Here is a 57,671-nt window from a genome sequence, read left to right on the forward strand (position 1 = left end):
ACTGGATTAAACGGATCTGAATCCCATCCATCGCCTGCAGGTACAACATCCACATGGCATAAAATACCAAATACATCATCGCCTTTACCCGCTTCAATACGTCCCGCGATATGATCAACATCATGTGTGCCAAAGCCGTCACGTTCTGCGATTTTATACATGTAATCTAAAGCTTGTCTAGGTCCAGGTCCTACTGGATTTTCAGCAGAAGCTTTATCGTCTTCTCTTACACTTTCAATTGAAAGTAAACCTTTCAAATCTTCTAGTATGAAATCCTCATATTCTTTTACTTTGTCTCTCCACATATACAATCAACTTCCTTCTTATAACTTATATATTTAATATTTTACATGAAGTCGTAGAGAAACTACAGTGAGATGTAATCATAAAACAAAAAAATCAACTGTTATGCTTTATAATAAAACAGTTAAACCGCTTACTTTTACTATATATATAAACTGTATTAATATAAAAAACCTAGTTCCAATTGCGAACTAGGTTTGATATAAAATCATGACAACGTATTACTTACCGTCATGTTTATTGCTATTATTTTTTAACTCTTCTTCAGTTACAACTCGTAAATTGTTTGAAGGATTGGCTGCACCTTCATCTGTAAATCTTGCTTCTTCAACGTGCTCTTCTTCTTGTTCAGACACATTAGAGAAACGATCTTTTTGTTCATTAATGAAACCTTTAGGATCTTGTTTTACTTTTGAAGCATAACCTTTAGGATCCTGTTTTACTTCATTATATGTTTCGCCAGCTTTTGAACTGATTTGACTAGCGATATCTTTTGCATTTTGTTTGTATGATTCTGGATTAGATTTGTATTTACTGTACTCATCTTTTAATTTATCTCTATTTTCTTTTTTGGAAAGCACTACTGCTACAGCTGCTCCCCCTATGCCTACGATTGCTTTAAATAATTTTGACATAATATTTACACCTCTTCTTTATTTTAATCCTAATAGTTTAAAATCTTGCTGAGTTAAATGACGATATTCTCCTGATGCTAATGTTGAATCAAGTTGTAAGTCGCCAATACGAATACGTTTCAAAGCTAAGACTTCATTATCTATAGCATGAAACATTCGCTTCACTTGATGGTAACGTCCTTCATATATTGTGACAAACGATTTGTTTAATTCATCACCTTGGACTAATTTTGCAGGTTTCGCCAATCCCTCATTTAATTCAATACCCACTTTAAATGCATTTATATCATTTTTTGTAATGTTTTTTTGAGAAATCACTTCATAAGTTTTAGCGACATGTTTACCAGGACTCATTAATTCGTGATTAAATTGTCCATCATTGGTAATCAATAAAAGTCCTTCTGTATCTTTATCTAATCGGCCGACTGGAAACAAATCTAAGTATCTATAGCCCTCTATTAAATCGAGCACTGTCTTGTGCTGTTCATCTGTTGTTGCTGATATATAGTCCTTAGGTTTATTAAGCATGAGATAGACTTTGTTAACAAAGTCTATCTTTTGGTCATTGACTTTCACTATTTCTAGTTCTGGATTGATTTGCTTCTTAGGTGACGTTTCTACCTTATCATCAATTGTGACTTGCTTCTTTTTTAAGCGTTGTTTTACTTCTGTTCGAGTGCCAACACCCATATTTGATAAAAATTTATCTAATCTCATTTAATAATACCTAATTTGCGTCTGATTTTATTTGGAATTTCACCTAAGAATTGATCAGCAAGTCTTGTTTTCATTGTCATGCTACCATAAATCAGCATACCTACCACAACACTTATAACAAGAATAATTAGAGAACCTATTTTATGTTCTGGAGAAATAAACATTTGTAATATGAAGAATGTCAATTCAACCCCAATCATCATAATAAATCCATACATAAATATTTTTCCAAAGTGTAACCAAGTCTCAGAAAAGTTAAATTTCGCATACTTTTTAAGAATATAAAAATTACATAAAACTGCAAATAATAACGCGATTGCCGTACTTAAAATTGCGCCTGCCGTATGGAAAGTAACTATAAGCGGCGTGTTTAAAATAATTTTTATTACTACTGCTGCTAAAATGACAAATACTGTTAATTTTTGTTTATCTATACCTTGTAACATTGACGCTGTCACACTTAATAACGCGATTAATATTGCAACGGGTGCATAATAAAATAATAAATGGCTACCGTCAATATTATAACTATAGAAAACTGTATACAGAGGTAAGGCCAATGCCATAATACCTAAACTGGCTGGCACTGTTATGTACATTAATACACCTAAAGATGTGCGTATTTGTCTGTGCATTTCATGTAACTGGCCTGATGCATAAGTCTTTGTAATGAATGGAATCAAACTCACAGCAAAACCCGCTGATAAAGATGTCGGAATCATCACAATTTTGTTAGTTGTCATATTCAGAATTGAGAAAAAGTAATCATGCAAATTGCTTGGTACACCTGCTAAATTCAACGCAGTGTTATGTGTAAACTGATCGACTAAATTAAACAGCGGGAAGTTCAAACTTACAATAACGAAAGGAATACTATATGAAATAATCTCTTTATACATCTTGCCATATGAGACATCCATACCTGTATGATCCGTTGCAACCATGCGTTCTATGTTGCTCTTTCTTTTTCTCCAGTAATACCATAAGACGATGATTGCTGCGATTGCACCGATTGCCGCTGCAAACGTCGCAACACCATTCGCTACAAGTACACTACCATTAAACACATTAAGCACTAAATAGCTTCCTATTAAAATGAATAAAATACGTGCAATTTGTTCTATGACTTCTGATACCGCAGTTGGCCCCATAGATTTATAACCTTGGAATACACCACGCCACGTCGCTAATAATGGAATAAAAATGACCACGATACTAATAATTCTTATAATCCAAGTAATATCATCAACAGTCCAGCCACCATCTACATGACCTTTATTGGCTAATGTAATACCAGCTATGCTTGGAGCTAATAAATATAATACTAAAAATCCAATAAATCCTGTTATGGTCATAACAATAAAACTAGATTTATATAGTTTTTCACTAATTTTATATGCGCCTAACGCATTGTATTTCGAAACATATTTTGATGCTGCCAATGGCACACCTGCTGTTGCGATGGCAATGGCAATATTATATGGGGTATACGCGTAGTTGAAAGGCGCCAGATTTTCTTCTCCACCAATTATGGCGTAGAATGGAATAATGTAAATTACACCTAATACTTTAGTAATTAAAATACTTAGCGTAATTAAAAAGGTCCCTCTCACTAACTCTTTACTTTCACTCATTCTGATCTTCCTATCTCAAATTAAATTTTACACTCGTAATCTTAATAATAACGTGATAGCTACTTTTTTTCAAAACTATATTACTATAAAATAACACTATACGCTTATGGGAGGCAATAAAATGTATCAAACAATTATAATCGGTGGCGGTCCTAGCGGGCTAATGGCAGCTGCTGCGGCAAGTCTCAATAATCATAATATTTTATTAATTGAAAAGAAAAAAGGACTCGGTCGTAAATTGAAAATTTCTGGAGGCGGACGTTGCAACGTAACAAATCGCTTACCTTATGATGAAATCATCAAAAATATACCTGGTAATGGGAAATTTTTATATAGCCCTTTTTCTGTTTTTGATAATGAATCTATCATCCATTTTTTCGAATCTAGAGGCGTTCTTTTAAAGGAAGAAGACCACGGTCGTATGTTCCCCGTCTCTAATAAAGCACAAGATGTTGTTGACGCACTCATCAATACTTTGCAACAGAATAACGTAGAAATAAAAGAAGAATCCACTGTATCATCAATTGAATACACGGACCAACATACTTTCACCGTAACATTAAATGATCAGCAACAATTTTCAAGCAATAGTTTAATTATTGCCACCGGTGGCACAAGCGTCCCTCAAACTGGTTCAACAGGTGATGGTTATAAATTTGCCGAACACTTGGGACATTCCATTACTGAATTATTTCCAACTGAAGTACCCATCACTTCTTCTGAAACATTTATCAAAAACAAACGTCTCAAAGGTTTGAGTTTAAAAAATGTTGCGCTATCCGTTTTAAAAAAGAATGGTAAAACACGAATCACACATCAAATGGATATGTTATTCACTCACTTTGGAATTAGTGGACCCGCTGCACTAAGGTGTAGTCAATTTGTATATAAAGAACAAAAGAATCAAAAAAAACAAGATATTCAAATGCAACTGGATGCCTTTCCTGAACTTACCAAAAATGAACTCGAACAAAAGATTAGACGTTTGTTAGAAGAAACACCTGATAAATTTGTTAAAAATAGTTTGCATGGCTTAATTGAAGAGCGCTATTTGTTATTTTTAATTGAGCAAGCCCATATCTCAGATGATTTAACAGCGCACCATATTGCCAACGCACAAATTAATCAACTTGTAGAATTATTAAAAGGATTTACCTTTACGGTTAACGGCACACTTTCTATTGAAAAAGCCTTCGTTACAGGAGGTGGTGTTTCATTAAAAGAAATACAACCCAAAACAATGATGTCTAAGTTTGTACCTGGTTTGTTTTTATGTGGTGAAGTACTGGATATCCACGGTTATACAGGTGGATATAATATCACAAGCGCCCTTGTCACAGGTCATGTAGCTGGCACTAATGCAAGCCTTTTCTAAATTGATTATATATAGTAAAAGATAACATTGAAATCCAATAGTTTCATTAATATTTGATAAAGTAGCAGTGCATCATTCACTGTAAAGCCATTACTATATGGACAAATAAAGCATTATAAATAAACTGTTGATTACCTTAAGAAAGCCGAGACATATGCTTATGTCTCGGCTTTTAATTAACTACTTATTTTATAATTAAATACTTTTAATATCTAAACCTTCATCACCAAATTCATCCATACCACCTTCAACATTCACTGCATTCACGCCATTTTGTTCAAGGTATTGAACGACTTGCGCACTTCTGCCACCGGCTTTACAGATAATATAATACGTTTCATTATCATTAAAATAGTTTAGATTATCTGGAATACTATTCATTGGAATGGTTTCAGCACCTGGAATGATACCCATCGCTGTTTCTTGATCAGTTCTAACGTCCACAATGTTAACTGGGTTTGCATCCAAAATTTTCTCTTTTAGTTCAGTTACTGTGATAGATTCCATAATTAATTCCTCCTGTGTTTATTTAGCAACGATATTAACAAGTTTTTTAGGAACTGCAATAACTTTTTTAATATCTTTACCTTCTATTTCAGATTTAACATGTTCATTATCTAGTGCGATTTGCTCCATTTCTTCTTTCGCAATATCTTTAGATACATTAATTTTAGCACGCACTTTACCATTTACTTGTACGACAATCTCAATTTCGTCATCAACAAGTAACGCGTCATCGTAGGATGGCCATGGTTGATAAGTGATTGTTTCATCATGGCCTAAACGTGACCACAATTCTTCAGATATATGAGGTGCAATCGGCGCTAGCATTTTAATAAAGCCTTCGATATATGGTTTATAAATTTCTTCCGCTTTATAACAATCATTAATAAATACCATAAGTTGACTAATCGCTGTGTTAAAGTTAAGCGAATTGTAATCTTCTGTAACTTTTTTCACTGTTTGGTGATAACTCTTATCTAAAGCCTTACTATGATTGTTTACCACTTTATTAGAAATTGAACCATCTTCTGTAATTAATAAACGCCAAATCCTATCTAAGAAACGTCTCGAACCATCTAAACCATTTTCGCTCCAAGCGATAGCGGCATCAAGCGGTCCCATAAACATCTCATATAAACGTAACGTATCCGCACCATGAGATTTTACAATATCATCTGGATTAATTACATTACCTTTAGATTTACTCATTTTTTCGTTACCTTCACCCAAAATCATACCTTGGTTGAATAACCTTTGGAATGGTTCTTTTGTTGGTACCACACCTAAATCAAATAATACTTTGTGCCAAAATCGTGCATACAATAAATGTAATACAGCATGTTCTACGCCACCAATATACAAATCTACAGGCAACCAATGTTTTAATTTTTCAGGATCTGCTAACATTTGCTCATTGTCTGGATCAATATATCTTAGATAATACCAACAGCTACCTGCCCATTGTGGCATCGTATTTGTTTCACGACGGCCTTTCATACCTGTGGCTTCATCGACAACGTTTACAAATTCATCAATATTCGCTAACGGTGATTCACCTGTCCCTGACGGTTTTATTTCATCAGTTTCTGGTAAAAGTAATGGTAGTTCATCTTCAGGTACTGTCGTCATTGAGCCATCTTCCCAGTGAATAACTGGAATAGGTTCGCCCCAATATCTTTGTCTACTGAACAACCAATCTCTAAGTTTGTAGTTTACTTTACGCATACCGGCATTTTTATTTTCTAACAATTCAATCGCTTTTTCTATAGCTGCTTCATTGTATAATCCGTTTAGTTCACCAGAATTAGTATGCGGTCCGTCGCCAGTGTAGGCTTCCTTGCTCATATCTCCGCCTTCGATGACTTCTATAATTGGTAAGTCAAATGTTTTAGCGAATTCATAATCACGCTGATCACCACTAGGTACAGCCATGACCGCACCAGTACCGTAAGTGGATAGTACGTAATCTGCAATCCATATTGGTACTTGTTGCCCTGATAATGGATTAACAGCATATGCACCAGTGAATACACCAGACTTTTCTTTTGATAAGCCAGTACGTTCTAAATCAGATTTCTTAGCCGCTTCTTTTTGATAAGCTTCTACATCATCTTTATTATCTTCCGTAGTAATCAAATCTACAAGCTCGTGTTCTGGGCTAAGCACTAAAAATGACGCACCGTATATTGTATCAGGTCTAGTAGTAAATACTTCAATTTGCTCATTATAATCTTTCACATCAAATGCCACTGATGCACCTTCAGAACGGCCAATCCAGTTACGTTGCATATCTTTCAATGACTCTGGCCAGTCTAATTCATCTAAATCTTCTAACAATCTGTCTGCATATTCGGTAATTTTAAGAACCCATTGCTTCATTGGACGTCTATATACAGGATGGCCGCCACGTTCTGATACGCCATCAATAACTTCTTCATTCGATAATACCGTACCTAATGCTGGACACCAATTCACAGCCACTTCATCTACATAAGCTAAACCTTTATTATATAATTGTATGAAAATCCATTGTGTCCATTTGTAGTATTCAGGATCTGTCGTATTCACTTCTCTATCCCAGTCATAACTGAAACCAAGTTCTTTTATCTGACGCTTAAAGGTCTGAATATTTTCTTTAGTGAACTCTCGTGGATCATTACCTGTATCTAATGCATATTGTTCAGCTGGTAAGCCAAATGCATCCCAACCCATTGGGTGTAATACGTTATAACCTAACATACGTTTATAACGAGAGATGATATCTGTAGCAGTATACCCTTCTGGGTGACCAACATGCAGGCCTGCTCCTGATGGATAAGGGAACATATCTAAAGCATAAAATTTCTTTTGCCCTAAATTGTCGCTCGTTTTAAAAGTTTTATTTGCTTCCCAATAGTCCTGCCATTTCTTTTCAATTTCATTATGACTGTAATTCACTATTTTTCCTCCTATTCAATAAAAAAACACCCCAAACTATTATTTAATTACAAAGGGACGACTTTCGCCGCGGTACCACCCAAATTCACATTAAATGTGCACTCATTTTAACTAATAGTAAGAGATGTCATAAATTATCTTTAAGTCCTGGTAAGTTCACTTTAACTTAACACTAGGTTCCACCAACCCTAGTTCTCTGTAGATAAGTTTTAAAGTTACTACTCCTATACATTACTAATAATATTTGAAATAACTATTTATTTCAAGAGTAAAACCTGATTTAACAGGAAACATACTTATTTACTACATATGATAAGCATGTATAACTAAAAAATAAATTATTATATAAATTAGTGAGACAGAGACCAACGTTTTTCACAGTGATTTCATAGACCCACGCCCGCAAGGATAATTAAGGTTCATGCTTATACAAAAGGCACACTTCTGTACAAAGCGCTGACGATACATTGACTGCCAATTGAAAACGAGCCTAAGATATTTATTTATATCCCAGACTCATCAGATATCTTACGTATCTTTTGGTAATTTTTTATCGTATATTAACAGGAATACCAGTGCAATAAGTAATAATACAATCATACTTAAAAACATAGCTTGCATATTAAACGAATCTACAACAACACCGCCAATTAATGGTCCAAAAGCTTTTCCCACAGTTGCAGCAGAATTAACATAACCTTGGAATGAACCTTCTTTCCCTTTAGGCGCTAATTGATTCGCTATTGTTGGTACGGCTGGCCAAACAAACATTTCTCCTAAAGTAAGTATAATCATAGCTACCATGAAAATTGAAAATTGTTCAGCAAAACTTGTCACAAAGAAAGAGAGAATAAAGATGACAATCCCAACAAGCATTTGATATTTTAGGTTTCCTTTTAACAATCTAATGACAGGTAAGATTAAAGGTTGCGCAACTAAAATCATAATGCCGTTAACTGTCCATAACAGACTGTACTGACTCATTGAAATATTGATTTCTTGAGTAAACGAAGCTATCGTACTTTCCCATTGAATATAAGCAATCCAACAAATACTGAACATAACGCATAATAACGTTAGCGCTATAAACTGTGGTCTATATGCTTTAGATAAAAGACTCATTGCATCCGTTGATTTCACTTTAACATCTAAATTAATTTTGAATTGTGTCACGGCTACAATTGCAAATGCGACATACATTAATAAGTTCGCTATAAAAATATAATTAAAACTTAATTCTGCTACAAATCCACCTGATGCAGCACCAATGGCTACACCTAAATTTTGAGCCAAATAAATTGCATTAAAAGTTTGACGACCACCTCGTGGCCACACGGCGCCAGCCAATGCATAAATTGCTGGAACAATCATACCGCCACCAAATCCTAGTGCTACTAGCCATACAGCATACCATGGCCAACCATGGAAAAAATTAAGCAGTGTTGTACTCATTAAACAAATTACTGTTCCTATAATAATAGTACGATAACCACCTAATTTATCAAAAAGCATGCCCCCTAATAAGTTACCTATGACCATGCCAAATGAATTGATCATTAGTACTAATCCGGCGATAGTTAGACTTTTATCTAATTCTTCATTCATATAAATTGTATTTAATGGCCATAAGAAACTTGAGCCTGTGATATTTAATGCCATACCAATTACTAGCCACCACACTGATTTAGGCATATTCATAACATTAAGCTCCTTTCTACATCAAAATTTCTTATTTTACTTTAAACACTATATCATTAAAATATGTTAAAATCTTTAACTAGAATGAATTTAGAAAGGAAAATGTTATATGGGACAATTCTTCCCTTACGCATTCGAGAATAAAAGATATCATACATGGAATTATCATTTAAAAAATAAATTTGGACAAAAAATATTTAAAGTTGCAATTGATGGAGGATTTGATTGTCCAAATAGAGATGGTACCGTTGCACATGGTGGCTGTACATTTTGTTCAGCAGCTGGTAGCGGTGACTTTGCAGGTAATCGTGTAGATCCAATCGATGTACAATTTAAAGAAATAAAAGATAGAATGCATGAAAAATGGCACGATGGCCAATACATCGCCTACTTCCAAGCTTTTACAAATACACATGCACCCGTAGAGGTATTGCGTGAAAAATATGAAACTGCATTGAAAGAGCCTGGTGTAGTTGGTTTATCCATAGGTACACGTCCAGACTGTTTACCTGATGATGTAGTCGAGTATTTAGCAGAATTGAATGAACGTACTTACTTATGGGTTGAACTAGGTCTTCAAACAATACACCAAGAAACATCTGATTTAATCAATCGCGCACATGATATGAAAACTTATTATGAAGGTATTGCCAAACTACGCAAACATAATATAAACATTTGTACGCATATTATAAATGGTTTACCTGGTGAAGATTATAATATGATGATGGAAACTGCACGAGAAGTCGCTCAAATGGACGTACAAGGTATAAAAATACATTTACTTCACCTATTAAAAGGAACGCCAATGGTTAAGCAATATGATAAAGGCATGCTAGAATTTATGTCACAAGATGAATACACTAAATTAGTGTGTGATCAGTTAGAAATCATACCAAAAGAAATGATCGTTCATAGAATTACCGGTGATGGTCCAATCGATTTAATGGTAGGTCCTATGTGGAGTGTTAACAAATGGGAAGTTCTCAATGAAATTGATAATGAACTTGCTCGCCGAGATTCATACCAAGGAAAATATTTTGAAAGCACAGTTAAGTCATGAAACTTGAACGCATTCTCCCTTTTGCTAGAACATTAATTCAACAACACGTATCAGATGACAGTATCGTGATCGATGCTACATGCGGTAACGGTAATGATACACATTTTCTTGCCCAACAAGTTCCAAACGGTAATGTCTATGCTTTTGATATACAAGATGAAGCTATTAAGCAGACACAACTTAAGATTCATGATTTTAACAATGTCACTATCGTTCAAGATAGCCATGCAAATATCCAATCATATATTCCAAATTATCAACAAGGTAAAATTGACGCAGCGATTTTTAACTTAGGTTATTTACCAAAAGGAGATAAATCCATTGTTACACAAGCCGAAAGTACAATTGCTGCCATAAATGCAATATTTAATATTTTATCCATAGAAGGCATCATTATTCTTGTTATTTATCATGGCCATGATGAAGGCAAATTGGAGCGAGATGCTATTCTAGATTATTTGGAACAATTCGATCAAAATAAAGCACATATTCTAAAATATCAATTTATCAATCAACAAAATAATCCACCATTTATTTGTGCGATAGAAAAAAGATAAATTCTATCATTTAGTTTTCCTAAAGCACACGCTTTAAAAATAAAAAAAGCTGCCAATAAAAGTATTTAAACTTTGTTGGCAGCTTTTTTGTGTAAATTACACTGTAAAATTCATAATTCCTATAGATTTAAGATAGATTTAAGACTGTTTTGAATAGTAGATGAGTTAGAATCAATTTCTTCTTTAAAAAAGTTTAAAAGACTTTCCCTTTGATCTTTTAAATCTTCATTAAAATGGATAATAACTGTACGTTCGTCGTTTTGTGGTCTTTCTTTAATAATCCACGCTTTTTCAACTAAATCATTGTACGTACGTGTACGTTTGTATGATTTAATATGAACAAAGTCATCCATTTCTTTTAAAGTCATTGACCCTTCTTTCCAAAGTGTCAAAAGGATTAAAATTTCTTCTTTTGACATTTTATATTGCTTTTGAACTTTGTCAAAAATATCCTCGATATCTTTCAACACAGATTCTAATTGCAAAACGCCATCCACTTTTTCAGTAAATGTCTTCCCCATAGTGTAATCCCCCAATCATAGTATAAAGTTTAAACATGTAAAATTAATTTCAAAAAATCATCAATCACTGTAAAATAAATTCTACACTGAATAAATATTAGAATTTTTAATAAAATTAATCTTATATACAGTTTAAATTTAAACTATGAATTATGCAATTAAATGAGATATTTTATTTTGCATTTCTTTCAAAATACCAACAGAACGGGTAAATAAAGTTTTTTCTTCATCGTTTAACGGTATTTCAAAAACTTCTACCGCACCTTGTCTGTTAATTTTTGTAGGGACACCTATATAGACATCTTCTTGACCATATTCACCTTCTAAACGACTGGATACGGTAAGCACTAAATTTTGATTATTTAAAATCGCTTTAGTTATATGCACTAATCCCATAGCAATGCCATAATATGTTGCACCTTTAGCTTGAATAATGTCATAGGCTGCATCTCGTGTATTAACAAATATTTCTTCTATTCTATGTTGTTTTTCAGGATCATCTTTTAACAATTGGTATAATGGCTGTCCTGCAATATTTGCTTGTGACCAAACAGCTAGTTCAGAGTCTCCATGTTCCCCAATGATTTGTCCATGAACACTTCTATCAGAAACGCCAAATTCTTCAGCTAATTCATATTTGAATCGTGCCGTATCTAAAATCGTACCTGATCCAATTACTTTTTCTTTAGGTAATCCAGAAACTTGTTGTGTTACATAGGTAAGTACATCAACAGGGTTAGTGGCTACTAAGAAAATCCCATTAAATCCAGATGCCATAACTTCAGAAACAATCGATTTAAATATTTTTGTATTCTTTTCAATTAAATCTAATCTCGTTTCTCCTGGTTTTTGAGCTGCTCCAGCAGTAATCACCACTAAATCAGCATTGTGACATGCTTTATATGAACCAGCTTTAATTTTAACAGGTGAACCTCCATACGGTGCCGCATGGTTTAAGTCCATTACATCACCTTTCACTTTGTCTTCATCTAAATCTATAATAACGAGTTCATCTGCCACACCTTGAGCTACTAATGCAAATGCATAACTTGATCCAACTGCACCATCACCAATTAAAACAACTTTATTACTTTTTATATATTCCATCACAGAACGCTCCTCACATGAAAATTAATAATTTATATTGTGATTTATTTCACAATATAAATATATCAGTTCCTCCGAGCATTTGCAATAGTTATTTGTAATTTATTTCACAAAAATATTAATTATAAGTTACAATAAAAATCAAATATAAAAAACGGTGAAATCATATCCTTTTAAAATTAGGATACAAATCCACCGCTTTTGCCACTTACTGTATTATCATTGTATTCAGGTACTATGAAACTTCATTTTCATCATGTACTATAAATCCATTGTTACTTGCACTATTATTTAAAAACGCTAAAATATATCGCATGACTTCATCACGTTCAGGCTCGTTATGAATTTCATGATATAATCCTTCCCACGCTTTAAAATAAAGTTCTTCTGTCATTATTTTATCTTTTATTAAATCCATTGCGCTTATATCTGCAACTCTATCTTCTGTACCGTACATTAATAATAACGGCAATGATTTTACATCTTTTAAATGGTTGACTGTCTCTTTCATAATTTCAATAATCTGTTTATACCAGTAGTAAGTTACTTTATTTAACATCAATTGATCTTTATTCGTCTCTTCTATAACTTCTTCGTTTCTTGTTAAATCTTCAACTGTGATACCAACTTTAAATCGAGTATCTTTCGCAATTTTACCTATATTAGAAATAATTTTATCTTTTCTAGATTTATTACTTTTCTTAAATTCTAAAAGTGGTGAAAGCAACATCAGGCCTTCAATCGGCACTTCTGTTTTTTCTAATAAATTTAAGACAATCAAACCACCAAGACCTATACCTAGGACATAAGTTGGAATTTTATATTCATTTGCGATTCTAATCCATTCAAGTATATGCTCATGATATACATCAAAATTATCAATTTGACCTTTATTTGAACGTGATGTTTGCCCTTGTCCTGGCAAATCGCCCATAATAACATGATATCCATTTCGGCGAAGCATCGTAATCACATATGCATATCTTCCAGTATGTTCAAGCATGTTATGTGCAATTACTACGACACCTTTTGCTTCATTTTCGGTTTCCCATTTCCACATAATCCATACTTCCCCTTCTACATTTAAATTCATTACGCTTATTGTATCAAAATACGCTATGCTTTTTCCATTTTAAACATATTAAATAAACATAAAACTAAATTTATTTCCCACAATAAATTTCTTATTTCTGTTCAATACATATCTCATGAGTGTATATTGAAATTTAAAGTGTAATATATTTTATTGCAAACGATTTCATTACTATTAGATTCATGCTACACTATTATTGAAACATAGCTATAAGCGGAATGGGAGGAATTAATATGCCAATTGTGAAAGATTTCTTTATCGGATTATCAAATAATTCGTTTTTAAATAAGACTGCCAAGGAAGTAGGACCCATGTTTGGGGCGAATAAAGTCGTTGCGGGTAATACGATTAAATCCTTGATAGACACAATTGAACGTTTAAACAACAAGGGAATTACAGTGACTGTTGATTGTCTTGGAGAGTTTGTCGTAACTGAAGGTGAAGCTATCCAAGCTAAAGATCAAATTTTGGAAGTCATGTATGCCATTTATAATCATAGTTTAAATGGACATATGTCTGTGAAATTAAGCCAACTAGGTTCAGAGTTTGATATAGATCTTGCTTACCGTAATTTACGAGAAATATTATTGAAAGCAAATGAATTTGATAATATGCATATTAATATCGATACTGAAAAGTATGATAGCTTGTTTGATATCACTCAAGTATTAGATCGATTAAAAGGTGAATTTAAAAATGTTGGTACAGTCATTCAAGCATATTTATATAAAGCTGATGCGCTCATAGATAAATATCCTGAACTAAGATTACGCATGGTTAAAGGTGCATATAAAGAAAATGAAGTTATTGCTTTTCAAACAAAAGAAGAAATCGACGAAAACTACATACGTTTAATAAAAAAAAGATTGTTAAGTGCTAAAAACGTTACTTCTATCGCTACACACGATGATAAAATCATTACACAAATCAAACAATTTATTAAAGATAATAAAATTGATAAAGATCGTTATGAATTTCAAATGTTATACGGCTTTCGCTCCGATTTAGCAGAACAAATTGCCGGCGAAGGCAACAATTTCTGCATTTATGTGCCATATGGAGATGATTGGTTCAGTTACTTTATGAGAAGATTAGCTGAAAGACCACAAAATTTGAATTTAATGTTTAAAGAATTGTTAAAACCAGATATATTGAAAAAAGTAGGCACTATTGCTGGCATATTTGCTGGCGTTGTAGCTACAGGTTCAATACTATATAGAGTACTTAAAAAATAATCAATTCAATGTTCAATATATAAATAATTATTTTAAAACAATTCACTTTTTAAACACTACATCTAAGTAATCATACGAGCACAAATTTTAAGTTCAATGATGTTTAAAAAGATTTACATATCCGAATTCTAATTTAGATAGTCATTGAATTTATTATAAAAACAAAGAACGCCAAAGCTGTCATGTCTTTGGCGTTCTACTAATTTAATATAATTGAAAAACGATACGATATTAAAAATTGATAAGCATTAGACAAGTTTAACTTTATATTTCTCTTAATAAATTAGCCATTTCTATCGCACCTACTGCTGCTTCTGCACCTTTATTACCTGCTTTCGTACCTGCACGTTCTACTGCTTGTTCAATATTTTCTGTAGTTAAAATACCGAATATGACTGGCGTATCAGTAACATCATTCGCTTTTGAAACACCCTTGGCTACTTCGTTACAAACGTAATCGTAATGAGACGTTGATCCTCTAATAACACAACCTAGAGTGATAACTGCATCATAATCATTTTTCTTAGCTAATTTTTTAGCTACTAAAGGAATTTCAAATGCTCCTGGTACGTATGCTACATCGATATTAGCTTCCGGTACTTCATGTCTAATTAATGTATCTTTTGCACCATCTAATAATCGATTAGTAATAAAATCATTAAATCTACTTACAACAATCGCTACTTTTAAATCTGAACCTACTAATTTACCTTCAAAATTCATTGTTCATTACCTCCTATATTAAGTGACCCATTTTTTCTTTTTTTGTATTCATATAATCCTGATTGTATGCATTGGCTGGTACGATGAGTTCAATTCTCTTCGCAATATGAATACCATATGATTCTAAACTTTCAAATTTTTTCGGATTATTACTTAATAAATTTACACTGTCCACACCAAAATATTTTAATATTTGGGCAGCATTTTGATAATCTCTTAAATCTTCTTCAAATCCTAATGCAATATTTGCAGAAACTGTATCATAACCCTGTTCGATTAATTCGTAAGCTTTCAACTTATTAATTAAGCCTATGCCTCTACCCTCTTGAGGAAGATACAGTATCATGCCACCATGCTCTGCTATATATTTCATCGATGCTGCTAATTGTTCACCACAATCACATCGTTGACTATGAAAAATGTCGCCAGTTAAACATGCTGAATGGATTCGAACATTTTCAGTTTTATTAATGTCGCCATTAGCGATAACAACAATATCTTCTTCGCTATTATCTGTAGTAAAGCCATACATATCAAAGTTACCGTATTCTGTTGGCATCTTAACTTTTGCTTTTGCATCTAGTTTAGAAATTGAAGATTTTCGATACTTTTCTAAGTCTTCAATAGAAATCATAACTAAACCATGCGTTTCTTTAAATGCTTCTAATGACGCTCCTTTTGCCATTGTCCCATCTTCATCCATAATTTCACAAATTAATGCTGCTGGTTTAGCGCCAGTTAATTTAGCTAAATCCACAGACGCTTCAGTATGACCACGTCTTGATAGCACACCATTATCTTGTGCAATTAAAGGGAATAAATGACCCGGTTTATTAAAATCAGATCCAGTAGCTTGCTCATCGATCAATGCTCTCGCTGTCATTGTTCTTTCGTCTGCACTAATGCCAGTTGTTGTTTGTATGTGATCAACACTTACCGTAAACTGTGTGCCATAAACATCAGAATTATGCGTGACCATAGGATTTAGATCCAACTTTTCAGCAATTGCATTACTGATTGGTGCACAAATTAATCCTTTACCATAGGTCGCCATAAAATTAACAGTGTTGTCATTCATCCATTCCGTAACAGCTACTAAGTCACCTTCATTTTCTCTATTTTCATCATCTACGACTATGATACTTTCACCTTTTTTTAGTGCTTCCAGCGCTGTATCGATACTATCTAATTGCATATGAGCCCTCCTTAAAATCCAAATGCTTTAAGTTTATCTGAAGTTAATTTAGCATTATCATTTTCAATAATTTTTTCAACGTATTTAAATAACATATCCGTTTCTAAATGAACTGGATCACCAACACGCTTTTGATTTAATATCGTTGATTTTCTTGTCTCAGGAATGAGATGTATATCGAATTCTGATTGCTTTAATTGAAATATCGTTAAACTCACACCATCAACTGTAATTGAACCTTGACTAACCATTTGTTTTATCAATGACGTTGACGGTTGTATTGTTACAATTTTAGAATTATCCGATGACTGAATGCGTTTAATTTTCGCTACTTCATCTACATGACCAAGTACAAAATGTCCACCAAATCGACCTTGACCACTCATCGCTCTTTCTAAATTCACTTCAGAAGATTGACTTAATTGATTTAAATACGTTTTATTTTCTGTACCTTTTATAACTTGTACTGAAAAAGTGTGATTATCAAATTCTATTACTGTTAAACATGCTCCGTTAACACTGATTGAATCACCAATATGCATGTCAGTTAAAATCGTTTGACATTCAATTTTCAAGTTAACTACAGACTGTTGTGTTGATATTTTTTTAATTGTACCTATTTCTTCAACAATTCCAGTAAACATGTTTAATCACTTCTTTCGTAATTCTAATTTAAGATTTTGCTCAAGCATTTGTGAATCAACAATTTCAAACTGTGGGACTTCTGACAAATCGATGATTTTATCCGTATGGAAAAATTGATATTTGCCTGAACCACCAATTATTTTCGGGGCATAATATATAATTAGTTTATTTGTATAATTGGATTGAAGAAATTCAGAAGTAACTGTGGGACCTGCTTCTACTAACAATCTGCCTATACCTTTTTCATATAAATTTTTCATAATATTTTCTACTGAACAATTTGTAAGTTGAATAATTTCAACATGTTCAATGTCCGTTACTAAAGCTTCATTTTGTGTATAAATCCAAATCGGCGTATTCTTATTTTTAAAAATGTCTAAATTAAAATCTATGTTACCGTTTTGGGCTAGTATCACTTTAATTGGGTTTTTACCCTCTTCAATTCGAGTCGTATATTGTGGATTATCTGTATTTAACGTGCCACTACCAGTTAGTACCGCATCGTGATGATGTCTTAATTTAAAAACATCTTTTTTCACGAGTTTATTGGTAATCCATTTACTTTCACCAGTATCTGTCGCTTGTTTGCCATCTAAACTACAAGAAACCTTTACTGTTACCATTGGTACAGATTGTCGTTTTGTAATAAAGAAATCTTTATATAAGTTTTCAGCATCAGGTTGATGTCGAAATTCAACATCTATCCCTGCTTCTTGTAAAATACTGTCACCATTGGAAGGTAATGTAGTATCTTTAACTGCATAAACAACACTATTAATGCCTGCCTCAATAATTTTATTGACGCAAGGTGGTGTAGAACCAAAGTGTGTACAGGGTTCTAATGAAATATAAATGGTTCCACCTTTCGCATTGTCTTTTGCCATATCTAGCGCCTGCACTTCTGCATGTTTGTCACCTTTTTTTAAGTGTGCACCTATACCTACGATACGTCCTCGATTCACTACTACTGCACCAACTGGAGGGTTTAAACCTGTTTGTCCCTCAACCATTTGTGCAAGTTGTATAGCATAGTTTAAATATTGACTCATCTCATCACCTCTAAATAATAAAAAAACACCTGAAATGAACATTTCAGGTGTGGGATCTATTGATATAACATTATTAGCAAAAATTAGACACACTTATACATAAATTTTAAATTTATGGTATGCCAAATAGACACTTAAAAAGTGTTGTTTTGTTATACTTCATTCTTTCTCCCATCCAGACTTTACTGTCGGCTCTAGAATCTCACTAGATCAGCCACATTTATACACATAAATGCAGGTCGCAGGCTTAATTTACTGCCGGTTGGGAATTTCACCCTGCCCCGAAAGAATATCTATGAAATTGTTAATTGATGATTGAGTCATGTAACTGAAACTTAGTTACAAAATCATCGTACTACATTTTTTGAGAAATGACAATTCTTATTGCCTAAGTCGGCTTTATTTTTCTGATAATTAATACAATTACATGGAGAAATGAGTCAAAAAACGAACTATTTAAAGCGTCTAATCCCATTTATTAAATAATACGTTAAACGCTCACAGATGTTTAAAGCAACAAACCATTAGTGATACTTTAAATCATTTATTTGATTCAAATAAATGATTTATTACACTTACCGCTTGCCTTACAATCATCATGACGCCATTTCTCGATTGATTAATACCATTTGTTAACTGACCTAATGCATACATATTTTTAAGCGTGCCATACCTTGGACTTATAATTTGATTTGTTTCAGCTACAATTTGTATACCACCAAGTGGATGCGCTTGTACTACTTGTCTATTTTCTAAATTCAACACAAGTTGATCATCACTATCAAGATCTGAAAGTTGTGTTTTCGAACCTGTCGCATTAATGACTACATCACTATTTTCTACCGAACCGTCTTGAAATTCTAATTGAAATCTATGTTGACTATGTTTAACAGATTCTAAGCCCTTCTCAATTTTAATTAAGCCATTATTAATGTGTTCAATGAGTAATTGTGCAGTCTGTGGAGGCATTGGATTAGAATTTTCTTTTAAAATACCATGATAATTTGATAAAAAATGTTTTTGGTCAGTACGACTCAAACTATTCCATATCCAATTTAAATTTTCTTTGGCAAGCTCAAGTATACTTTGGAATTTACCTAACTCCTCTGCATGTTCTAAATCGTAAGTTAAATCTATAATCGGATCATTTGTTCTTCGATGCACAAGTGTTTCTACCGGAATTTCATAATGTGCACAGTCTTTCATAAATAACCGCATTGCCTCATCTAATGGCACATTTCCAAAATGTTTCTCTTTAATTTCATTAAAATTTTCAGGAGTTAAATATTTAAATTCAATATCAGGCATCTCACCTCTAACACTCGGTAAGTGACCCTTACGACTTGTAACCGTAATTGGTAAATTAGGATGATGCGCTGTTACATAGCGAATCACATCAAGACTTGCTAGTCCAGTACCAATAATAGAAATTCTATCTGTATCTTTAACATTATCTAACGTATTATATGTAGGATACGGTGTTTGTATATATCCTTTCGTGCCTTTCAATTTGTATGGATCATGATAAGACAACGTGCCTATAGCTAAAAATACTACATCATACTGCTTTCGATTTTCTATGTTATTTGCAGTACAAACATTATATTGTATATCTGTTTGACCTATATCTGAGTCAATAAAGACTTCAGAAACTTCTTCACAAATTTGGTGAATATTATCATACTGATTGATAAATTGTTGCAAATAATCTTTCATATAATGTCCAAAAATAAACCTCGGCAAATACTTCGGATTTGAAAACTTAAATGTTGATTGATTTTCATACCATTCATAAAATTCCCGTTCATTTTCTAAATTCAATGACATCTCTTCTGCAGGTAAATTAATTAATAATTGGTCACTATCGTTTTGAAACGGCACACCTTGCCCCATGTTTTTAGGGTTATCATATACATCGATAGCTAATTCAGAAAAACGTTCCTGTTTGACTAATTCCTTTAGCAAACTCACACCTGCCGTACCCATACCTATGATTGCAATCCTCATAGTTCACATCCTAACTAAACTTATTTAAGCTTTATTATACCAATGATTTATCTTACTTTACACATTAATGGTTTACAGTTGTTTCATCCGTTAAGTTATAATGTTTTATTAAATATGTTATTCTAAATATATTGAGAAATTTATTTTTTTGTATTTTAAATAAGGAGTATAATAATGAAATTTTTAAAACGATTTGTCATTTTGGTTTTATTTAGCACAATTTTTTTAGCAAGTTGTGAATTACCTGGCCTTGGTGGTGGACAATCAAAAAGCACTGTAAGAATATCTGCATTAGCCACAAGTGAATCCCAGATTATGGCCTATATGTTAAAAGAGTTAATTGAGCACGATACTGATGGGAAAGTAAAAGGTTCAATCATTAATAATTTAGGTTCCGCAACCATTCAACATAATGCATTAATGAATGGTGATGCTGATGTATCAAGCACACGATATACTGGTACTGATTTAGTAGGTGCACTTGAACAGAAACCAATCACCGATTCTACCAAAGCTATGCATGTTACAAAAAAATTATTTAATCAAAAATTTGATCAAACGTTTTTTAATTCATACGGTTTTGAAAACACGTTTGCCTTTATGGTCACAAAAGAAACAGCCAAAAAATTCAACTTACATACTGTTTCAGATTTAGAAAAAGTAAAAGACAAAGTAAATGTTGGCACAGATACCACGTGGATTAAACGCGGTGGCGACGGTTATGCCCCATTCCAAGAACATTACGGTTTTGCTTTCAATTCTATAAAACCTATGCAAATCGGACTTGTTTATGATGCATTAAAAAACCAAAAACTAGATGTTGCACTTGGCTATACTACAGATGGTAGAATTGCAGCATACGATTTAGTGGTTCTCAAAGACGATAAAAACTTCTTTCCGCCTTATGATGCCAGTGCAGTAGCGCCAAATAAACTTTTAGCTCAACAACCAGAACTAAAAAAAGCAATAAAAAAATTAGAAGGTCAAATCAGTACAGAACAAATGCAAAAATTAAATTATGAAGCTGATGGTCAAGGTAAAGAACCTGCCATTGTTGCGAAAGAATTTTTAAAACAACATCATTATTTTGATAAAAAATAGTATTGATTTCTACCTCTATATGCTTTGTTATTTTCAATGCACCTATTATCTTAGGTACATTCAAATATGAATTAGGAAGTGAAATAATGAAATTTATATTCAAAGTTTTCATATCTGCTTTGTTATTGTTTTTGCTTATTGGACAAAAAAATAAAGCACAGTAAAACACAAACGCATCTAAAAAGAGCCTAAGGCATCTATTTATGTCTTAGGCTCTTTAAATTATTGTTTATGTTTATTATCATCTTTATAAACAAAATATTTATAATACTTACCTTCTGTTTTCATATCTTCATAAAAGTGTGCCATTAATGAAGCGTTACTTTCTGCCCATTTTATGTCAGTAGCATATTGATGTTCGCCTGGATTTTTCGGATTCCATCTCATACTATATAGCGTATTTTGATCTTTATTTGATAAAAAATGTCCATGAATAAAGTTAGCACCGCCACTAATTGCTTTTTGTGGTGTATCCCATCCATGTTTCTTGGCATATTCAGACCCTGTTTTAATAGGATCTTCATCTAAAGCACCTACACCGAAGAAATTATAGTATTTTTTACCATCAATCTCTACGCCACTTGAAAGTTCACTTTTAGCAGAACCTGTTTCAAGCAATGCGTGTGAAATTAAGTAGACCTCATTTACATGTTTGTCTTTAGCAGCCTTTATAAATTCATCAGAATGCTTAAGTAATGTTGGGTTATCAATTAACATACGTTTGATTCTGTTATGGTCAATACCTTGATATTTATCTAATTCTAAAAATTGGTATTTTTGCGTATCACTCTCAATAAACTTACTACTATCCATCGCAGCTTTTATTTCAGTTGACGATGCGTCTCTCCATGTTTTGTTATCTTTACTTGAAACTTGTTGGCTTGTGTAGTTATCTATTTGCTTTTTAGATGCTTTATCTAAAGTTACTTTTAAATTATCAACTTTTTCTTGTTCATCTACTTCTTTAAAAAAGATTTGATCTGAAATCATTGAAAATACAATAATTGCAGCTACACCTAAGATTACCAATAAACCTATAATTGATAAAATTGAGCCTTTTTTATGCTTCGTCATGTTCCACACCTCTTAGGTAATAATTAGGAATGAGAAGTCTCTATCATTTATGTATCAATGCGCTTGAGACTATCTGATAATAAATTCTAACACTAAATAGTTAAACGCACAATTTTATCTAAGTGTTGTTACATATTCATAAAAAAAGTAATGAAATTTTAATTTCATTACTCTTGACTTTTACGATATTCCATTATGATAAAGCTCGATGCTTGTGATCTATTTTTATAATAATAACGATTCAAATCAATCGTACCTTCAATTTCTCCATCACGATACATCATTTCATTTGTTAAGTTATTTATCATTACAAAATCTGATTTATCTTTAATCATATCTAAATCATTATGTTTAGCAAAAAAATGCTCTAAATTTAAATGTGCGTAATCCATATAAACCTCCTGATAATTGTCCGAAGATAATAATACATCTTTTAGTGTTATATCTCTAAGTTGAATACGCGTTCATGTTATAAAAACTAAAATTTATTACTCTTATGTTATCTATTTAACACCTATTATCTATATTTAGCAAATGAAATTTATTATTTGTCTTTATAAAATGAATTTATCCGGAATTACAAGTTGTATATACAGCAATAGGAGGCACCAAATGCACTTTAGTAAAATTTATAATAAATCAAAACACATCATATATGTTCTTCTAAAAAAATACAATATTAAGTACAATAATGATGAATTTGTACAATTACTCACGATTAAATTATGGGAACTATCCAGAAAGTATAATGCCCAAAAATCTTCTTCATTTCAATCTTATTTATATACACGGTTAAATTTCTATTTAATTGATTTATTTCGTAAGCAACACAACACTTATGAAATATGCGAACCATTTGATGAAGTACGTTGTCATCAAATTCCTAGCATCTACCCTGATAGTAAAATAGAGGCTCATCATTTCTTAACAACGCTTACAACACAAGAACAACAGTGGTTACAATTAAAATTATATGGTTATAAACAAAAAGAGATTGCACAACACCTAAAGTGTTCAATATCAACCATAAAAAATATACAGCAACGTGTTCAAGTAAAATATTCTAAATACTATAAATTTTAATGAGGTGAATTTAATGAATAACCTTGCTAAACTATTATATTTCAAAACCGTTATCGGTCCCGAATTACTTACCATTTGTCAATATACAACACATCAATTTACGTATCCATCTTCCATTAATCAAACATTAAAATATATCCTTGAAACCAACCATCTTTCTTTACCCATACAAATTAAGCAAGCTAAGGACATACTTAAAATACGAAAACTCATCCCCATCTATATTAATAACCATACGATCGTCTTCCCAATTAAAGCAAAGCGCTCCCCAATACAATATTTTATCAATGCATTAGCAATTAATGGCTTAAAATCACAAGGTGCACAAACAGTTATTTATTTTGATAATGCAACTTTTATCATAGTTGATGTAGCATATATCGTTGTACATAAAAAATGGCAAGAAAGTTTAACACTTTCTCACCTAATAGATAGTTAGTATTTTATTACAATGCTTTGTTATGCTTATATTCTAATAATTTTTTCGTAAAGTAACCAGTGACCAACCTAATTAAATACAAACTAACAATAACAAGTAATAATGCTCCAATAAATGTTAATATGACTGTCAGTGTCGATAACTGTACTTCTGGTTTTATAAAATATTGTACAGCAGTTAAACTTGTAATAAAACCAAACAAGAAAATACCTAATAACATAATATATGTAAATAAAATACCTAATAATAAAGCAAATAACTGCGTAGACGATACTACTTTTTCTTTAAAAACATATTCTTTTAAAAATTGATTAGAAAATGCAATAGGTCGATTTAAATGTTCATTATCATGCTTTTCAACTACGCTTTCCAAAACAGAATCCAATTTACTTTTTTCTTTTTTATTTAAAAACCATAACTGCTTTTTAACTTTTTGCTTAAAAATATTTGCTTTCATTTAATATGTACTCCTTTAGCAATTTCGCCATACATCTCTTTCAAATAGTAATGAAATTATCTCAATGAATCAATTATAATTGAACACATTTTTTACAAATTATGCATCAACGACATCTAGTCCCATTAATGTAGCGAATTGAATTGCTTGTTCTTTAGATACCTTACACCCAACTAAATCTTCTTTATTGACGACAATTGTTTCAAATTGTGATGTGCTTAAATCACAACCTTTTAATGGCGTTTGATGTATTGTTACGTGGTTCATGTTTGTTTCATCGAATGTAATTTGTTTTAATGTTGATTCATAAAAAGCACCATGTTCAAGTTGACACGTATCAAATAGTAACTTATCCATTTTAGAGTCTATAAAACTAACAAAATTAGCTTTAACTTCACAAAATGAAGTATGACCCAACCTCATTTGTTTTAAATAAGTCCCTGTCATACGACAATTTTTAAATATCACTCTATGTAAACTACCATGTTCCATTTTAACATTAGAAAAATCACAATTTTCAAAAATCACGTCTGTAAAATCTACACGTCCTATATCAGAATTAGTAAAGTTGCAATTTGTGATGCGTGAACCATATATCAATAATCTATCTAAAGTTTGATCAACGAAATTTGAATGATTAATAGCTGCTTGCTCTAAAATATCGTCTTCATCATCAAAAACATCAGTAAGTATTTTATAATCTAAACTAACATTTATTTTGGGCTGTTGCAGTTTCTTTATTGTATCTCCTATTCAATCAATCTATTTCACTATATATTAGCAAATACGTAGGTGCTCTGTACATGACTTAATATATAATTTAATATTTATGTATAAGTATAATGGGCTTGCTAATGACTTAACTATTTTTTAACAAAAAAATTGAGTCTGAAACATCTATTGATGTCTCAGACTCTTTTTCAATTGAATAGTAGACGTAAGGTACCATTTTCAATATAAAACTACATTCATATTTTACATGAACTTGTCGTCACTATGAATAAGTTTTAGCTCAGGTAAACCTCTATCATCCCATCCATAAAAAGTGGGTGTACGTAATCTTTATTGTAAAATTCGTTTGTTATCCCACTCATAATTAAATTCATTCTAAAGTTTTATAGAATAGATAAACCAGAACTTTGGATGTCTTTAGCAAATCCTTGTACAGTGTCTACTGATAATTCACTAATATCACGACCAAGATTATTATTTACTTTTTTAACAACATCTGCTGGACATGTGATAATATCTGCACCGACTTCGTCTGCTTGAATGACATTAATCACTTCACGACAGCTTGCCCATAGTAATTTAACGCCTTCTTTACTATGCGTTACTTCTGCTGCTTCTTTCATCAATGGAATAGGATCTACACCTGTGTCAGCAATACGACCAGCGAAAACTGATACATAAGTTGGTACACCTTCTGTTACAGCATCAGTAATTTCTTTAACTTGGTCTAAAGTATAAACAGCAGTTACATTTAAACGAACGTTTTCTGCTGATAATTTTTTAATTAGAGAAATTGTTGATTCACCTTTAGTGTTTACAACTGGAATTTTAACGAATACATTGTCACCATATTGTTTTAAAATTTCAGCCTCTTTTGCCATAGTTTCTAAATCATCTGCGAATACTTCAAATGAAATAGAAGCATCAGGAATTTCACGTACAGCTTCTTCAGCAAAAGCTTTATAGTCCGTTACACCCGCTTTTGCCATTAAACTAGGGTTAGTTGTGAAACCATCAACCTGTTTGTTTTTATAAGCTGCTTTCATTTCTTCAATATCTGCACCATCTGCAAACACTTCAACATTTAAATTTACCATTACTAATTCCTCCTGACTTAAATAAATAATTCAATTAAGAATTATTTTCTAACGGTTATTAACCATACAGTTTATTTATACCATCAATATTAGAAAAATTCTAATTTTTTGCTTAAAATCTTATCATTCAATACATCTTCATAATCAATTCACATCAGTCAACGATTTAATTTGACGCACTTTTTAAAACTCAAATATCAGAAAATAATATAAAATAGTAAATTTCATTAAATATTCTTATATTTATGGTATCATTGTAAAATGAATTGCACTAGGAGGTAAATATGGCACGTTCAAAACTTTATTTTTATTTATCTAGTTTATTAGTAATTATAAGTCTTTATTTTAATACTAGAAATCCTCTACTAAGCACACATTTTAGTTCAATGATTAAATTAATATTTGTGTGTAGTATCATTAACGCTATTATTTTAATTATTTCAATTATATTTGCAGATAAAGCTATCAAACATTTACATAATGATTCAGATTGGATTAGAATAGCCAGCAAAATCTTGCCATACATTATTTTGGTGGTATTAATCATTCATATCATTGCTTCCCTATCAACGTTTGGTATTATTTTCTAGTTTATAGTAAGGATGAGATGTAGAATGTATTTTAAATTTTACTCAAAAATTTCATCTACCAACTTTAGTAATAGTGAAATATAAAACCATATTATATGTTTTAACACGTAAACATTAATTTTTATCAACTTCTACCAATATGATTGACGAAACTGGGGCATTTTTTAATTATGTTCCAGTTTTTAATTTTAAGGAAGGACATACATTAATATGCAATATTTATTTATTTTTCTAGGTGGTGCTGTCGGTGCATTACTAAGATATTTACTTTCATTTATAAATACATCTTTTGAAATGCCTATTGGCACATTTATTGCAAATTTATGCGGTGCATTTTTGATGGGGTTTCTTGGCACTCTAGCTATCCAATACTTTAATAATAGCCCAATGCTCAAAAAAGGTATCACAACAGGTTTTATAGGATCACTGACTACCTTCTCGACGTTTCAATTTGAACTTGTACAATTTTTTGAAAGCGGCTCTTTTATTTTACTCATTGTATATGCATTAACGAGTTACATCTTTGGTATCTTACTATGCTTCTTGGGTGTTAGATTGGGGGCTAAAATTTCATGATTCAATGTATATTAGTTATGCTAGGCGGCGGCATTGGTGCGGTAATTAGAGGATTCGTCACAAATGTATTTAATCAGAAATTTAATACTTCCCTTCCTATACCTACACTTTTAGTAAATGTAGTAGGCAGTTTTTGTATCGGACTACTTATGGGTATGTGTTTAAATATAAATTGGATTAATCCTTTTATTATCGTAGGCATACTGGGTGGATTAACTACATTTTCAACTTTGTCTTCCGAACTCGTTAAATTATTGACAACACCGAAACAAATCAATTTATTTATACTTTATTCTATTTTACAATATGGTGTTTCATTCGTAGCCTGCTTGTTGGGTTACTATCTTTTTTAAATCTTCTTAGCAACATACTAGATAATCTTCCATCCATAAATAAAACAGTCTGAGACCTTTAATGATGTCTCAGACTGTTTTTGATTATGATGTAAGTATAAAGCAACACACTTTATACTTAAACATCGATTCATGTATTCCAATTAAAGTAGCAGGACTTATACCTAAACTTCAGTCAAAGTAGCCCTCTATACTACAATCCATGTTTAGTGGAGCTAAGTCATCTTTATTAAAAAATCGGTTTCCACCTTATTTTTTATTTCATCGACTTAGTGACCATTGTACCCTATTGGATCTGGTCCAATCCTTTTATCTTCATTCAGGCTATCTAATTTTTCAATTTGAGTTGGTGTTAAATTAAAATCAAAGACATTCAAATTTTCTTCAATTCTAGACGGTGTAACTGATTTTGGTATCACTACTACACCGTGTTCAATATTCCATCTTATAATGACTTGTGCTGGTGATTTTCCAACTTCTTCTGCTACTGATTTAACGGTTGCATCCTCTAAGATTTGTGCATTCATTAATGGTGACCACGATTCCATATGAATATTTTGTACTTCTAAATATCTTCTTAGTGATTCTTGTAATAAGTATGGGTGAAATTCAACTTGATTAATGACTGGTTTTATAGAAACCTGTGCCAATAATGCTTCTAAATGTTCAACATTAAAGTTACTCACACCAATATTTTTCACTTTATTATCTTTATATAAATCTTCCATCCCTTGCCAAGTGTCAATCATTAAAGCTTCATCAGTACCTGGCCAATGCATTAAATACAAATCAAGATAATCTAAGTTAAGTTTTTTTAGACTCGTTTCATATGCAGTTTCAACATTTTTGCGACCATAATCATCTAACCACAATTTTGATGTAATAAACAAATCACTTCTTTTCAGTCCTGTAGAAGCAAGACCTTCCGCAATACCTTCGCCAACTTTATCTTCATTTTCATAAATCATGGCTGTATCGATATGTGTATAACCACTCTCAATCGCATGTTTAACCGACGCTTTACACTCATCGTTATTTTCAACACGGAACGTTCCTAAACCTACTATAGGCATTTCATTGCCATTATAAAAACTAATATTTTCCAAGTTAAAGTCCCCTTTTAGTTAAGTTAATGTTTATATTAATGAATATTATCAAAAATATAAATAATAATGCTTATAAATTTAAAAATATCTATTCAGGATACTTTTAATTAGAACAATTTAAAAAGTCGAAATATTATTATATATGACAAAAAGCTACAGACAAAAGTGAACTAACTTTGTCTGTAGCTTTTTTATATATCATAATATTCTAATTAAATGATTCGATTTCATCCATTACACGTTGTAAGTCTTCAACATTGTATTGAATGCGACCATGAAAGACAAATTTATTAAAGAATTCGTCTAATTGTTCTGGTCCTACTAAAACTTTTGAATTTGAACTTTGTGCATAATTTGTAATCGTAACATCGCCATCATTTTTAGGGTTGAAGTATAAGATAGTTGTTGGTGTAAATTTTAAATTTAATTCTGTTTGGATATCACCAGCAAGTCTTTCAATTTCATTTAAATGCGTCGTGTAATTAACAAATGATAAAGCATCTTTATCTTCATTTTGATCTAAGACAAGTGTTTGTGGAACTTGACCATCAAGATCTAATGTATTAAATACTTGTTCCATCATCGGCTGTTCTTTAAATTGTGCAGCACTTACGCCATTATACACATGACCTTTAAGCAATTGTGAATCAATGATATATAAACCTGTACGTGTTAGGACTAAGTGACTGATACGTTGCACATCACTAAACTCATTCCTTGGTAAAAAGATATTTGCCATAATATGCATATCTTCTGGACGAATTCTTTTCTCATTTACAAGTCGTTCGCGAATACCTATTAATCTCATATCAGTTACATATTCACTTTGATTTTTAGAGAATAATTTTAATGCATCAATTTCTCTATCTTTAGAATTAACCGCAGCCGTATATTCTTCTTTTTGTTTTGTTACCGTTTTTTTATTTTCAATTCTTTCTTTTTCTAGCTCTTCTTCATGCTCATCGCTCAGTTGTTGCTCTCTTGATTTATATTGCGCTTCAACTTTTTCTTGCGCTTTTTTCTTACTTTTTAAAGCAACAATAAATAAAATCAAACAAATGACTGCTACGACAATTGCCACGATTAAACCAATCTCTATTGGTCCAAATGAATTCATAACAAAAACGCTCCTTTATGTGTTCAGTAACTTAATTATAATAGATATGCGCATCGTATTCGATAGTAAAGTTTAAAATTTAAACATTTTGTCTCAGTTTAAGCTTTGACACTATCTTTTAATAAGTTAACTTTATCTAATTTTTCCCATGGTAATAGCACATCAGTACGTCCAAAATGACCATATGCAGCTGTTTGTTTATAAATTGGATGTTTTAAATCAAGCATTTTAATAATTCCGGCAGGTCTTAAATCAAAATGTTTTCTTACAGCTTCTACTAATTCATATTCACTGACTTTACCAGTACCAAATGTATCTATTGAAATTGAAACCGGTTCAGCAACACCAATCGCATACGCTAATTGTACTTCACATTTTTCAGCCAATTGAGCTGCAACAATATTTTTAGCTACATAACGTGCAGCATATGCAGCTGAGCGGTCAACTTTAGTTGGATCCTTACCACTGAAGCATCCACCACCATGACGTGCATATCCACCATATGTGTCCACGATGATTTTTCGACCTGTTAGTCCTGCATCTCCTTGAGGACCGCCGATTACAAATCTACCAGTTGGGTTAATATAAAATTTCGTCTGTTCATCTAATAATGACTCTGGCACTGTTGGATAAATAACGTGTGTTTTAATATCATCTTTAATTTGATCCAATTCAATATCTTCAGCATGTTGCGTAGATAAAACAATAGTATCTATTCGAACTGGTTTATCTTGTTCATCATATTCAACTGTCACTTGAACCTTTCCATCAGGACGCAAGTATTTTAAAATTTCATCTTTACGTACGTCAGATAAGCGTTTAGCTAACTGATGTGATAAGAAAATGGGTAACGGCATATACGTATCTGTTTCATTAGTTGCATAACCAAACATCAAGCCTTGATCTCCTGCACCCGTAGCTTCAATTTCCGCTTCAGAAGCTTCGTCGCGATATTCTAAAGCTGTATCTACACCTTGTGCGATGTCAGAAGATTGTTCGTCAATTGCTGTTAATACAGCCATCGTTTGGCTGTCATAACCGAATTTCGCACGTGTGTAACCTATTTCTTTAATTGTTTCTCTAACTACTTTTGGTATATCAACATAAGTTGTTGTTGAAATTTCTCCTGAAATTAAAGCCATACCTGTGGTTACAGTCGTTTCACAAGCCACACGTGCATTTGGGTCATCTTTTAAAATTTCATCTAAAATCGCATCCGATACTTGGTCAGCAATCTTGTCCGGATGCCCTTCTGTTACAGATTCTGAAGTAAACAATCTTTTATTATATGTCATAATTTGCTCCTTTAGTTTTAAATTACGAAAATTCTCTCTCTGTTGAGCTCATTAAAAAAGGCCTTCTACACTATAGTAAATAGAGAGAAGGCCCTTTATACGTCCATTCGCTCTTATCGTTCAGACGCTATTTGTCTGCAAACGGTTTGGCACCTTTCTTCAATTAAGAAGAGGTTGCTGGGCTTCATTGGGTCCATGTCCCTCCGCCACTCAGGATAAGAGAATCCGTTAATCTATATAGTACCTAATCTAACATATAATGTCAATTTTACATTTATTAATATTTATTTAAAATTCCTTTGAAATTGGTGTGGACTATTAATCTATATATGTTATACTCTGTAATTGTAAAGGCTTACATCAACTAAATAGCGTGGAGGGATCAAGTATGGCGGTAGATACATACACTTATACAAGCAAAATTGAAAGCATTTTAGACAAGCAATCTTCATTATTTCAATTATCTACAACTCAGTTGTATAATAAAATTTTAGAAAATAATGAAGGCGAACTAACGGAATTAGGCGCCATCAATGCAAAAACTGGTAAATATACTGGTCGTTCACCAAAAGATAAGTTTATTGTCACTGAGCCATCTTATAGAGATGACATCGATTGGGGCAACATAAACCAACCTATCGAAGAAGAAAAATTTCTAAATTTATATGATAAAGTATTAAACTATCTTGATAAGAAAGATGAGCTTTATGTTTTTAACGGTTATGCAGGTAGCGATGAAGATTCACAGTTAAAACTCACTGTTGTTAATGAATTGGCTTGGCATAATTTGTTCGCTCAAAACATGTTCATCCGTCCAAGTACAAATGAAGAAGCTCAAGAAATCAAACCAAACTTCACTATTATTTCTGCACCTCACTTCAAAGCAGACCCATCCATAGATGGTACAAATTCAGAAACCTTCATTATCACATCATTTAAACATAAAGTAATCCTAATAGGTGGAACTGAATATGCTGGTGAAATGAAAAAAGGAATCTTCTCCGTAATGAACTACTTACTACCTAAAGATGACATTATGAGTATGCATTGTTCAGCAAATGTTGGCGAAAAAGGCGACGTAGCTCTATTCTTTGGTTTATCAGGTACTGGAAAGACAACACTTTCTGCTGACCCTACACGTAAACTCATCGGTGATGATGAGCATGGATGGAATAATAACGGTATCTTCAACATCGAAGGTGGCTGTTACGCAAAAGCAATTAATCTATCACAGAAAAAAGAACCACAAATTTATGATGCTATTAAATACGGAACAATTCTAGAAAACGTTGTTGTTGATGAAGAAGGCGATGTTGATTTTGACGACAAGCAATACACGGAAAATACTAGAGCTGCATACCCTATTCACCACATTGATAATATTGTGACACCATCTAAAGCAGCGCATCCTAATACAATTATTTTCTTAACTGCAGATGCATTTGGTGTATTACCACCTATTTCAAAATTAACCAAAGACCAAGCGATGTATCATTTTTTAAGTGGTTTCACTGCTAAATTAGCTGGAACAGAACGAGGCGTTACTGAGCCTGAACCATCATTCTCTACTTGTTTTGGTTCCCCATTCTTACCATTAAACGCTAAAGTTTATGCTGATTTATTAGGTAACTTAATAGATAAACATGGCGTTGATGTTTACTTAGTTAACACGGGTTGGACTGGCGGAAAGTATGGCGTTGGACGTCGTATTAGCCTAAATTATACAAGACAAATGGTTAATCAAGCCATTACAGGTAAATTGAGAGATGCAGAATATGTGAAAGATGATATGTTCGGATTAGATATTCCTGTTGAAGTAGAAGATGTCCCTCAAACATTGCTCAATCCTATCAATGCTTGGAGTAAGCCAGAAGCATACAGAACACAAGCTCAAGATTTAATTAATCGTTTTAAATCTAATTTTGAAAAATTTGGAGAAGATGTTGACGAATTAGCCGTCAATGGCGGATTTGAATAATTTAAAATATTAGAAAAGTAGCCATGTAGTCTTCTATTACAATAGAAAACTACATGGCTACTTTTTATTTGTAAATACTTTATATCTATAACATCTTATCTATCATATTGGTTTTTAAGCTTGTTCTGTTCAACATCATCCATCCACTGTTTAATTGCCAGTAGCGTATCTTTGAGCGCAAATGGTCTTGGTACGTGTCCCTCCGACATTTGGTAATAAGTACGAAATGTCGCACCAATCTTTTCAAGTTGTTCCACTAAATAGTAAGCATTATGAATACCTACTTGTTTATCCTTACCCCCATGAACTATAAATATGGGCGGGCTTGTGTTTTTAATTTGAGCGATAGCATCACGTTGTTTATAAGCTTCTATATTCTTTTTAGGATCTCCAATCATACGTTTAAGCATTCCCCTTAAATCAACGCGTTCTTCATACATCAGATTTATGTCTGAGACACCGCCCCAAATAATATAACTCGTCACCGGTAAATCTTGAAATGTTAATAAACCTTGAAGTCCACCTCTAGAAAAACCAATCATGTGAATGGGAATACCAGGGTACTTTTGATTTAACAAACGTATCGCAACTGTAACGTCATGCAGATCCGAACCATAAAACTCATCTTTGCCTTCGCTACCATTATTACCTCTATAATAAGGTCCAAAGACCAATGTATGTTCATCCGCAAATTGCATCAATCTTCCCGTTCTCACCTTACCTACTTGCCCTTTACCACCTCGTAAATATAAAACAATTCTCTGCACTTTTGCATGAGGTGTCATCAGCAGCCCCTTAACATTTAAATGATCTACTCTATAGATTACTTCATCAAATATATGGCTATTTGATTCAACCGGCATTCTCTTTTTATGAATAAAATCCAAGTTCAATCACTCTCTCTAAACATTGTAATATTGCTGGATCTTTCAATAAGTAACTTTTTTTATCTTCTGGAATCTCAGATAATGATTTATACAATAGTGGTCCATCCGTTTCAAAATAATCTGGTTGCTCAGTGATAGCTTCTATCTCCACCATAAAGACATCTTTAGTAAAGGACATTCCAATTTGACGATCAACCTTATATTGCGCTATGTATTCACAGTATTTAATCGTTGCGCCAGTTTCTTCAAAGACTTCTCGTGCTGCAGCAGTTTCACTCGCCTCACCTTTTTCTCTTTTACCACCCGGAAATTCAATACCACGTATTTTATGTTTTGTGAATAACAAGCTACCCTTATATTTAGGGATTATAAGTACATGATTACCGTTGGCATAATCTGCTTTCTTTTTAAATGTTAGGTACACATCGTCATTTTCTTTGTCTTTAAACTTCACATACATCACTCTTCCCCTTATTATGTTAAACTAGCTATGCTAAGATTTTTGTTGGAGGCAAAATTATGAAAACTATATTTCTAGGACTTATCCATATATATCAACGCTTTATATCACCATTAACCCCTGCAACTTGTCGTTTTTATCCAACCTGTTCTGAATATACTAGAGAAGCCATAGTAGTGTATGGTCCCTTCAAAGGCACATGGTTAGGTATTAAAAGAATTTCAAAATGTCACCCGCTTCATAAAGGTGGCTTTGATCCCGTACCGCTAAAGAAAACAAAGCATAAAAAAGATAAAAACATTAACAAATAAAATTCAATATCTTATGATTTACCACTGGAGGCTCAAAATAAATTGAGCCTCCTTTTAATATACCTGCCTGATTAATCATATCTACCTCGTAGTAATAACCTTCTGGTGTAATATCACTAGGATAATCAGCATATTGTGCTAACATCGCTGTAAAATACCTACTTAGGCCATATTCATACATACCACCTATCACGATTTTCACATCTAGAGTATTGAGCATTTTTATCAAATCCATCACTTTATCTATGCCACCCAATCTAAATGGTTTTAACACAACGACATCAATGCCAAAATCATTAATAGCTTGTGAAATAAGTGATTTAGATGTCGCTTTCTCGTCAATCGCAACGGGTGGTAGTTCATTTTTTTCAAAATGTGTTAAATGTTGTAGTGACTTAAAAGGTTCCTCAATATATAATATTTGCGCTTCACTTAGTGTTTTTAATTTATCATAATCTACTTTGCTTAATGATTCATTCGCATCGATGGCTATATCAGGTCGAAAAGCTAATTGTGACACCTTTTCCACATCATCTAAGATATCAGCATTCCATTTAAGCTTTACGCGTTGCGGTTGCGTTTGAACAAGTTGTTGAAAATTTCTTGAAGTCATGCCATTAACTGTCGCGCCATAAGGCACATTCAATGATTCTAAAACATGAAACATTTGATAACAAGCCATCACCAACATGCTACGTGTTGCAGGATAATTAGATAATTGCGTTAATGCATCTTGAATTTCTAAAAAAGAATGAAACGTTTTACCCTGAACCTGTTGAAACCATAGTTTTGAAAAATGTTTTACATCCTCTATTGTTTCATTTGCATACCAATTCGTTTCAAACGCATTGCTTTCACCAAAATATGATTTACCTTTATCTGTTATTAATTCAACGAAAAGCGCTTTGCGCGTATTCATTTTTACTTTAGGGGTAATGACAGGTGTTTTAAATTTTGCATTATAATCATACAAATGCATGTTAACTATTTTCATATGTACTCCTTAGTTAAGATTATAAACGCGTTCTTTGAAGTTTACCAGTTGACGTGTAAGGTAAACGAGATACTCGTTGAAATTGTTTAGGTACTTTATATTTTGCAAGTTTTTCTTTAAAAAACACAGTTAATTGTTCTTCTGCGATATCTTTATTTGCAACATAATACAGATAAGGTACTGAACCCCAAGTATCGTCCTCAACACCGATACACATAGCATCTTCGATATTAGGGAATTGTTTGGCTACAGATTCTATTTCAAATGGGTATATGTTTTCACCACCGCTAATAATTAAATCTTTTCTACGATCGTATATCATGACGTAGCCTTCCTCATCTATTTCCGCTATATCACCAGTTTTAAAATAACCGTCTTCGAATGTATCCATTTTTACTTTAGGAAAAAGATAACCATCCATTACATTTTTACCTTTAATCAATAGTTCTCCATGTCCATCTATATTAGGTGATTTAATTTTAACTTCAACATCATTACTCGGTTTGCCAACAGTATCAAATCGATGTTCAAGCATTTCAGGTGTCGCCGTTAAAAATTGCGAGCATGTCTCTGTCATGCCAAACGAATTATATATTGGTAAATCATAGCTTAAAGCTTGTTGAATTAAGTTACGAGAAAGCTTAGCCCCACCTAACAGTATTTTCTCAATATAGAATGGACGGTGTAATCCAGCATCCATTAACCATTTTAATGTTTGTGGCACTAGCGATACATGCGTTGGCGCTTCATTTTTTATGATATTTAACATTTGCTCCGTATTAAATTTTGATTCTAACCGTAATGTGAAGCCTTCAATTAATGAACGTAATACGACACTTAATCCTGAAATATGATATATCGGTAACACAGATAACCATTTTGTTTTCTCATTAAAGCCCAAGCTTTCTCGACATCCAAGAGCACTCGCCAAATGATTATTGAATGTTTGCGGCACTGCTTTTTGTGGCCCTGTAGTACCGGATGTAAACATAATAGATGCTATACGCGTTAATGAAAATATCTCTTCAAAATACTTATCATTATTAACTGAAATAAGCTCATTAAAAGGCACAACTTGAATATGTTCTAATTCAAGATCATGCATGGAAATTACTGTATCAACATTTATTGAATCCATCTGTGCTATCATCTCATTTCGAGTTAACCGAGTATTTATCATAGCTGCTTCAATCCCTGCCAGCCAAGCAGCATTAATAAGCAAAACAGATTCAATAGTATTATCAATATAAAAGCCTATTCTCTTTTTATTTAACTGATGTAAAGTACAAGCAAGTTTTGAAGCTCTGTCGTACATTGTCGCAAACGTGACTTGCGTTTCACCATCATCAATAAATATATGTTCACCCTTTTGTTGCGCCTGTTGTTTTAACCAAAAATCCACTTCATCATTCCTCCATCTCATACTCATTATAACGTGTTTAGTCTTATTTAACAGTGTCTGCACATCAACAACAAATAATCTATTAAACTCAAATGTTATAATTAAAGGTAAACACGTTAACATTACCCCGATGACCACAAAATAAAAAAGCATCCATAAATTGCCTAAGTAGTTCAGTTTTGGAGTACAAAAAGTGAAAATGTAAACCTAAATGAGTATCAAATTGCAACTGAATTTGATACTCGTTTTTTATTGTTAAATCAACGTTTGTTGTTAATTTACACCACAAAATGTAAGTTAAAATGTATATAAAAATGCGAACGTGAAATAATTATTGTAGGAATGCAAATTGGTGTGTTAAAATGGTTACAATTTACTAAGCAAAAAGGGGTGCATTTTCCTATGCAATTTCTTGAGCCAAAAAATAAGAACGCTAAGTCTGTGGATTGGGAAATATCAGAGCAAGTAAGGGTGATAGTTAAGCAATACGCTGAATATGCAGAGCGTACTGAAAGCGAAGCAGTGGATGAATTCTTATTGAACATTTTAGACGATAAGAAGTTTATTGAATGGATTGCCAACAAGCGAAGTAATAAGCGGATTGTTGAAAAAATGGGTATCAAAGATAGAGTGGGTTGATAGACAATGACCAAGCTTAAAAGATTAGCCACGAAGGAAGATGAAATTGTAGATGTTAAAATTCCGATTTCAAACGAAGAATTAAAAGATAGGGCTAAACAATATGATTTATTAACTCCAAAACGATTTGCAACAAGGTATAACAAAATGTTGTTCTTGCCAACGTCTTTTAAATGGAACGGTTCTGAATATCCCATTCAATATAATTACTGCATCAATCCGTTTTGTTGTAATTTTGGGAAAGAACAGCACAAATTCAAAGATGTAAAAGGGAAACCAAGTCGATATAAAATGACTGGTAGTTCCAAAGATAAAGGTCATAAAGGTATGTACTGCAATGACAATCCTATTGGCAGAGGTGTATCGCAAAACTGTACAGTAACCCCTTTATCTAATTGGTCTGTTGTTGAAGAAATTAAACGCCTTATAGAAATCAATAGCATCCAAGATGTTGAGCCAGATTATCAATTTCATAAAGAAGGCTGCTCGGAAGAAGAATCAACCCCATTCAATGAGCCGAAGCAATTTTACAAAAGGGGGAAAAGTAGGGGCAAATCTCAACGCTATCAATGTAAGGCGTGTAAGAAGTTCACTAATGTTCTACCAAAAAGAGAAGAAACCACTACTTATCACCAACAAAAGAACACCATTCTTCCAATGTTCGCTAAGATGGTTGTTGGAAGGGTTTCAGTCAGTCGTACTTGTGATATTTTAGGAATTGGAGTTGGAACCTACTATCATAAGCTGGAGTGGCTGTATAGGCGTTGTTTGGAGTTTTTAGAACGATATGAGACACAACCCCTTCAAACAAAGAAATTTAACGAGATGTGGCTTAATACGGACAAGATGCACTACTACCTAAATAACGTCCGTAAGAAAGGACAAGGTTCAAAGAAATATACGGGGTTTGAAGACCTTAATATGCAAACGTATATAGTTGTATCTGCTGAGGTCTTATCAAGATATGTGTTCCGTTCTGATGTTGCCTATGATTGGAATATTTCAATGGATGAATTAAATGAAGATACAAGAAAATTCAAAGAAGACCATCTCAATACTTTTAGTCGTAAAAATGATAGGTTAGATTGGTCTTATTATCCACAAGAACCATCCGCTAACGATAGCGAAAATAGGAATGCTTATCTTCACGAATTAGGGAAAATTACTAATAGGAGTAGATTTGTCGATGGTTTAAATGTTGATGCTCCTTATACTACAACTGCTCACTATTGGTTAATTAAACAAATGGTTAATGCCGACGAATGGCGAATGATTAGTGATGATGACTTCTCTATTAGAAACGCCTTTTATAGAGTATTCACGAAAGAATTAAGGTTGAGCGATGCACATCATTTTATTTGCCAAGTTAACAAGACGAAAAGCAGAAAACAATGCTTAAAAGAATTCGGACAAGCAAAAGCAGAACTGCTCGATTGGGGAGATATCAGAGGATTCAAAACAAAGTTTCTACGGACTTTGGCATCTCATTATCTAACTGAATTACTAACAAGTCATCAATTCCACGAAGAGGCTATTAGTAAAGATGGAGAAAGATATCGCAAATATGCCGATAACCCTATCAAACATCCATTAGCCACTAAGGATAAAGGATTTTATTCAGTTGATTGTAGAACGGATTTATCTGCTCTGGAACCAAACGAAATCGCAAAGATGCTATTAAATGTTAATGACCATTCGACCAATAGCTTTATTCAACAGATAAGACGTTATATATCATCTCTTGAAAGACCATTAACAACAGCTCGTGGTGATAAGAAGAGCTATATTTACGCTAACTTCAATCCGAAGTATGCTCAATTTGCGATTACAATTCTAAGAACTTACTACAACTTTTGTCGCCCTTTTAAATCAGCGGATAAAAAGGTTTTGACACCTGCTCAAAGATTAGGGATTACAGATAAACAATTTGATTGGAAAGATATAATTTATTTCAAATGACAAAAAGAGCTTGGAGTAATCCCAAGCTCTTGTGCTTTATCTTTACTGTTCTTCTTCAATTAACGCACCCGTTAACTCAATAAGTTTTTTCTTTCATATACATGAAAATAGTAGTTATACGGATTTTTATCATTCTTTATCCCTTTTTGGGCAAATACCTCATTCCATTCCTCATAATTCACTTCTGGAAAAAAAGTATCTCCTTCGAATTCATGATGTATTTTTGTGATGTACATTTTCTCAACATAAGGGAAAAACAAATTATAAATCTGTTCTCCTCCGAAAATAAAAATTTCTTCTTCGTTTTTACATAACTCAAAAACATCTTCTATTGAATGAACAATTTCACAACCATTAAAGGTAAACCCCTTATCTCTCGTCAGAATAATATTTCTTCTGTCAGGTAAGGCTCTTCCGATTGATTCAAGGTTCTTCCTACCTAATATTATCGGATGTCCCTTTGTAGTATTTTTAACATATTCCCAGTCCTTGGGAATCCTCCAAGGAATGTCATTCTCTTTGCCAATCACTCTATTCTTATCCATCGCAGCAATCAAAGAAACTTTCATTTATAACACAGCCTTTTTAACTAATTTACCATCTAATTTCTTATTTCTATCAAAAAACCTTTTCTCATTATCCTGCCCGTTAGTTGAATAAGCAATTTTTTCTATAAGTTATATTATCATAATACCACAAAATCACAAATTTTCATTCAATTATCATTTTCAATTGCATTTTATAAATCATTTTGTATGTAATTTGGTATGTAAGTTAAAATGAAAAAAGTAGTCCATTTTGAAGTACATTTTGTCATTTTGTACTCCAAAACTGAACTACTTAATAAATTGCCTGGATGCCTTTAATTCTAAGACTTACTATATAAGGTGTTGATTACCCATAGAAATGGATAGTCTATTCCACATATTAATTTGATTAATAATTAATACTAAATCTGTATATTCTTCTTCAGAGAATAATGTACGTACCTCATCATACAGTTTATCTGGCACACCATTTTTAGAGATATGTGTAATTGCTTCTGCTAATTTAAATGCTAACTTTGCTTTTTCAGAAAAAACATTCGTATCATCCCAAGCATTTAATAAATATATTTCTTCTTCTGAAACCTTCATTTTCTAGCATCTGCAGTATGCATGCCAATACAAAATGCACAACCATTGATTTGTGAGACGCGTATTTTAATCAATTCACGTAGTTTTCTATCTATCGATGTTTTTTCAATTGTTTCTCTAAATCCATAATTAACCCAAGTTCTTCTTTTGCGATTTCATAATAGTCTATTCGATTATCCATGAATGAACCTACATATCTTTTTAAACGAAGTGATTTATCTTTAAATTAATTAAAAATAAAAAATAATACTTGCAATCGTTGATATTTTACCACTATTAAAGCGTTGACAAACTTATTTTGGATATCTGCTATAAATATACAAGATTTGTAAATCAGACCCTAATTTTATTTTCGTTCAACTCATTATTTAAACTAATAAAAAACCTCGTTATTCAACACTTTAATAAATGTAGAATAACGAGGCATCTATTATTAGCGGAGAGTGAGGGATTCGAACCCTCGAGACGCTTGTGGCGCCTACACACTTTCCAGGCGTGCTCCTTCGGCCAACTCGGACAACTCTCCATATAAAAAAACAGAAGCGATAATTCACTTCTGTTTGTATGACCCCGACGGGACTCGAACCCGTGTTACCGCCGTGAAAGGGCGGTGTCTTAACCGCTTGACCACGGGGCCATGGCTCCACAGGTAGGACTCGAACCTACGACCGATCGGTTAACAGCCGATAGCTCTACCACTGAGCTACTGTGGAATAATTAAAATGGAGCGGGTGATGGGAATCGAACCCACAACATCAGCTTGGAAGGCTGAGGTTTTGCCATTAAACTACACCCGCACTTTAACGATTATGGGGCGGATGATGGGAATCGAACCCACGAGTGTCGGAACCACAATCCGATGCGTTAACCACTTCGCCACAACCGCCAAAGTATAAACTTTAAAAGAATGGTTCAGGACAGAGTCGAACTGCCGACACATGGAGCTTCAATCCATTGCTCTACCAACTGAGCTACTGAACCATAATAAAAATGGCGGTCCCGATGGGATTCGAACCCACGATCTCCTGCGTGACAGGCAGGCGTGTTAACCGCTACACTACGGGACCTATTTAAAAAGTTGCGGGAGGCGGATTTGAACCACCGACCTTCGGGTTATGAGCCCGACGAGCTACCGAACTGCTCCATCCCGCGTTAATAATATTTATGACGCCTACCCAATTAATATATCATAAACATTTACTTAATGTCAACGTTTTTTAAAATTAATTAACATTAACTTAATTCGAAATTAAAATTCAAATGCGATAATTGATGTTTGCACATCTCGTATCAATTAGGACTTACTCAGTATATAAATTTTTCACATGATAGTCAATGGATTCCAGAAATTATTTTGTGTAAAAATGGAATATAACTATAATATTTTATATTTTGTTTCTTATTTATACAAAAACCTATCGTCCTTTATGATTGATACATCAAACAAAGCTTTTTACTAATTAATTTATCCTCCCATTTCTCGACTATAAATCTATAACAATAATAATTTCGATTACTCACTCATAATGCCTTGCATTTTACTTTGTAGCTGTGTAAATGTCGTGAAACCATCATCTTCCATAAAATGACCGCCAAATTCAGTTACTTTACATGTCCCTCCAAGCGTATCCATTAATCTTTTTGTTTCTTTGTAAGACACATAGGAATCATTTTTGGCACATAGACCATAAAATGCCTCTACTTTTTGTTTAACGTTTTCGTAATCTATATGAAAGTCTTCAATTTGATTGGTTTCGACAAATGGTATGACATCCTCCATGAATCCAGAAATACTAAATAATCCTTGTATAGTATTAATTTGTGATTTCTCTATAAACTTTAAAGCTGCGAGTGTTCCAAAACCATGCGTTACAAAAAACGTTTCATACTTAGTAACACAAATTTGATTTTTCATGTTACTCATCCAAGTATCAATATGATCATTTTCATCAACCGGCAAGTTAAATAAAGTTACATTATAACCTTCTAGCGTGAGGTTACTGGCTAACCATTCATACCAATGATTTGATGCATCACCTTGTTTTGAATGTACTATAATTATATCCGTCATATAAATCCCCCATTAAAAATAACTTTCTAATATATATATATCATTTTATCATTTATATAGCATGTCATCGTTTTTAATGCTACATAAATAATATCAATTAAAAAACGAGGCAGAAACCAAAATTGTATTAGATTTCAAATCCTCGCTCCGTATCTTTACTCGCATATACTCTATAATTCATTTAATAATTCTGATACTGCATTTTTACCTTGTAAAATACAGTCTGGCAGGCCAACCGCTTCAAATGAAGCACCGGCTATTCTTAACCTAGGATAATTATGTTTAATATGCGCTTGAATCGCAGATATGTTATCCATATGATCCACACGATATTGCGGCATACTATTAGGTAAACGATTCACAATACTGAAATCTGGTGCGCCTTTAAAAGTCATCATTTGTGTTAAATCTCGTTTAACAATATCTACAAGTTCTTCATCTGAATGATCTTTCACAACCGTATCACCTGGTTTACCAACATAAGCACGTATCAGCACCTTACCTTCTGGTGTAGTAAAAGGCCATTTTTTACTTGTCCATGTACATGCTGTGATATCGGTTTGGCTCGTTCTTGCAATCACGAAACCCGTACCGTCATAGGTATTTTCAATATGCTGTTCATCAAATGCTAGTACAACCGTTGCAACGGTTGTAGATGGCATTGTTTTGAAATAATCAAGGGCTGGATCATTACCAAACCATTTCATAAAGGTTTGATGTGGTGTGGTAACAAGCACACTGTCGTAGATATTTTTTTCATCATCTACAACAAGCTCATAATTCGTTTGTGAGATGACGATATCATCTATAGGTGTATTAAATCTGATTTTTACACCTTGGTTTACGACATAATCAGTTAATTTTTCAATAAAAGAAGTCAGCCCATGCCTAAATTGTTTAAATTGGCCTTTTGGTGCTCCTGGATATAATTGTCGTTGTTTTTGACGTTGCATTTTTTCGTATCGCATACCTTTAATTAAACTACCAAACTGTTCTTCTCTTTCTTTAAACTCCGGAAAAGTAGACATTAAACTTAATTCATCAATGTTTGTACCATAAATACCACCCATTAAAGGTTCAATTAAATTTTCTAAGACTTCATCTCCTAGACGTTCACGAAAGAATGACCCAACAGAAATATCGCGTTCTATTTGAATAGGCTTTTTTAATAAATCTAAACCAGCACGTAATTTACCTTTAGGCGAAATCAATTTTGTTTTAATAAAAGGTTTAAGGTTAGTTGGCACACCTAAGATAGATCCCCCTGGAATAGGAAACAGTTTATTTTTAGCATAAATATAAGATTGTCCTGTTTGATTAGTGATAAGTTCATCTGCTAATCCAATATCTTTAGCAATGTCTGTCATAATCTGTTTGCGTCCTAGATAAGATTCTGGACCTAATTCAATCGTATAACCATCTTTTCGATAGGTTTGAATCTTACCGCCAGTTCGATTAGTCGCTTCATATATCGTCACATCTATATCTGGTCGTTGTTTTTTTATAAAATATGCACTAGATAAACCTGTGATACCAGCTCCGATAATAGCAATACTTTTAGTCAAAATAAGTCACGCTTCCTTTAATAAACATTTTTTATCTCTTCAACAATTGCGCCAATAAATAGCGGATCAGTATCTGGCATTTTTGGACGATGATAATGTACACCTAATTCATCACAAATCACTTTACATTCATAATCGTTATCATAGAGTACTTCTAAATGTTCACAAACAAAACCCACTGGGGTATAGATAAAGTGTTCATATTTATGTTCATTGTATAACGCTCGAGTTAAATCTTGAACATCAGGTCCTAACCAAGGTGTACCCGTATTCCCTTCAGATTGCCATCCTTCAGCTACATGTATAATATTTGAATGTTGTTCTAATAACTGAGCAGTTTCATGTAACTCATTAGGATAAGGATCGTTATTTTTCTCAATTAAGCCTTTTGGCAAACTATGAGCTGAAACAACAAGAACTGTTTTGTCATGTTCATCTTGTGGAATATCTGCTAATGTTTCATTGATTTTCTCTGTCCAATATTGAATGAATTTAGGTTGTTGATAGTAATGTTCAACATGTTTAAACGTGATGCCGTATTTATCTGCTTCTTTTTGTGCACGTGTATTGTAAGAGCCAACTGAAAAGCTAGAATAATGTGGTGCTAATACAACTGTAACAGCTTCATCTATACCGTCTTCATGCATTGATTGTACAGCGTCTTCAATAAATGGGTGAATGTGTTTTAAACCGATATATAGTTTAAATTCAACGTCGTCATAGGCTTGATTGAGCGCATCACGAAGTGACTCTGCTTGTCTATTTGTCGTTCCTGCTAACGGAGATAAACCACCAATAAATTGATATCTATCTTTTAAATCTTGTAGTTCCGCTTCAGTAGGTTTTTTCCCATGTCTAATATCTGTATAATAAGCTTCTATATCGCTTTCTTTATATGGTGTTCCATAAGCCATAACCAATAGGCCTATTGTTTTTGTCATTTTAAGATCATCCTTTTGTATTATAATTTTTAGATGCATATGACATAATTATTTGTAATTCGTGATAGTCAAAATTTATGTCGTACTATCTCTGTGTGTAGTCATGTACAAATGTAGTCACACGTTTTAATGTTTCGGGCTTCACCTCTGGAAATACGCCATGACCTAAATTGAAAATATGTTTGCCATGCGCTATCCCTTGGTCTAATATTGCTTTCAGCCTTTCTTCTATTACATCCCATGGTGCCAATAATAGAGATGGATCTAAATTCCCTTGCAATGTCTTATCAATGTTCCTTGAACTAGCTTCTTTAATTGATAGTCTCCAATCCAATCCCAATACATCTATAGGTAATGTGTTCCATTCATCTGCTAAATGGCTAGCACCAACTCCAAATAGAATAACAGGTACATTATACTTCTCCTTAATACCGCTTATCAATTTATTCATCGCAGGTTTAATATAATAGCGATAATCTTGAACGTTCAATGCACCCACCCAAGAATCGAATACTTGGATAATTTGTGCACCTGCCTCTATTTGTGCAGAAGTATAAGTTATAGACATTTCAACTAAGTGATCCATTAATGCAAACCATGTCGCTTCATCACTATACATCATTGCTTTTGTAAAGTTATAGTTCTTAGAAGGACCACCTTCAATCATATAACTTGCAAGTGTAAATGGCGCACCAGTAAATCCAATCAATGGCACATTCAACTTTTCTTCAGTTAATAATTTAATCGTATCTAACACATAAGGTACATCTCTCTTTGGATCAATGTGTCCTAATTTTTCAACATCCTGTATCGTTTTAATTGGATTATGAATCACTGGACCTATGCCAGATTTAATTTCTACATCCACACCTATTGGCTGTAGAGGTGTCATGATATCTTTATAAAGTACCGCTGCATCTGTATTATAGTTATCTACAGGCAGATGTGTTACATACGCACACAGTTCTGGTTGGTGTGTAATTTCAAATAATGAATACTTTTCTTTTAATCTTCTATATTCTGGCTGAGACCTGCCAGCTTGACGCATAAACCAAACTGGTGTGTGCGAAACCGACTCGCCTTTTATCATATTTAGGATCGTATTGTTTTTATTATGCACCTTTTAATCCTCCTAGATTATAATCATTCTTGTCTATAATACCATATTGCTTAATTACGCGTATTTTATTGTTCTAAAATGTCATAAAAAAGACAAACAGTCTCATTTTAACAGCTTAATTATTTGACTATTGTTTTATAATAAAAATCAATTATAATGTTATCAAAGCCTATTTTATATTTATTTGAAAAAGTAGATATTTTTATAGTAAAGTGAAATAGTTATTTATACTTTCATATACCAAGCAAGGGGGACAATCTTATGAAAATTTATGCATCTTATGGAACGTTTGGTTACTTAAACCAGATTAGGCTAAATAATCCTGACCATAACTTATTACAATTTTCAGCGTCTGATTCTTCAGTCATTCTTGAAGAAACTGACCAAACTTCTGTATTAAAACAACCTTTAGTCTATGATGTACTTAAAGCTGAGGGAGATTTAAATGAAAATTATTTTTATTCGGTCATATTTGTACCTACATCAGAAGATCATGCTTATCAACTAGAAAAAAGATTAGAAAATATTACTGCTGACTTTAAACAATTTGCGGGTTATCGAAGCTATCGTTTCCTAAAACCTGATCAAGGTTTAACTTATAAGATTTACTTTGGCTTTGAAAGTAGAACGGCTTATGAAGACTTTAAAGCATCATCTATTTTCAAAGATAATTTTGATAAATTAGCATTAAGTCAATTCTTTGGTTCTAGTGGCCAACATTCTAGTTATTTCGAAAGATATTTATTCCCTATCGATGATAATTGATTTAATGTAATGAACTTAAAAACACTGTTTATGTCAAAGCAAATGACATAAACAGTGTTTTTTTAATCTCGCAATAACGTTTCTTGATATTTTAATTTTTTAATTACATTTCTAATTGTTAACCAACCCACTATTAAGAATAATAAGCCAAAATAACTGTATAATGGGAAAGATATCGCATATACGATAATAAATAAAATGCCTATCATAAACATTAATCTATATAAAAATTGTTCATAACCTTTAATCACTTTTGATTCTGGTGTTGGCCAAACTTGTGGCCATAAACCATATGCCTGTTGTGTATAAAATTGTGCCATTTGAAGCAAGATAATATACATAAACAAACTTCCTATGATCAAAGTGATTACGGGTTGATGCAACCAAAACATAAGAATGAGCGCAATAATAACTAACCTTAATATTATATTAAAAACATCTTTCCCTCTTGCGAAGCTCCTAACGAATAAATATAAATACATATAATTCTCATTGAATTTCTTAAACTTAGGAGTTCGTAAAATAGGATCCAAATAACTTCGTCGAACCGCTGTTTCTTTAAGGTGTTTGACATCTGTAAACATATTTACAAATTTATAGTAATTCATATGATGTTGTTGCTCTGACTTAATCATTCTTTCCCAAGGAAACAATTGATGCTTATTTTGATATTGAAGTAGTAGTGTTAAGCCTATAATAATTAATATCGAAGTGATACTTGCAAATGATTTGGCATCTAATGTCACATAATAGCCTGATGCAAGTACAATAAAAAGTAATGTATGCAATGACCAACTTTCCAATTTATACGTGTACCATTGCCATTTTAATAATAAGCCTACAAATGGCATGATTAACATTAATAATGCAAATAATATATAAAAGCCAAATGTCTGGTCATTAATCACATAAAACAATGGAAATAATACAATCATAATAACAACTTGTAAGCCAATACGTGAAACATAGCTATAAATCAAACTTTGCTTAATATAGTGATTCATATTGCTTTCGAATGGCAATAAAAATAATTTATCTGCATCTTTAAGCAACGTACGTAATGGAAACATTGACGTTATTGAAACGAATATACTAACAATAAGTGAATAATTAATATGTTTCGGTATTGATTTAAGCCAATCACCGTAGCCTAATATAAATGCACCTAACATAATAACTAAAAACAAAGAAAAATGACCATTAAAAATAAATTTATTATAATATTGTTTTTCTTTACTTATTTCACGTTTTCTAGTTTTAAATAATTGTTCTGCATCTCGTTTCATGAATTTTGGCCACCTTGCGTGACATGGATATAGATTTCATCTAATGTCTTACCTTTTAGCCCTGTTTGAGCACGCAACTCTTCCAAGTTTCCAAAAGCAACTATTTCTCCTTCATCCATGATTAAAAATCTATCACAATAACGCTCTGCAGTTGCTAGTATATGTGTACTCATCAGCACTGTACGACCTTCTTGCTTTTTTTCCACCATCAAATCTAACATAGATTGAATACCTAACGGATCTAAACCAAGAAATGGTTCATCGATAATATATAGTTCAGGATTAACTATAAATGCGCATATAATCATCACTTTTTGTTTCATACCTTTAGAAAAGTGACTTGGAAAAATATTTAATTCATCTTCTAAACGAAACGTTTTTAATAATGGACGCGCACGTTCCATAGCAACTTCTCTGCTAATATTATATGCCATTGCTGTCATATAAATATGTTCTTGTAAAGTTAGTTCTTCATAAATAACTGGTGATTCTGGTATATACGATAACTTTCTTCTATATGTTTCAACATCTTGCTTTATATTTATATCAGAAATAGACAAGTTACCTTCCATAGGTGTTAACAATCCAAGCATATGCTTAATCGTTGTACTCTTACCTGCCCCATTTAATCCTATAAGTCCCACAATTTCACCTTGTGTTAATTCAAAATTTATATTTTTAATTACAGGTCGTTTTCCATAACCACCTGTTAAATGTTCTACTTTTACTGTCATATAGCACCTCCACAAAATATATTGTATCAAAAATCTTTAATTAGTCATAAATTTACTGCAAAAACTGACGTAAATAATACAGTAATGCTATAATAGGCAATAACAATCTTACAAGGAGTGAAGATTTTATGTCAGAAACAATCTTTAGTAAAATTATAGATGGTGAAATACCAAGTCATAAAGTATATGAAGATGAATATGTCTATGCATTTTTAGATATATCACAAGTTACCAAGGGTCATACACTTTTAATCCCTAAAAAAGCATCTGCTAATATTTTTGAAACTGACAGTGAAACAATGAAACATATTGGTGTCGCACTGCCAAAAGTTGCTAACGCTATTAAAACAGCTTTTAACCCAGATGGACTCAATATTATACAGAATAATGGTGAATTTGCCGATCAATCTGTCTTTCATCTTCATTTCCATTTACTACCAAGATATGAAAATGATGTCGATGGTTTTGGCTATAAATGGGAAACACACGAAGAAAGTATCGACGATGAACAAAAGGCTGAAATTGCACAAGAAATAGCCGCTCAATTCGATTAATCATGCTTACCTTATTACATATGGGGTATATAAAAAATATTAACGGATGAGATACTACTAGAAATGAGGAGAATTTTTATGAAAACAGCTCAAATATTATTAGGCCTAGGCGCTGGCGTTGCAACTGGCCTCGGTGTAGCTTTAATGAATCGTGATAAAAAAGATTCTAGCCTAAATACTGCACGTGCTAAAAAACCAACTGGTGCTGAATCAGAAGTAGATAGAGAAATAAACACAATTAAGCAAAGTGTGAATGACATAGCCAACTATATTTCACAAATCAAAACTGAAAGTACTGAATTCGGTAGTTCTATCGGTGACGAAGTAAAAACGATGATTGGTGATTTCAAATCTGATATCAATCCAAATATTGAGAATTTGCAATCACATATTGAAAACCTTCAAAACCGTGGTGAAGAAATTTCAAAAGCATTTGATAAAGATGAAAAATAACCACTAATTAAAGTATCAATTATTGAACTGTTATCTAACATTTAAACTAATGCTAGATAACAGTTTTTTAATTGAAAATACTTTTATGCATGCTATAAACTTACCTACTCAAATGATGGAATATATCTTGACGTTTCACATATTAAGATAGATAATACATAAGTATATATCATATGACTTTAGTTTAAGAGGAGTGAATAAACAATGTATCTCTGTACAAGACAAATCGATATCAATGCTCGATTTGGATTACCAAGGATTGCATTTCTAAGTTTAGTTACAACCATTATTACATTTCTCCTTGCTTATGAAATACTCTATTTTTTTTCTAACACAAAACTAACTGATCAATATTTTTTAATCTTTTTACTACTCGTGGTTATTTTGTACCCTATCCACAAAGCCATTCACCTCATATTTTTTATTCCATATTATAAATCGTTTAAAAAATATAAATTGTTACGGCATAAAAAAATACCATTTTATAATACGTATGTGAACACACCAGTAAATAAGTATTATTTTTGTTTTGATTTAATAACACCAGTTATAATCATCACTGTAATTTGTGCTTATTTCAGTACACTGTTTCCACAATACGGTCATTATCTGATGTTTTTAATTGCTTTAAATATGGGTTATTCAGTTATGGATTTTCTATATTTAAAAATCATTTTATTTTCAAATGAAGGTGATTATATAGAAGAACATCAAACAGGTATTAATATATTAAATAAAGTTAATACGCATTATGAGAAAAAAGTATAGTCTTGTTTCATAATGATTTACTTGTATGCATAGATAAATATTACAGAGGTGAACATAAGTAATCTAACAATAGGTTACGATGTCACCTCTTTTTTGATTAAGTTATATCAAAAGTCACAAAACACTAATACTATAGTCGTAGAAATTATGTTTCTAATTGGTGAATAATCAATAATATGTTATATTTACGTTGTTATTCTTACAAAAGGAGTTTCCAACTATGAAAACATTTAAAAAAGTTTTACTTCCTGTTACAGCTAGTGCATTGTTATTAGGCGCATGTGGTAACAGTGCAACAGATTCAAAAGAAGATACAATTATTTCTTCAAAAGCTGGCGACGTTAAAGTCGAAGATGTTATGAACAAGATGGGTGATGAGCAAATTGCTAATACATCATTCTCAATCATGTTAAACAAATTGCTTGCTGATAAATATAAAGACGATGTAAATACAAAAGATATTGATAAAGAAGTTGAAAAAGAACAAAAACAATATGGTGGCAAAGATCAATTTGAAAGTATGTTAAAACAACAAAAAATGTCTATAGGCGATTATAAAGAACAGAAAAAATTACAAGCTTATCAAAAAGAACTACTTAATGATAAAGTGAGTATGTCTGACAAAGAAATTAAAGAAAATACCAAAAAAGGCTCTCACATTCTAATTAAAGTTAAAGAAAATAAAGATGATAAAGAAGGCTTATCTGATAAAGAAGCTAAAGCAAAAGCTGAAAAAATCCAAAAAGAAGTTGAAAAACACCCAGATAAATTTGGAGAAATTGCTAAAAAAGAATCAATGGATAAAGCCTCTGCTAAAAAAGATGGTAGCTTAGGTTATGTCGTCAAAGGTCAAATGGAAGACAAATTTGAAAAAGCATTATTCAAACTTAAAGAAGGTAAAGTATCTGACGTAGTTAAAACAGATTACGGTTACCATATTATCAAAGCAGATAAAGAAAATGACTTTGATAAAGAAAAAGGCAAATTAAAAGCACAATTAATTCAAACTAAAATTCAAAAAGATCCTAAGCTTTTAACTGACGCTTATAAAGAATTATTAGATGAATATAAAGTTGATTATAAAGATAGAGATATTAAAAAAGCGATTGAAGACTCAATATTAGATCCAGAAAAAATCAAACAACAGCAGCAACAACAACAGCAACAACAATCTATGCAACAAAGTGGTGCTGGCATGTCAACTGGACAATAATTTCATAAATGAATCAAGTGGTATAGAAACCTATTCAATTAGATTTCTATACCACTTTTTTCGAAAATGAAAAAGGTTCGAGAACATCCACAAATGTCTCGAACCTTTTAATATTATATATCCAACCTAAAAGACCTTCATTATTAATCTAGCGATTTAGGATTGTAAAATTGTCTACCATCTAATCCAAAAATACGTTCTGTAAATTGACCTTTATCAGTTTTCTTATAAGCTTTTTCAAACATATTCATTTTCGCATCTATATTATCAATGAAGAATAATATTTCTGCCTCTTTCATATGAGGTAATTTCGGCGAACCAAATTCCATTTTACCATGATGCGCTAAAATCATGTGGCGTAGCAATAACACTTCTTCACCTTCAAGATTCAGCTCTCTTGCCGCTTCTGCGACTTCATCACTAGCAATTGAAATATGCCCTAATAAATTACCTTCGACAGTATAGGAAGTAGCTACTGGACCACTTAATTCTCTAACTTTGCCTAAATCATGCAAAATAATTGCGCTATATATCAAACTGCGATTTAACAATGGATAAATATCACAAATTGATTTTGCAACACGTAGCATTGTTAACACATGATAGCTTAAACCACTCGCAAAATTATGATGATGTGTACTAGCTGCTGGAAAAGTAAAAAACGCTTCTTGATGCTTACGTATCAAATGTCTCGTAATACGTTGTAACGTTGCATTTTCAATGTCCAACATATAATGCGATATTTCCTCTTGAATTTCATCTGGAGTAAGCGGCGCCCCATCAACAAAATCTTGCGTTTTCATATTATCATCTGGTGTAGCTAATTTTATCTTGTTTATCTTCATTTGCTTACGACCACGATAATTAATTACATCACCAGTAACATGTACGATTTTCTCAGGTTCTAATATTTTCATATCTTCTTTACTCACAGTCCACAATTTGGCTTCTATATCGCCACTTTTATCTTGTAAGTATAGTGTCATATAGTCCTTACCTTGAGCAGTAACACCTTGTGTCGCTTTATGGATTAAGAAAAAATGATCTACTGAATCACCTGGATTTAATTTTTCTACATTTCTCATTATTTACCGCCTTCCTGAATTTTATCTAAAGTAATAATTTGTTTTGAAGGCACACTATTATCTTTCACACATGTAAAGTATAGGATTTGATAACTGTTAGGCATTTGTCTCAAATAATTCATCATGATTTCTTTTCTTTGCTTATCAAAATGAACAAACGCATCGTCTATGATAATTGGGAACGGATAATATGGCTTTAATGTTTTAATTAAACTTAAACGCAATGCAATGTATAAGATTTCTTTTGTTGATTGGCTTAATTCAACGGGTTCATACATTTGACCATTAACTTGTTTAACCATTAAATTATCATTTGCATACGTAACTTGAACATAATGACCATTTGTTAAATGCGTAAAGATATCTGTTGCTTCATTTATCACTTGTGGTAAACGTTTATCTTTAATTTGTTTAATATGTCCTTCTACCAATGCTTGTAAATAACTTAAACTTGCCCAATCTTTCGCTTCAGCATTCACTTTATTTTTCAATATGTGGAATCTATGTCTTAAATCAGCTAAAGTCTTATCTGTTTCCATATCTGTGATTTTGGCATTTAAGTCACTTACTTCAGATTGCATTTCTAAATACTGATCATTATAATCATCAACTTGACGTGCTAATACTTCATCTTCGTTAGTAAGTTGTGCAGATGTTTTCTCACTTAAACTTGAACTTGTATCATAATTATAATTTTGATTTTCCAGATATTTTGATAAGTCATTAAATCTCGACATATTTTGATGATAATTTTGATATTGAACATGATGTTGATAATATGATTCTTCATCGTTAACATTAACAAAATTGAATAATTGGTCAATCACACGGCTATTTTCATTTAATCTACTATTCAGTTGTGAAACTTCACTTTCAATTAATTTGATTTGTTCATCATTACGTGTCCATTTTTCCAAATTACTTGTTTCTTCTTTAAGCCATTGTCTTATATCGTGAAATAGCGATAATTCATTAAAATACGTAAATTGGTTTTTAGTTACTTCTTGCGCATGTTCGTAAAAATCATTTAATTGTTGTTTTAAGGCTTGTACCTGTGTTTGCAAATCATCGATATGCTTTTCATGTGTTTTAATTTTATTCATTGTTCCAATACTATCTACGATTAATTCATCTGACATTTTATCAGATAAATATAAATCAGCTTTCACTTTATCAATGTTTTGTTGCGCATTTTGATATTGTTCCTTTGCCTGAGTTAAAGTATTGGTTAAGTATTCAGCCTTCTTATCTATTGCTTCTTTTGTTTTGATTGTTGTTTGTAGCTGTTCTCGTACTCTGTACTGATCATCCAAGTCGAAGTCAAGATCATAGTTATCTTCAAGTTGTGTTACTTGCTGTTGCAAATCTTCAATTTCTTTAGAGAAAGATTCACTATGTCCGACCTCTTTCGTTTTAACAAAGAATATACCGACAATAAATACGACTGATAGAATAGCAAAGATAATCCCGAAAATGATATTCGCAGATACAAATGAGAAGACTGTCAGTCCAATGCCAATAATAGCCAATATAATTAAACTTATTCGCATTAAATTTTGTTTCTTCTCATTCTCTCTTTGCTCTTTATCAAATGTTTCTTTCATTTTTTGATAAAGATTGTTTTTCTCTTGAAGCTCAAACACTTGTCTATTATATTGTTTTTTCTTTTCAAAGTTCTCTTCTGGAACAATATCTGCTTCAAGCGCATTCATTTCTGCGTGATTTGTATCATTATCAATTTTATTTTCTTCAATATTACGTTCGAGTTGTTGGATATAAGCCATTTGTTCTTGTTTATCTTTTATTTGATTACTGACATGACTCTTCATAGCTTCTGAACCATCGACTTCATGATGAACAGTTTGCCATCCAATGTTTGACTTCAAGCCTTCTTTTTCACGTTCTTTATCTTGTATTTCTTTATCTAACGCCTTAACTTCATATTCTTTTTGTTTTATTTCATTTTCTTGTTGATGTAAATGATTAAATGCATCAATGTCACTTTGCCTTGGTACTGTTATTTTTTCATTTTCGGCTTTAAGATGTGCTAACCGTTCTGTTCTTAAACTGATATCACGCTTTAAATTTTGAGTTTGTAACTTTGCCGATTCATAACGATCTATACCTTGTTCTGGAAAAACAACAGGCTCTATATTCAATTGGGTTTCCAATTGTTTCCACTCTTGAGTCTGTTCAAGTAAAGCGAGTTCTTTTTGTTTACGTTCATGCATTTTAGATAGCTGTGCTAAATTTTGTTTTAAATTATTAAGTCGTCTTTCTGCTTTATCTTTATCATCTACTAATCGCTTATAAGAAGTTAATTTTGCTTCTTCTTCACGAATTTGGCCTTCTAATTCTTTCAGTTGTTCTATTTGTTGATTGATAATTGGATTGCGACCATTTTTTTTATAAAGTTCTTCCTTTTTAGTATTTAATACCTCACGCATAGTCGTAAATTCAGTAGAGCCTAAAGCACCAGCATGTAAAAGATAATTTTGTAATTGTGTTTCATCCATATTTTTATGAATATCTTGCAACCCTAAAACATCGAATGAAAAAATCCCTTGATACGTACGTTTCGAGATAAAATTAAGTTCTTTTTTTAACCAACTTTCATCTTTAATGCTACCATTAGGCAAATAAACTTTCACATCACCAGTCGCACTGCCTTTAATACGTTCTACTTCGACGAGCGAGCCGTCATCTTGAATTAATGTTAATTTACCACCGTATTGATTACCTAATCTTGGTTCTAAACGTGGTTCGTTCTCTTTTTTTGTAGGAAATCCAAAGAGAATTGAATGAATAAATGCTTGTATTGTAGATTTACCCGTTTCGTTTTCACCATAAATCTGAGTAAATGATTCGTCAAATTCAATTTTTCTTTCAATAAATCTACCGTATCCATAAATCTCTAATGATTTGATTTTCATATTATTCACCCCTCATATCTGACTTCAATAATTCTTCAGCATGTTCAATTAATGCTCTTCTATCGAAATCACTATAATTTTCTAGATATTTAGACGCTTTGGGATTTAAATACAAATCATTCATAGCACCGTCATAAACAGTTGTATCATCTATTAATTCAGGCGAGAATTCTTTAACTAATGTATTTTGATCTTCATATTTGTTTTTAATTGAGAGTTGTTCTACAAATACAAAATCATGCTCATTTTCTTCAAAATCACTTATCATTTCATGTACTTGCAAAATATCTTGTTCAGATATCAATTGATCTGAATTTACAACAACATTCAGTTGATAGATGGCTTTTCCATTTTTTCTCACTTGTGATTTAAAAGATTGAATGTCATCAAAAAGACCTTGCTTCGATGTTTTATCCGATTCTATAGTTGCTTTTTCAAATCTTATAAATTGAGTAGGAACAAATTGCGCGTTGAGTTTTAAATCGTCCCCTTCAACTAACAAGCATCCTTTTTCACCCAGCTCTTTAAAATGTCTGCCTTGAATGTTACCAGGATAATGAATTTGTGGCATATCACTCAGTTGTTGACGCTCATGAATGTGGCCTAAAGCCCAATAGTGATATAACTTATTATTTAAGTCTTCTAGTCTGAATTCAGTATATCGATCATTGGTATTTGATTTGCTATATGTACCATGCAAGATACCAATATGTATGCCTTTTTGACCTTGACTTGAAGGATATGCATCTAATTTATTTTCATAACTTGCATCATTTTGATAACTAAAACCATGCAAATAAATCTCTTCGCCATTTTTAGTGATTGTTTGATAAGTTTCAACATTTTCAGAGAAAACGGAAACATTATCTGGCCATACTGTGCCAATACTTGCTGATAATG

General features: G+C 32.4%; 56 protein-coding genes, 8 tRNA genes, 1 pseudogene, 2 riboswitches and 1 other annotated feature (2 of these 68 running past the window's edge). Of the genes and pseudogenes, 19 read left to right on the forward strand and 46 right to left on the reverse strand.

The window, feature by feature from the left end:
• The 4 genes from pepV to KA893_RS01960 all read right to left on the reverse strand — a co-directional run.
• A protein-coding gene (pepV, locus tag KA893_RS01945; RefSeq protein WP_002482992.1) for a dipeptidase PepV crosses the window boundary here: on the reverse strand, window positions 1–305 show its 5' end (the start). The gene continues 1,105 nt to the left of window position 1, outside the view; only the first 305 of its 1,410 coding nucleotides appear in the window; it begins with the start codon at window positions 303–305; its stop codon lies beyond the left edge, outside the window.
• A gap of 219 nt (window positions 306–524) precedes the next feature.
• Window positions 525–938, reverse strand: a complete 414-nt coding sequence (locus tag KA893_RS01950; protein ID WP_041080031.1) for a YtxH domain-containing protein — start codon at window positions 936–938, stop codon at window positions 525–527.
• A gap of 18 nt (window positions 939–956) precedes the next feature.
• Complete coding sequence (locus KA893_RS01955) at window positions 957–1,655, reverse strand: pseudouridine synthase (protein WP_037538246.1); 699 nt, start codon at window positions 1,653–1,655, stop codon at window positions 957–959.
• Entirely contained in the window at window positions 1,652–3,289 is a 1,638-nt protein-coding gene (locus tag KA893_RS01960) for a putative polysaccharide biosynthesis protein (RefSeq protein ID WP_002482989.1), read from the reverse strand. Before KA893_RS01960 ends, KA893_RS01955 begins: the two co-directional genes overlap by 4 nt.
• A gap of 121 nt (window positions 3,290–3,410) precedes the next feature.
• Here KA893_RS01960 and KA893_RS01965 point away from each other — a divergent pair, with 121 nt between their 5' ends.
• Window positions 3,411–4,664 carry a BaiN/RdsA family NAD(P)/FAD-dependent oxidoreductase gene (locus KA893_RS01965; protein WP_041080032.1) on the forward strand — a complete coding sequence of 418 codons (1,254 nt, stop codon included), beginning with the start codon at window positions 3,411–3,413 and terminating at the stop codon, window positions 4,662–4,664.
• Between the two features lie 195 nt (window positions 4,665–4,859).
• Here KA893_RS01965 and KA893_RS01970 read toward each other — a convergent pair whose 3' ends face one another.
• The 3 genes from KA893_RS01970 to KA893_RS01980 form a co-directional block, all read right to left on the reverse strand.
• Window positions 4,860–5,171, reverse strand: coding sequence for a rhodanese-like domain-containing protein (locus tag KA893_RS01970; RefSeq protein ID WP_002482987.1), 312 nt, complete (start codon window positions 5,169–5,171; stop codon window positions 4,860–4,862).
• An 18-nt stretch (window positions 5,172–5,189) separates the two neighbouring features.
• The gene (gene leuS, locus KA893_RS01975) at window positions 5,190–7,607 is read right to left on the reverse strand and encodes a leucine--tRNA ligase (protein ID WP_210125572.1); all 2,418 of its coding nucleotides are present in this window, start codon (window positions 7,605–7,607) and stop codon (window positions 5,190–5,192) included.
• A 47-nt stretch (window positions 7,608–7,654) separates the two neighbouring features.
• Window positions 7,655–7,845, reverse strand: a binding site (T-box leader).
• A gap of 287 nt (window positions 7,846–8,132) precedes the next feature.
• On the reverse strand, window positions 8,133–9,302 hold the full coding sequence (locus KA893_RS01980) for an MDR family MFS transporter (RefSeq protein ID WP_210125558.1): 1,170 nt from the start codon (window positions 9,300–9,302) through the stop codon (window positions 8,133–8,135).
• A gap of 109 nt (window positions 9,303–9,411) precedes the next feature.
• Between KA893_RS01980 and mnmL the strand changes: the two genes are divergently transcribed.
• Together mnmL and mnmM are read left to right on the forward strand one after the other, a co-directional pair.
• On the forward strand, window positions 9,412–10,365 hold the full coding sequence (gene mnmL / locus KA893_RS01985; protein WP_002482984.1) for a tRNA modification radical SAM protein MnmL/YtqA: 954 nt from the start codon (window positions 9,412–9,414) through the stop codon (window positions 10,363–10,365).
• A complete protein-coding gene (gene mnmM, locus KA893_RS01990; RefSeq protein WP_011302854.1) occupies window positions 10,362–10,922 on the forward strand; it encodes a tRNA 5-(aminomethyl)-2-thiouridylate-methyltransferase MnmM in 561 nt (186 codons plus the stop codon). Before mnmL ends, mnmM begins: the two co-directional genes overlap by 4 nt.
• Window positions 10,923–11,041: 119 nt before the next feature.
• Here mnmM and KA893_RS01995 read toward each other — a convergent pair whose 3' ends face one another.
• The 3 genes from KA893_RS01995 to KA893_RS02005 all read right to left on the reverse strand — a co-directional run bounded on the left by KA893_RS01995 (window position 11,042) and on the right by KA893_RS02005 (window position 13,610).
• Entirely contained in the window at window positions 11,042–11,443 is a 402-nt protein-coding gene (locus tag KA893_RS01995; protein ID WP_002482982.1) for a transcriptional regulator, SarA/Rot family, read from the reverse strand.
• A gap of 150 nt (window positions 11,444–11,593) precedes the next feature.
• Entirely contained in the window at window positions 11,594–12,550 is a 957-nt protein-coding gene (locus KA893_RS02000; protein WP_041080035.1) for an L-lactate dehydrogenase, read from the reverse strand.
• 235 nt (window positions 12,551–12,785) lie between these two features.
• On the reverse strand, window positions 12,786–13,610 hold the full coding sequence (locus KA893_RS02005; RefSeq protein WP_037538238.1) for an alpha/beta fold hydrolase: 825 nt from the start codon (window positions 13,608–13,610) through the stop codon (window positions 12,786–12,788).
• A gap of 266 nt (window positions 13,611–13,876) precedes the next feature.
• Between KA893_RS02005 and KA893_RS02010 the strand changes: the two genes are divergently transcribed.
• Window positions 13,877–14,878, forward strand: a complete 1,002-nt coding sequence (locus KA893_RS02010) for a proline dehydrogenase family protein (RefSeq protein WP_037538235.1) — start codon at window positions 13,877–13,879, stop codon at window positions 14,876–14,878.
• A gap of 264 nt (window positions 14,879–15,142) precedes the next feature.
• On the opposite strand, the gene ribH is transcribed toward KA893_RS02010, so the two are convergent.
• The 5 genes from ribH to KA893_RS02035 all read right to left on the reverse strand — a co-directional run bounded on the left by ribH (window position 15,143) and on the right by KA893_RS02035 (window position 20,497).
• Window positions 15,143–15,601, reverse strand: a complete 459-nt coding sequence (gene ribH, locus KA893_RS02015) for a 6,7-dimethyl-8-ribityllumazine synthase (RefSeq protein WP_041080037.1) — start codon at window positions 15,599–15,601, stop codon at window positions 15,143–15,145.
• Between the two features lie 13 nt (window positions 15,602–15,614).
• Window positions 15,615–16,796 carry a bifunctional 3,4-dihydroxy-2-butanone-4-phosphate synthase/GTP cyclohydrolase II gene (locus KA893_RS02020; RefSeq protein WP_041080038.1) on the reverse strand — a complete coding sequence of 394 codons (1,182 nt, stop codon included), beginning with the start codon at window positions 16,794–16,796 and terminating at the stop codon, window positions 15,615–15,617.
• A gap of 11 nt (window positions 16,797–16,807) precedes the next feature.
• A complete protein-coding gene (ribE, locus tag KA893_RS02025; protein ID WP_002482976.1) occupies window positions 16,808–17,440 on the reverse strand; it encodes a riboflavin synthase in 633 nt (210 codons plus the stop codon).
• A gap of 6 nt (window positions 17,441–17,446) precedes the next feature.
• Window positions 17,447–18,490, reverse strand: a complete 1,044-nt coding sequence (ribD, locus tag KA893_RS02030) for a bifunctional diaminohydroxyphosphoribosylaminopyrimidine deaminase/5-amino-6-(5-phosphoribosylamino)uracil reductase RibD (RefSeq protein WP_210125560.1) — start codon at window positions 18,488–18,490, stop codon at window positions 17,447–17,449.
• A gap of 159 nt (window positions 18,491–18,649) precedes the next feature.
• Window positions 18,650–18,783, reverse strand: a riboswitch (FMN riboswitch).
• A 247-nt stretch (window positions 18,784–19,030) separates the two neighbouring features.
• Window positions 19,031–20,497, reverse strand: coding sequence for an FAD/NAD(P)-binding protein (locus KA893_RS02035; RefSeq protein ID WP_002482974.1), 1,467 nt, complete (start codon window positions 20,495–20,497; stop codon window positions 19,031–19,033).
• A gap of 174 nt (window positions 20,498–20,671) precedes the next feature.
• On the opposite strand from KA893_RS02035, the gene KA893_RS02040 reads away from it, so the two are divergent.
• Entirely contained in the window at window positions 20,672–21,598 is a 927-nt protein-coding gene (locus KA893_RS02040) for an osmoprotectant ABC transporter substrate-binding protein (protein ID WP_037538233.1), read from the forward strand.
• Between the two features lie 222 nt (window positions 21,599–21,820).
• Here the strand turns inward: KA893_RS02040 and sagB are convergent, their stop codons facing one another.
• Window positions 21,821–22,672 (reverse strand): peptidoglycan release complex glucosaminidase SagB, encoded by an 852-nt coding sequence (sagB, locus tag KA893_RS02045; RefSeq protein WP_002482919.1) that lies wholly within the window; start codon window positions 22,670–22,672, stop codon window positions 21,821–21,823.
• A 167-nt stretch (window positions 22,673–22,839) separates the two neighbouring features.
• The gene (locus KA893_RS02050; RefSeq protein WP_002482918.1) at window positions 22,840–23,064 is read right to left on the reverse strand and encodes a hypothetical protein; all 225 of its coding nucleotides are present in this window, start codon (window positions 23,062–23,064) and stop codon (window positions 22,840–22,842) included.
• A 220-nt stretch (window positions 23,065–23,284) separates the two neighbouring features.
• On the opposite strand from KA893_RS02050, the gene KA893_RS02055 reads away from it, so the two are divergent.
• Both KA893_RS02055 and KA893_RS02060 read left to right on the forward strand, forming a co-directional pair.
• Window positions 23,285–23,755, forward strand: coding sequence for a sigma-70 family RNA polymerase sigma factor (locus KA893_RS02055; protein ID WP_041080044.1), 471 nt, complete (start codon window positions 23,285–23,287; stop codon window positions 23,753–23,755).
• Window positions 23,756–23,768: 13 nt separating this feature from the next.
• The gene (locus KA893_RS02060; RefSeq protein WP_041080046.1) at window positions 23,769–24,194 is read left to right on the forward strand and encodes a competence protein ComK; all 426 of its coding nucleotides are present in this window, start codon (window positions 23,769–23,771) and stop codon (window positions 24,192–24,194) included.
• A 7-nt stretch (window positions 24,195–24,201) separates the two neighbouring features.
• Here KA893_RS02060 and KA893_RS02065 read toward each other — a convergent pair whose 3' ends face one another.
• The 3 genes from KA893_RS02065 to KA893_RS02075 all read right to left on the reverse strand — a co-directional run bounded on the left by KA893_RS02065 (window position 24,202) and on the right by KA893_RS02075 (window position 26,480).
• Window positions 24,202–24,651 (reverse strand): hypothetical protein, encoded by a 450-nt coding sequence (locus tag KA893_RS02065; RefSeq protein WP_011302838.1) that lies wholly within the window; start codon window positions 24,649–24,651, stop codon window positions 24,202–24,204.
• A gap of 99 nt (window positions 24,652–24,750) precedes the next feature.
• Window positions 24,751–25,251 carry a pentapeptide repeat-containing protein gene (locus tag KA893_RS02070; protein ID WP_232010387.1) on the reverse strand — a complete coding sequence of 167 codons (501 nt, stop codon included), beginning with the start codon at window positions 25,249–25,251 and terminating at the stop codon, window positions 24,751–24,753.
• A gap of 515 nt (window positions 25,252–25,766) precedes the next feature.
• On the reverse strand, window positions 25,767–26,480 hold the full coding sequence (locus KA893_RS02075; RefSeq protein ID WP_002482913.1) for a transaldolase: 714 nt from the start codon (window positions 26,478–26,480) through the stop codon (window positions 25,767–25,769).
• A gap of 284 nt (window positions 26,481–26,764) precedes the next feature.
• Between KA893_RS02075 and KA893_RS02080 the strand changes: the two genes are divergently transcribed.
• From KA893_RS02080 to KA893_RS02090, 3 genes are all read left to right on the forward strand, one after another.
• On the forward strand, window positions 26,765–27,070 hold the full coding sequence (locus tag KA893_RS02080; protein ID WP_011302835.1) for a hypothetical protein: 306 nt from the start codon (window positions 26,765–26,767) through the stop codon (window positions 27,068–27,070).
• Window positions 27,071–27,280: 210 nt separating this feature from the next.
• Entirely contained in the window at window positions 27,281–27,646 is a 366-nt protein-coding gene (crcB, locus tag KA893_RS02085) for a fluoride efflux transporter CrcB (protein ID WP_011302834.1), read from the forward strand.
• On the forward strand, window positions 27,643–27,999 hold the full coding sequence (locus KA893_RS02090; RefSeq protein WP_037538161.1) for a fluoride efflux transporter FluC: 357 nt from the start codon (window positions 27,643–27,645) through the stop codon (window positions 27,997–27,999). Before crcB ends, KA893_RS02090 begins: the two co-directional genes overlap by 4 nt.
• A 269-nt stretch (window positions 28,000–28,268) precedes the next feature.
• Here KA893_RS02090 and KA893_RS02095 read toward each other — a convergent pair whose 3' ends face one another.
• The 3 genes from KA893_RS02095 to metK all read right to left on the reverse strand — a co-directional run bounded on the left by KA893_RS02095 (window position 28,269) and on the right by metK (window position 31,517).
• Window positions 28,269–29,105 carry an aldo/keto reductase gene (locus KA893_RS02095; RefSeq protein WP_002482912.1) on the reverse strand — a complete coding sequence of 279 codons (837 nt, stop codon included), beginning with the start codon at window positions 29,103–29,105 and terminating at the stop codon, window positions 28,269–28,271.
• Between the two features lie 208 nt (window positions 29,106–29,313).
• Complete coding sequence (locus KA893_RS02100; RefSeq protein ID WP_002482911.1) at window positions 29,314–30,222, reverse strand: nuclease-related domain-containing protein; 909 nt, start codon at window positions 30,220–30,222, stop codon at window positions 29,314–29,316.
• Between the two features lie 98 nt (window positions 30,223–30,320).
• Window positions 30,321–31,517 carry a methionine adenosyltransferase gene (gene metK / locus KA893_RS02105; protein ID WP_002482910.1) on the reverse strand — a complete coding sequence of 399 codons (1,197 nt, stop codon included), beginning with the start codon at window positions 31,515–31,517 and terminating at the stop codon, window positions 30,321–30,323.
• A 110-nt stretch (window positions 31,518–31,627) separates the two neighbouring features.
• Window positions 31,628–31,739, reverse strand: a riboswitch (SAM riboswitch).
• Window positions 31,740–31,905: 166 nt separating this feature from the next.
• Here metK and pckA point away from each other — a divergent pair.
• Window positions 31,906–33,495, forward strand: a complete 1,590-nt coding sequence (gene pckA / locus KA893_RS02110; protein WP_069822071.1) for a phosphoenolpyruvate carboxykinase (ATP) — start codon at window positions 31,906–31,908, stop codon at window positions 33,493–33,495.
• Window positions 33,496–33,590: 95 nt separating this feature from the next.
• Here the strand turns inward: pckA and KA893_RS02115 are convergent, their stop codons facing one another.
• Window positions 33,591–34,382 (reverse strand): alpha/beta hydrolase family protein, encoded by a 792-nt coding sequence (locus KA893_RS02115; RefSeq protein ID WP_174543878.1) that lies wholly within the window; start codon window positions 34,380–34,382, stop codon window positions 33,591–33,593.
• Window positions 34,366–34,842 carry an RNA deprotection pyrophosphohydrolase gene (gene ytkD, locus KA893_RS02120; RefSeq protein ID WP_041080050.1) on the reverse strand — a complete coding sequence of 159 codons (477 nt, stop codon included), beginning with the start codon at window positions 34,840–34,842 and terminating at the stop codon, window positions 34,366–34,368. The genes KA893_RS02115 and ytkD overlap by 17 nt, the downstream gene beginning before the upstream one ends.
• Before the next feature lie 59 nt (window positions 34,843–34,901).
• On the opposite strand from ytkD, the gene yidD reads away from it, so the two are divergent.
• Entirely contained in the window at window positions 34,902–35,153 is a 252-nt protein-coding gene (gene yidD / locus KA893_RS02125) for a membrane protein insertion efficiency factor YidD (RefSeq protein WP_011302826.1), read from the forward strand.
• Here yidD and menC read toward each other — a convergent pair.
• Window positions 35,143–36,147 carry an o-succinylbenzoate synthase gene (gene menC / locus KA893_RS02130; RefSeq protein WP_041080052.1) on the reverse strand — a complete coding sequence of 335 codons (1,005 nt, stop codon included), beginning with the start codon at window positions 36,145–36,147 and terminating at the stop codon, window positions 35,143–35,145. The two genes, yidD and menC, sit on opposite strands and share 11 nt — an antisense overlap.
• A 19-nt stretch (window positions 36,148–36,166) precedes the next feature.
• Window positions 36,167–37,549 (reverse strand): o-succinylbenzoate--CoA ligase, encoded by a 1,383-nt coding sequence (menE, locus tag KA893_RS02135; RefSeq protein WP_037538157.1) that lies wholly within the window; start codon window positions 37,547–37,549, stop codon window positions 36,167–36,169.
• A gap of 342 nt (window positions 37,550–37,891) precedes the next feature.
• Between menE and KA893_RS02140 the strand changes: the two genes are divergently transcribed.
• Window positions 37,892–38,188 carry a hypothetical protein gene (locus KA893_RS02140; protein WP_002311824.1) on the forward strand — a complete coding sequence of 99 codons (297 nt, stop codon included), beginning with the start codon at window positions 37,892–37,894 and terminating at the stop codon, window positions 38,186–38,188.
• A gap of 6 nt (window positions 38,189–38,194) precedes the next feature.
• Window positions 38,195–40,147 (forward strand): hypothetical protein, encoded by a 1,953-nt coding sequence (locus KA893_RS02145; RefSeq protein ID WP_000163792.1) that lies wholly within the window; start codon window positions 38,195–38,197, stop codon window positions 40,145–40,147.
• Window positions 40,148–40,218: 71 nt separating this feature from the next.
• On the opposite strand, the gene dfrG is transcribed toward KA893_RS02145, so the two are convergent.
• From dfrG to hemE, 14 genes and pseudogenes are all read right to left on the reverse strand, one after another.
• The gene (dfrG, locus tag KA893_RS02150; protein WP_000868795.1) at window positions 40,219–40,716 is read right to left on the reverse strand and encodes a trimethoprim-resistant dihydrofolate reductase DfrG; all 498 of its coding nucleotides are present in this window, start codon (window positions 40,714–40,716) and stop codon (window positions 40,219–40,221) included.
• 309 nt (window positions 40,717–41,025) lie between these two features.
• Window positions 41,026–41,464, reverse strand: a pseudogene (locus tag KA893_RS02155) (carboxymuconolactone decarboxylase family protein).
• A gap of 256 nt (window positions 41,465–41,720) precedes the next feature.
• Window positions 41,721–41,809, reverse strand: a tRNA-Ser gene (locus tag KA893_RS02160).
• Between the two features lie 39 nt (window positions 41,810–41,848).
• Window positions 41,849–41,920 (reverse strand) — tRNA-Glu (locus KA893_RS02165).
• 1 nt (window position 41,921) lies between these two features.
• Window positions 41,922–41,996 (reverse strand) — tRNA-Asn (locus KA893_RS02170).
• Window positions 41,997–42,006: 10 nt separating this feature from the next.
• Window positions 42,007–42,080: transfer RNA gene (locus KA893_RS02175), tRNA-Gly, on the reverse strand.
• Between the two features lie 13 nt (window positions 42,081–42,093).
• Window positions 42,094–42,169, reverse strand: a tRNA-His gene (locus KA893_RS02180).
• A 22-nt stretch (window positions 42,170–42,191) separates the two neighbouring features.
• Window positions 42,192–42,264 (reverse strand) — tRNA-Phe (locus KA893_RS02185).
• A 10-nt stretch (window positions 42,265–42,274) separates the two neighbouring features.
• Window positions 42,275–42,350: transfer RNA gene (locus KA893_RS02190), tRNA-Asp, on the reverse strand.
• 11 nt (window positions 42,351–42,361) lie between these two features.
• Window positions 42,362–42,435 (reverse strand) — tRNA-Met (locus KA893_RS02195).
• A gap of 361 nt (window positions 42,436–42,796) precedes the next feature.
• Window positions 42,797–43,354 (reverse strand): RBBP9/YdeN family alpha/beta hydrolase, encoded by a 558-nt coding sequence (locus KA893_RS02200; protein WP_002482903.1) that lies wholly within the window; start codon window positions 43,352–43,354, stop codon window positions 42,797–42,799.
• 170 nt (window positions 43,355–43,524) lie between these two features.
• Window positions 43,525–44,919 (reverse strand): protoporphyrinogen oxidase, encoded by a 1,395-nt coding sequence (hemY, locus tag KA893_RS02205; protein WP_041080110.1) that lies wholly within the window; start codon window positions 44,917–44,919, stop codon window positions 43,525–43,527.
• 17 nt (window positions 44,920–44,936) lie between these two features.
• Complete coding sequence (gene hemH / locus KA893_RS02210; protein ID WP_002482901.1) at window positions 44,937–45,860, reverse strand: ferrochelatase; 924 nt, start codon at window positions 45,858–45,860, stop codon at window positions 44,937–44,939.
• An 85-nt stretch (window positions 45,861–45,945) separates the two neighbouring features.
• On the reverse strand, window positions 45,946–46,980 hold the full coding sequence (hemE, locus tag KA893_RS02215; RefSeq protein WP_037538155.1) for a uroporphyrinogen decarboxylase: 1,035 nt from the start codon (window positions 46,978–46,980) through the stop codon (window positions 45,946–45,948).
• Between the two features lie 261 nt (window positions 46,981–47,241).
• On the opposite strand from hemE, the gene KA893_RS02220 reads away from it, so the two are divergent.
• A complete protein-coding gene (locus KA893_RS02220) occupies window positions 47,242–47,745 on the forward strand; it encodes an antibiotic biosynthesis monooxygenase (RefSeq protein ID WP_002482899.1) in 504 nt (167 codons plus the stop codon).
• A 62-nt stretch (window positions 47,746–47,807) separates the two neighbouring features.
• On the opposite strand, the gene ecsB is transcribed toward KA893_RS02220, so the two are convergent.
• Together ecsB and ecsA are read right to left on the reverse strand one after the other, a co-directional pair.
• On the reverse strand, window positions 47,808–49,031 hold the full coding sequence (gene ecsB, locus KA893_RS02225; protein WP_041080112.1) for an ABC transporter permease EcsB: 1,224 nt from the start codon (window positions 49,029–49,031) through the stop codon (window positions 47,808–47,810).
• Complete coding sequence (gene ecsA / locus KA893_RS02230) at window positions 49,028–49,765, reverse strand: ABC transporter ATP-binding protein EcsA (RefSeq protein WP_002482897.1); 738 nt, start codon at window positions 49,763–49,765, stop codon at window positions 49,028–49,030. Before ecsA ends, ecsB begins: the two co-directional genes overlap by 4 nt.
• Window positions 49,766–49,893: 128 nt before the next feature.
• Between ecsA and KA893_RS02235 the strand changes: the two genes are divergently transcribed.
• The 4 genes from KA893_RS02235 (at window position 49,894) to prsA (ending at window position 52,753) form a co-directional block, all read left to right on the forward strand.
• Window positions 49,894–50,319: an HIT family protein gene (locus KA893_RS02235; protein WP_002482896.1), complete on the forward strand. Its 426-nt coding sequence runs from the start codon at window positions 49,894–49,896 to the stop codon at window positions 50,317–50,319.
• Between the two features lie 78 nt (window positions 50,320–50,397).
• Complete coding sequence (locus tag KA893_RS02240; protein WP_002482895.1) at window positions 50,398–50,772, forward strand: YtxH domain-containing protein; 375 nt, start codon at window positions 50,398–50,400, stop codon at window positions 50,770–50,772.
• A gap of 204 nt (window positions 50,773–50,976) precedes the next feature.
• Window positions 50,977–51,540 (forward strand): DUF3267 domain-containing protein, encoded by a 564-nt coding sequence (locus tag KA893_RS02245; RefSeq protein WP_002482894.1) that lies wholly within the window; start codon window positions 50,977–50,979, stop codon window positions 51,538–51,540.
• Window positions 51,541–51,760: 220 nt separating this feature from the next.
• Window positions 51,761–52,753 carry a peptidylprolyl isomerase PrsA gene (prsA, locus tag KA893_RS02250; protein WP_011302817.1) on the forward strand — a complete coding sequence of 331 codons (993 nt, stop codon included), beginning with the start codon at window positions 51,761–51,763 and terminating at the stop codon, window positions 52,751–52,753.
• Window positions 52,754–52,896: 143 nt separating this feature from the next.
• Here prsA and yhaM read toward each other — a convergent pair whose 3' ends face one another.
• The 3 genes in view from yhaM to KA893_RS02265 are tightly spaced (at most 1 nt apart) and all read right to left on the reverse strand, a layout consistent with a single transcriptional unit that may run on beyond the window.
• Complete coding sequence (gene yhaM / locus KA893_RS02255; RefSeq protein ID WP_210125562.1) at window positions 52,897–53,838, reverse strand: 3'-5' exoribonuclease YhaM; 942 nt, start codon at window positions 53,836–53,838, stop codon at window positions 52,897–52,899.
• A complete protein-coding gene (locus KA893_RS02260; RefSeq protein WP_129530957.1) occupies window positions 53,838–56,771 on the reverse strand; it encodes an ATP-binding protein in 2,934 nt (977 codons plus the stop codon). Before KA893_RS02260 ends, yhaM begins: the two co-directional genes overlap by 1 nt.
• Before the next feature lies 1 nt (window position 56,772).
• A protein-coding gene (locus KA893_RS02265; protein WP_041080114.1) for a metallophosphoesterase family protein crosses the window boundary here: on the reverse strand, window positions 56,773–57,671 show its 3' portion. The gene runs 286 nt beyond the window's last position; the window shows 899 of its 1,185 coding nt (coding positions 287–1,185); its start codon lies off the right edge, out of view; the stop codon is at window positions 56,773–56,775.

This window comes from Staphylococcus sp. GDY8P126P, from assembly GCF_017891965.1.
GTDB lineage: Bacteria > Bacillota > Bacilli > Staphylococcales > Staphylococcaceae > Staphylococcus > Staphylococcus saprophyticus.

Coding starts and splice junctions, on each gene's coding strand:
- KA893_RS01950 (WP_041080031.1), bottom strand. CDS start 938: ATGTCAAAATTATTTAAAGCAATCGTAGGCATAGGGGGAGCAGCTGTA.
- KA893_RS01955 (WP_037538246.1), bottom strand. CDS start 1,655: ATGAGATTAGATAAATTTTTATCAAATATGGGTGTTGGCACTCGAACA.
- KA893_RS01960 (WP_002482989.1), bottom strand. CDS start 3,289: ATGAGTGAAAGTAAAGAGTTAGTGAGAGGGACCTTTTTAATTACGCTA.
- KA893_RS01965 (WP_041080032.1), top strand. CDS start 3,411: ATGTATCAAACAATTATAATCGGTGGCGGTCCTAGCGGGCTAATGGCA.
- KA893_RS01970 (WP_002482987.1), bottom strand. CDS start 5,171: ATGGAATCTATCACAGTAACTGAACTAAAAGAGAAAATTTTGGATGCA.
- KA893_RS01980 (WP_210125558.1), bottom strand. CDS start 9,302: ATGAATATGCCTAAATCAGTGTGGTGGCTAGTAATTGGTATGGCATTA.
- mnmL (WP_002482984.1), top strand. CDS start 9,412: ATGGGACAATTCTTCCCTTACGCATTCGAGAATAAAAGATATCATACA.
- mnmM (WP_011302854.1), top strand. CDS start 10,362: ATGAAACTTGAACGCATTCTCCCTTTTGCTAGAACATTAATTCAACAA.
- KA893_RS01995 (WP_002482982.1), bottom strand. CDS start 11,443: ATGGGGAAGACATTTACTGAAAAAGTGGATGGCGTTTTGCAATTAGAA.
- KA893_RS02000 (WP_041080035.1), bottom strand. CDS start 12,550: ATGGAATATATAAAAAGTAATAAAGTTGTTTTAATTGGTGATGGTGCA.
- KA893_RS02005 (WP_037538238.1), bottom strand. CDS start 13,610: ATGTGGAAATGGGAAACCGAAAATGAAGCAAAAGGTGTCGTAGTAATT.
- KA893_RS02010 (WP_037538235.1), top strand. CDS start 13,877: ATGCCAATTGTGAAAGATTTCTTTATCGGATTATCAAATAATTCGTTT.
- ribH (WP_041080037.1), bottom strand. CDS start 15,601: ATGAATTTTGAAGGTAAATTAGTAGGTTCAGATTTAAAAGTAGCGATT.
- KA893_RS02020 (WP_041080038.1), bottom strand. CDS start 16,796: ATGCAATTAGATAGTATCGATACAGCGCTGGAAGCACTAAAAAAAGGT.
- ribE (WP_002482976.1), bottom strand. CDS start 17,440: ATGTTTACTGGAATTGTTGAAGAAATAGGTACAATTAAAAAAATATCA.
- ribD (WP_210125560.1), bottom strand. CDS start 18,490: ATGAGTCAATATTTAAACTATGCTATACAACTTGCACAAATGGTTGAG.
- KA893_RS02035 (WP_002482974.1), bottom strand. CDS start 20,497: ATGAGGATTGCAATCATAGGTATGGGTACGGCAGGTGTGAGTTTGCTA.
- KA893_RS02040 (WP_037538233.1), top strand. CDS start 20,672: ATGAAATTTTTAAAACGATTTGTCATTTTGGTTTTATTTAGCACAATT.
- sagB (WP_002482919.1), bottom strand. CDS start 22,672: ATGACGAAGCATAAAAAAGGCTCAATTTTATCAATTATAGGTTTATTG.
- KA893_RS02050 (WP_002482918.1), bottom strand. CDS start 23,064: ATGGATTACGCACATTTAAATTTAGAGCATTTTTTTGCTAAACATAAT.
- KA893_RS02055 (WP_041080044.1), top strand. CDS start 23,285: ATGCACTTTAGTAAAATTTATAATAAATCAAAACACATCATATATGTT.
- KA893_RS02060 (WP_041080046.1), top strand. CDS start 23,769: ATGAATAACCTTGCTAAACTATTATATTTCAAAACCGTTATCGGTCCC.
- KA893_RS02065 (WP_011302838.1), bottom strand. CDS start 24,651: ATGAAAGCAAATATTTTTAAGCAAAAAGTTAAAAAGCAGTTATGGTTT.
- KA893_RS02075 (WP_002482913.1), bottom strand. CDS start 26,480: ATGGTAAATTTAAATGTTGAAGTGTTTGCAGATGGTGCAGATATTGAA.
- KA893_RS02080 (WP_011302835.1), top strand. CDS start 26,765: ATGGCACGTTCAAAACTTTATTTTTATTTATCTAGTTTATTAGTAATT.
- crcB (WP_011302834.1), top strand. CDS start 27,281: ATGCAATATTTATTTATTTTTCTAGGTGGTGCTGTCGGTGCATTACTA.
- KA893_RS02090 (WP_037538161.1), top strand. CDS start 27,643: ATGATTCAATGTATATTAGTTATGCTAGGCGGCGGCATTGGTGCGGTA.
- KA893_RS02100 (WP_002482911.1), bottom strand. CDS start 30,222: ATGAATTCATTTGGACCAATAGAGATTGGTTTAATCGTGGCAATTGTC.
- metK (WP_002482910.1), bottom strand. CDS start 31,517: ATGACATATAATAAAAGATTGTTTACTTCAGAATCTGTAACAGAAGGG.
- pckA (WP_069822071.1), top strand. CDS start 31,906: ATGGCGGTAGATACATACACTTATACAAGCAAAATTGAAAGCATTTTA.
- ytkD (WP_041080050.1), bottom strand. CDS start 34,842: ATGTATGTGAAGTTTAAAGACAAAGAAAATGACGATGTGTACCTAACA.
- yidD (WP_011302826.1), top strand. CDS start 34,902: ATGAAAACTATATTTCTAGGACTTATCCATATATATCAACGCTTTATA.
- menC (WP_041080052.1), bottom strand. CDS start 36,147: ATGAAAATAGTTAACATGCATTTGTATGATTATAATGCAAAATTTAAA.
- KA893_RS02140 (WP_002311824.1), top strand. CDS start 37,892: ATGCAAATTGGTGTGTTAAAATGGTTACAATTTACTAAGCAAAAAGGG.
- KA893_RS02145 (WP_000163792.1), top strand. CDS start 38,195: ATGACCAAGCTTAAAAGATTAGCCACGAAGGAAGATGAAATTGTAGAT.
- dfrG (WP_000868795.1), bottom strand. CDS start 40,716: ATGAAAGTTTCTTTGATTGCTGCGATGGATAAGAATAGAGTGATTGGC.
- KA893_RS02200 (WP_002482903.1), bottom strand. CDS start 43,354: ATGACGGATATAATTATAGTACATTCAAAACAAGGTGATGCATCAAAT.
- hemH (WP_002482901.1), bottom strand. CDS start 45,860: ATGACAAAAACAATAGGCCTATTGGTTATGGCTTATGGAACACCATAT.
- KA893_RS02220 (WP_002482899.1), top strand. CDS start 47,242: ATGAAAATTTATGCATCTTATGGAACGTTTGGTTACTTAAACCAGATT.
- ecsB (WP_041080112.1), bottom strand. CDS start 49,031: ATGAAACGAGATGCAGAACAATTATTTAAAACTAGAAAACGTGAAATA.
- ecsA (WP_002482897.1), bottom strand. CDS start 49,765: ATGACAGTAAAAGTAGAACATTTAACAGGTGGTTATGGAAAACGACCT.
- KA893_RS02235 (WP_002482896.1), top strand. CDS start 49,894: ATGTCAGAAACAATCTTTAGTAAAATTATAGATGGTGAAATACCAAGT.
- KA893_RS02240 (WP_002482895.1), top strand. CDS start 50,398: ATGAAAACAGCTCAAATATTATTAGGCCTAGGCGCTGGCGTTGCAACT.
- KA893_RS02245 (WP_002482894.1), top strand. CDS start 50,977: ATGTATCTCTGTACAAGACAAATCGATATCAATGCTCGATTTGGATTA.
- prsA (WP_011302817.1), top strand. CDS start 51,761: ATGAAAACATTTAAAAAAGTTTTACTTCCTGTTACAGCTAGTGCATTG.
- yhaM (WP_210125562.1), bottom strand. CDS start 53,838: ATGAGAAATGTAGAAAAATTAAATCCAGGTGATTCAGTAGATCATTTT.
- KA893_RS02260 (WP_129530957.1), bottom strand. CDS start 56,771: ATGAAAATCAAATCATTAGAGATTTATGGATACGGTAGATTTATTGAA.